Source organism: Bradyrhizobium manausense (genome assembly GCF_018130615.1).
Classification (GTDB): domain Bacteria; phylum Pseudomonadota; class Alphaproteobacteria; order Rhizobiales; family Xanthobacteraceae; genus Bradyrhizobium; species Bradyrhizobium manausense_A.
Window position 1 is genome coordinate 1 of record NZ_JAFCKB010000006.1, and the last position, 57,671, is coordinate 57,671.

A 57,671-nucleotide genomic window follows, 5' to 3' on the forward strand; every position below is an offset into this window, starting at 1 on the left:
CCGACGTTGAAGTTCCATTCGACACCTCCGGGCTCTACGAACCTACTACAGGTGTCCACTCATTCGGAGGAGGTTCAGTGGAAACATCCTTCGTCGGGAGTAATCCGGAGCTACAAATCAACCCGGCTTGCTTCTATCGCCTGCACGCGCTCGGTTTCCACAATAAGAGCTGCCCCTTGGCCAAGCTCGATGCGCGGGAAAAAGCGGTGTGGGAAATGCCCTGTGAGCCCCCGAGACGAGCAGCGTACTTTGGGCTGCCGTCTTCGCGAAACTCAACCCGCGTGCGGTCATCGCGCGCTCTCGGAGCATCCGATTGAACGGTACGATCGTAACTGAGAATACTCCAATAGGGGTACCTCGACTGGCCGTTCTGCTGCTGTCTCCCGGTGAGATCGGAGCGGCTCGATCAAGTTTTAAACGTCGGCCATGCACGAGGATGCGGCGCATCTCGCGTATAGGTCACACCACAGACTACTGACAGCGTTGGAGAAACGCCAGCAAAGGGCGTTTGAGGCAAATTGGGGCGCAATTGGGCGTCCAACTTTTCGGCACAATAACCCCTTGGTTCCGCCCAATCGAGCTGAGATTCCTGCCCCAAACGTAAAGATACGTTCACCCGCAATGAGGGCCGGTCGCGCTCAGACTTACAGGTGCTGGGGGTATCATCACATAGGGGAATCATTTGACAACGCTACACTACACCGCAGGTAACAACTTCACCGCGCAGGGAGCCTACGCTCCGGCCACAGCGGGCTTCAACCTGGCCGATGTCTCGTCCGTCGACGAGCTCAACTCATTGCCGGCAGGCGTGAAGGGCATGGTCTACCTGGATCAGGGCGACGGTGTTACGCAGAGCTTCATCGATGCGCTGAAGCCCTATATCGGAAATCCGAACGTGTACGGCTTCTACCTCAAGGATGAGCCGGATCCCACGGGCCAGTACAATACGCTGGTGACGGCGGCCAATCTCAAGGCCGAGTCCGATTACATCCACGCCAATTTTCCCGGCGCGAAGACCTTCATCACCATGATGAACATGGGGTCATCGGAAAATCCGACCTACGCCAACACCTACAACCCGACGAACACCCACATCGATCTGTTCGGCATCGATCCGTATCCGGTCCGCACGGACATGAGCACGGTCGATTACAACATGATCGACAAGGCGGTGGCTGCGGCCGAATCCGCGGGGATTTCGGCAGATCACATCGTCCCGGTGTTCCAGACGTTCGGTGGCGGCAACTGGGTCGATGACAGCGGAGGCTCCTACGTGATGCCGACGGCCGCGCAGGAGCAGACGATGCTCGCTCATTGGGCGGCGCTCATTCCGAATCCGGCCTTCGATTACGCCTATGCGTGGGGTTCGCAGAATGGCGATACGGCACTGGAAAGCTCGTCGGCGTTGCAGAGCGTGTTTTTGCAGCACAATACCGCCGCGGGCACGACCGGAGGCACGACGACCGTGACGGGGTCGACCGGCGGCACGACGACCACGACAAGTGGCGACGGAACGACCACGGCCGGTGGCACGACGACGGGCACTGGCACGACCACCGGCACAACCACTGGCACCACCACCGGCACTGGCACGACCACCGGCTCGACCAGCGGTTCGACATCGACGACGACCGATGGTGGTCACCATCATCACCATCAAACGCTCGATTTCTCGCAGCTTGCGACCGGCACAACGGCGTCGTCGACGACCGTTACGGCGTCCACAGCGTCGACCCTGCCCACAAGTGGAAGCAGCACGACCGACGCGACCACGACGGCGTCGACGGATATCGGGACTCACTCGACCGATTGGATCGGTCACCACACCGACCATCACGCTTGGCACTTCTGAGTTTGAAGGACGTCTTCATCAACAGAGACATACGCGGGGCACGTCCCCGCGTATGAGAATTTCCTAGGGGATCACTCGCGGCCGCCGTGGCCCGGGTCGGGGTGCCATTCTGCGCATTGCGGAATGTTGGAATGCGAGCGCTCGCGCTCGATCACATGCAATTTCAACCGCTTGCCGCTGCCCTGCCCAGGGGCCGCCCGGATATGCACATGTACACAACGGCAAAGGTCTCCGCGCTCGCGGACGGATTTCGTCAGATACGTCCCGGCCTGCTTGCGGCCGGCGGATTATCGATCTTCATAAACCTGCTGGTGTTCGTCTCGCCGCTCTACACTATGCAAATCTACGATCGTGTGCTGACCAGCCGGAACGGGATGACCCTCCTGCTGCTCTCGCTGATCGCGCTTGCACTGTTCGTCAGCTACGCAGCACTCGAGCATTTTCGTAGCCGGGTCCTTGTCCAAATCGGAATCCGGTTCGACCAGCTCCTCTCGGGAGAAGTCTTCGAGACCGCACTGGGGCAAGCCCTCAGCACGAGCAGCTCACATCATGTCCAATTGCTGCGTGACGTGGACACTCTGCGCGAGGTCTTGTCGGGTGGCGTGATCACCGCACTCATGGACGTGCCGTGGACACCGATATTTCTCGCAATTTGCTTCCTGCTCCATCCCTTGATTGGCTTGGTTGCCCTGATCGGTGCGCTTGTCATCCTCTTGCTGGCCTTCCTCAACGAGCGCGCCACCAAGGCACCGCTGATTGCGGCCGCATCGAAGAACCTTGATGCCCTCGACCGGTTGACATCCTCGCTGCGCAACGCCGAGGCGATCCGTGCACTCGGAATGGGACCTGCAGTGCGAACCGCCTGGAGCTCGACCCACGGCAAGGCACTCGTCGACAGTGCCCTTGCGGGTGAGCGTGGCGGCACGCTCCTTGCGATCTCAAAATTTCTGCGGATGGCGCTTCAGGTGTCGATCATGGGCGTGGGAGCCTACCTCGCGATCCAGCAGGAGATCTCGGGAGGAGTTCTGTTCGCTGCCTCGCTCATTATGGGGCGGGCACTCGCGCCGGTGGAAGCAGCCGTGTCGCAGTGGAAGGCCCTCGTTGTCGCGCGTACATCGTATGCACGGCTTGAAGCCGCACTTTGGACCCGGGCCGCAGAGCGCCCGCCGACCAGACTGCCGGCGTTGGCTGGCGAGGTCTCGGTGGAAGCGGTGACGGTCCTCGTACCCGGATCGCAATTGCCGGCAATTGCAGATGTGTCTTTCGGGCTTGCTCCTGGCGAGATCGTCGCGGTGGTCGGGCAGTCCGGATCTGGGAAATCGTCGCTGGCACGGGCGCTTGTGGGCGCCTGGCCCGCCGTTCGCGGCTGCGTGCGCATCGATGGAAACGATACGAGGCATTTCGATTCCAACTTCCTTGGGCAACGCCTCGGATATCTGCCGCAGGACGTGGAACTGTTCGCCGGCACGGTGCGCGACAATATCGCTCGCTTTCGCGATGACGCGACCGACGAGGCTGTTGTCGAGGCCGCACAACTGGCGTCGGCGCACGCCATGATACAGCGGCTTCCGAAGGGTTACGACACCGTGATCGGAGATAACGGCGCGGGACTTTCAGGCGGTCAGCGGCAGCGTATCGGGTTGGCGCGCGCGCTGTTCGGCCGGCCGGTGCTGATCGTGCTCGATGAGCCTAACGCCAATCTCGATGGCGACGGCGACCGCGCGCTGGCCGATGCGATCCAGATGCTGCGGAAGCAGCGCGTGACGGTCGTGATCATCAACCACCGTCCTAATCTGCTTGCCCTGGTCGATAAGATCGTCTTCATGCACGAAGGGCGCTTGGGGCGGGTCGGGACACGCGACGAGCTTCTTCCCGTGCTGCTGGGGCAAGCCGTCACGCCGATGCACCGTGATGGCCGAGTGCCAGCCGAGCGCCGCCACCCGGCCGAAGCTCATCATCGCGCCGATGGCGCTCCCCGCAACGTGCACCTTTCGAATCCACCGCGTCCCGCTCACGCGACGAGGCAATGATGGGCAATATGATGTCGGTTGAAGAGAGGGCTCTTCCAAGTGAATTCGCCGAGCTCCTGCGACGCTTGAGCGACAATGGCAAGCCTCCGCAGCGCCACGCCCTGTCAAGCGGCACTGTCAGCATTCCGTCGCTGGCAAGACGCCTCATTCGTCGAGCGAAGGCGATGCGATCGATTCTTTCGAAACGCAACGCGGGACAAGACCACGACGGTCCTTCCGGCAATTGGCACAGCCCGGCGAGACGCGGCTTTGCGATTGTGTTCTTCACATTCGTCGTGTGTGGAGGGTGGGCCGCCATGGCGTCGATCGATGGCGCAGTGGTGGCCACCGGCTCGGTTGTTGTCGAGAGCGACAGGAAAGCCGTGCAGCACCTCGAGGGCGGAATCGTCCAGAGCCTGATGGTGACTGGAGACGCCCACGTCGTAGAAGGGCAAGTCCTGCTACGGCTCGAGTCAACCCAGGAACGGGCAAAAGAGGAGATCGCGCGCTCGACCGTCTATTCGGCCGTCGCCGAGGAGGCGCGGCTGCAGGCCGAAGCCGAGGGACGCGACGACGTCGTGTTTCCTGCCGAACTCGTCCAGAAGACCTCGGATCCATCGGCACAACGCGCAATAGGAGACCAGAAGAGGCGTTTCGACGAGCGCCGCGCTGCGCGAAAGATCGAGATATCGATCCTTGATGAGCGCATTGCGCAGGCGCAGCGCCAGATCCAGGCAAGCGATGCGCAGAGCAGGGCCTCGCGCGCGCAATACGACAGCGTAAGCGCGGAATACGCCAAGCTCAAGCCGCTCGCCGATCAGGGAATCGTGGCGTTCGCACGCGTCGCCACTCTGGAACGCAGCAAGGCCGAGCTCGATGGAAAGGTCGGCGCTTACGAGGCCGACATGGCCCGCTATGGGCGCGTCATCGACGAGTCGCGACTGCAGATCAACCAGGTCGGACAGAAGGTCCTGGAGGAAGCGACTGCCAAGCTCGCTGAGACAAGGGCGCAACTTGCCGATGCGCGCGAGAAGCTGCGAGTCGCCTCCGACGTTCTCGCCCGCATGGAGCTGCATGCGCCGCGCTCTGGACGTATCGTGAATTTGAAGGTCCATACGGTCGGTGCCGTGATCAAGCCGGGCGAAGTGCTGATGGAGGTCGTGCCCGACAACGATGTGCTCGTGGTTGCGGCGAAGGTGTCGTCTCTCGACATTAATCATGTCCAGGTTGGTTTGCCCACCGAGATCCGGCTTCCCTCATTCAAGGCGCGTTCGACCCCGATTGCCGTCGGCGAAGTTCTTTCAATCGCAGCCGACGCCGTTCGGGACGAAGCGACGCATCAGCCTTATTATGAGGTCAAGGTCTCGGTTCAGGTGGCGCAATTCCCGGAGAAGCTGCGTGAGAAGCTCAAGCCCGGGATGTTAGCCGACGTTCTGATTGCTACCGGCGAACGCACTGTGCTGGCGTATCTGACGCAGCCGATGACGGATGCGATACGACGCGGTATGCGGGAGAACTAGTTTTCCCCAAGGAAGGAGTGGAGCAAGCGGGCCGCCTCTGCGGTCAGATGGGGCGATGCTCAGGAGCCGGGCCAGCCGCAGGCTGTCGCGAGCTTGCCGCGAACGAAATCGAGGCCGGTCAATTGAAACGTGCTTTCGTATGGCGGCGCCTTTCCTGCGTAGACCCTGATCATGAGCCGGCCGTCCTGCGGCATTGACCGCAACAGGCGAACGACGTCGCCCTGAAAGGCAAGTCCTCGGCCTCCATCCGCGGCGCGCCAGCGCTGCTCGACGGATGGCTCGCCGTCGACCTGGTACGCGACCTTCGCGTCGCCCTCTACAGGTGGGGTCCAGGACGGCGAGGCGGCTATCATCAAATCGGTACGACCGGCGCGACAACGGATGGTGATCGAGGTGGGAGCATCCTTTGTCGTAGGGTGTCCCATAACCTGCGCCGTGATCTGCGGCTTGTAGTCCACGGGCGATGTCGTCTCGCTGATGATCCAGTTCTGCGCTCGAGGTGACGGCGGGGTGGTTGGTCCCGCCGCCTCGCCGAGCGACTCATCGACACATTTCAGGCGTTCCATTCCTTCCAGCCGAGCACATTTCTTCAACCGGTCCGTGGCATCACCCGCTCGTGCGCAAGTCGGCGCGCCCATGATTGCCAATACGATCAAAGCCAGGGCGGCCACGCTGTTCATCGTGACAGCCCGACCGTCGCGCCCGGCGCGCGATCGAGCCATTCCTGCGCGGGGCCGAACCGGGCGAGGCCGGGTACGTTGGCGCGGAGGCTCACGTCCTTCCATTTCGAATCGAATCCGGGCGACTGCAACCGGTCGAGCCGGCTGAACAAGTGATCCACAAAGCGGGCCATGCGCGCGTAGCGGTCGGACTGTTTCGGCCAATTATAGCCCGCCAGGATAGTGGGGACCGCGATGGTCGAGATGCGCGTTCCTTTCGGGACGAGGCTCGGATAGTCCGTCGAGTCGATCGCGGAGGGAAGATAATAGTCCTCGAAACGCGAATCGTACTCCACGGGCAGGAACTTGAATCCGGGCTCCCAACGTCCCTTCAGGAAAGCGTCGATCGGCTTCGATGTGATGAATACGACGGCTGCGATCTCCCCGCTCTTCATCTGCTGCAATGCGACCTGATGAGGGATGAACATCTTGTCGACATTCAACCCCAGTCGGCTGAAGATCAGAGGACCGGAGTATGCGGCTGCCGTGCCCTGCGTGTTGAAATTCACCTTCTTTCCCTTGAGGTCTTCGAGCGAGTTGATCTCGGGGCGCACAAAGACATGCAGTTCGGCCGGAAATAGATTGAGAATGTAGACGATGCGCCGATCAATCGACGGGACCTGAACTTTGTATTCGTCGAGGGCGTCCGTGTTGATGATTGCCGCATCGACGCCCCGCAGATAGAGCAGCGAATTGACGTTCTCCGTCGCGCCCGTCGTCACGATTGGGATGATGTGGAGCTTGTCGTCCTCGTTGGCGACGCGGGCAATCTCTGCTGCAAGTCGCAGTGGAGCTCCCTCGATGAGACCGCCTGCGAGCCCCACGGTCCAGGCATTGATGCGCTCTTTTGCGATCATGTCGGCGTTCTTCGCCGGCGCTGCGGCTTGCGTCGCGGGTGTCCGGACGGACTGGGCGTTCGCCGCCATTTGCAGTCCGAGCAGCGCCGATGCAATTGCGAGTGCCAACCTGATCATGGACATGGATCGTTCTCCGTCGTCTGGCTGCTTGGAGAGCCGGTGCGGCTCTATTTCAGCGTCTTGATGCGCTCCTCTGCATCGTCAATGCCGCCTGCCTTTGCTCTTTGATACAAATCGCGCGCCTTGTCCCGATCGCCCGCGACCCCGCGCGCGTGCCAAGATTCCAGCACGGGCGGATCGTAAGTCTCCGCAAGCATGAAAGCGGCCTGCGCGCTGCCATGTGCGAGAGCTAGCTCGAGCAACTGGCGGGCGCTGCTGATGTCGACCTGCCGCAGCAATGCATTCGCCCGAGCAAGCAGCCTCTGCTCGTCTCCGAGCGCGAGGGGCGTCGCGCTCGCCGAGGCGGAGCGCTCCGGTGCCGGAGCGTCCTTCGTACCGGGATCCGCGGACGGGACGGGAGTCGTTGGTTGTGCCTGCAATATCGATGAGCCAGATTGCGAGCGAGGTTGTGAGTTGGGAGTGACCGTCCGGGCGGTGTCTTGCTCGCGCGAGCGAGGCCCGCCCTTACCATCGGAAGGGCGCTCACGCTGCTGGGAGGTCTGTTCCGGCGACCTTGTCGCGGGCGAATCTATTGCCGCGGGTTTTCTGTTCGCTTGTTCGATCCGAGCCCTTGTCAGCGCAAGCTCCCGTGCGAGGCCGTCGGCGCGCTGGCGCTCACTGGCGAGTTCATCGCTCTGTTTGGCAGCCGTCGCGTTGAGTTCCGTGACCCTCAGGATCTCGGCATAGGCGGCGGCGAGGCCCGCGGACCGCTCTTCGACCTCCTTCCGCGCCGAGGCCAGTTCGCGAAGCAGAGCTTCGCCCCTGTTCCTCTCTCTGACCAATTCCTCCTTGTTCCTTGCCTCGGCCGCATCGACGGCCCGCGTGGCCTGCTCGGCGGTGGAACGCGCGTCATCACGTTGCTTCGCCAGCGATGTTGTTTCGCCTGCGAGCGCATTGGCTCTGTCTCGTTGTACGCCAAGGTCGCGTTCCAGCGTCTGTCTCTGCTCGGCCTCGGCGCTGCTGGCTTTCAGATGCGCGCGTCGTGCGGCGTCAAATTCCGCTTGGACCGAGGCGAGTCGATTCACGGCGGAATCTGCCCGGTCGCGTTGCTGCGCCAGTGCGTTCTCCAGGGCGAGCTTCGCCTCGGAGCTTGCTTTCGCCGCATCTGGTGCCTCGGTTCGTGTTGTGTTAGCCGCCGTCCGCAGGGCATCCAGTTCAACGGACGCTGCGTCGGCCTTGTCGCGTTGCAGCTTCAATTCCTGCTTCAGCGCTTCGTTTCGCGTGGCTTCGGCAGCGGCTGCCTTCGAGGCGTCGGCGGCCGCCGTCCGTGCGGTTTCTAGCTCAGCCTTACGGGACGTCTGTTCAGTCACGAGCGCCGCGAATTTGTCGCGTTGCTGCTTCAGCTCAGACTTAAGCTCTTCTTTCTGCGCGGCCTCGGCGCCAAGAGCGTTTGTAGCTTCCGTCGTGGCGCTACGCGCGATATCGAGGTCCGATCGCAGCGCCGCGACCTCTGCCGCGGCACGCTCTGCGTCGCTTCCAGGTGCAGCGGTCGGCTCTTGTTTGGGTTCTGCGGGGAAGACCTGCATCGCCTTTGAAGCTGCGATCCGGGTTGCGTCGAGCTCCGCCCTGAGGAACGAGAGGTCCCGCGTCAGATTGTTCACCTTGTCGCGTTCCAGCTCGAGCGCGTGGGTCTGCCTGATCCCCAGCTCGATGGCGCCGATCGCGTGCTCGCGCTCGAGCTTGACGGCATTGAGCTCTGCCCGGACATTTGCGAGCTCGCGCGCGAGCCTCTCTGCTCGGTCGCGCTCCTGTTCAATCGCCTGGCTCTGTCCGATCCGTTCGGCTTCAACTGCCGTAAAGCCGAGTTCGATATCGTCACGTGAGCCTCCATGCGCAAATCCTACAAGGAGTGTCAGGATGAAGGTCGTCGCAACGGCGGTCCGCGCGACATCTCCGCCAAGTGATCCGCCCTGTCGGACAGGACGTGGGACGCCGCTTGGCGAGACTATCGTCTTGTGCGCAATTGCCTGCAACCTCATCGTGACGGCTCAGATTGGCTAGGCTCCGTATCGTCGGCGTCATCAATGACACCGCTTTGGTTGGCGCTCTGTCGATGTGGCAATGTAGGTAGCCACTAAGAAGTAACGGCGCCTCGCTCGGGGAATAAAGTAGATTGTCCGCACTGCTGCTGAGGGTTTCTTGACCAGCGCAGCCGCGCGCAACAGATTGAGGCGGGTCAACGAGACCCTCCGTGTTCCGCACATTCAGGGGAAGACAGCATGAACAGAACAGTCATCGTTTTCGCCAGTGTGGCCTTTACAGGCGCGTTTCTGGTAAACGCCATCCAGACAAGCCACGCTTCTCAGGCCGGCAGCGCCAAGCTCAACGCCAATGCCAAGATGGTGGTCAGTCCCAAGCGGGTGCAGTCGCACAGACTCGTCGTCCAGGTCGACGTCAATGATCCGGCGATTATGAACCTTGCACTGAATAACGTCAGCAACACTGTTCAACACTATTCGGAAATTGGACAGAAGGTTGAAGTCGAGCTGGTGGCGTTCGGACCGGGGCTGCACATGCTACGAGACGATACCTCGCCGGTGAAGGCACGCATCAAGTCCATGAGCGAGACCATGCCCGAAGTCGCGTTCTCCGCATGCGGAAATACCAAGGAGAATATGGCAAGGGTCGAGGCAAAGGAGATTCCTCTCATCTCGCAGGCGAAGGTCACCAAATCCGGCGTGGTCCGGCTGATGGAGCTACAGGAGCAGGGCTGGAGTTACCTGCGCCCCTAAAGCGGTGCCCGCTGGCGCGTCGATGTGTTGTGTTTGCGAGGTGTGAAATCCAGAACGGAGGACGCATCGACATGGACATCCGGCCGTGCCGCAATGTTCTTCTTGCGGCTCGGCACCAATAGCCCAAAGACCCCGGGCAGCAGTCGCAGATGGCGTGAGATGAAGACGGCCATGGCGATGTGCCAGACGATCAAGGCGGCCGAGCTGGCGATCGCAGCGCCGGTCAATCCAAGCCAGTAGATGAATGCGACGCTGGCCAGGATGTTGCCCGCCGCGCTCATGACCAGCAGAACGGCCGCCGCCCGCTCATGCTCGGTCATCGTCATAATGAGCAGCAGGGAACCGAACGCGGCTGCGACCACCTGCCCCAGGAGGAGGATGTGCAGGGCAGGGACGCCTGTCACGAAATCCGCGCCGAACCAGGAGAGAAGCGGCTCGGCCATGATGGCCAATCCGAGCGCAATGGCCAACGCGGCAAAGAGGGTCCATAAAGCGGCCCTGGTCACGAGTGCCTGCAGGGTCGTTCGATCGTTCCCCGTGAAGAGGCTTGAGATCGTCGGGGCGAACAGTGTGTTGATCGCTGTGCGGGGCAATGCCACCAGGAACGCAATGTTGAAGACGAGGCTGTATATTCCGGCCTCCCTGGTTTCTCCGAACCAGCCGAGCAGCACCACGCCGGCGCGGTTGAGGAGCGCTTCTGCCCCCGCGATGATCATGAACGGCACGGCGGTCTGGCGCCAGCTTGCGGGTTCATATTGAGCGTCAGCAGTCCTGATTGAGTCCGGACACAATCGACGAACAGCTTGGCTTGCGAGCACTAGTCCGAAGACGGCGCCGGCAACGGACGCCAACATGATTCCCCGCGCATCGACCTGCGATCCGAGCAAAGGACCGGCCACGACGACAATAATCACAAGCAGCCCGTCCCGCACCACGCGGTCGGGTATCAGTGCCGGCACAACCCCGCCGAAAGCCCGGACGACCGAGCAGCGTATCCATAACAGCGCCAGTATGGGGATCAGAAGGAAGCCAACCAGAAAGGTTCTTTTCAGTTCCGTCGGGAACGGGCTGGGCCAGATGTCGATGATGGCCGCTCCGACGAATGCAACCAGAAGGCTTACCGCAAGTGAACGTCGTTCGGCGTATTGGATAACACCCCGTGCAAGGCTGCTCGCTGCCAAGGTCTGATACACGGACACGAAGCGCAGCAATGCGATGTCGAAGCCGAGCGCGCAGAAATAGGCGAGAATGGTTATCCAGGCGATGACATAGGCGTAGACGCCGTAAGTGTGAGCGCCGACAATTCTGGCTAGCAAGAGCTGCGAGCACGCGGTTACGCCAGCGCTGGCGACATAGATCGAAAATGCCGCAGCTCCCCCGACGACCACTCGCCTGATCCGTGCGCTGCCGGCGCCTCGCTCATGCATGTTCATTTTCTTGTCCTTGCAGTGCCAGTTCTATCGAGTGCTCCGAGATCCGGGTCGAAAATAGTTGAGATTAACGAGGAGTGGCCTGAGATATCCGCTCCAACATGTGCCGGCTTGGTCGCGGCGCGCTTGCGTTGCTCGACCATGCTAACGATCTGTCGTTCCATCTGCTCGACGGCCGCGGCAAGAGACGGTTGGTTGACCGAGGAGATGCTCACGACATTTCGGCCTTTCCTGCACAGCAAGTCGTGCAGGAGATCGACGACGTTGCGTGAACTGAGGCTGGTTTCCAGGTCCAGCTCAAGCAGTCTTTCGACCTTGCTCCCGAGATCATGTCGGTCGCGGAGCCGCTCTTCGAGCAGTTTGGCCGGAGCGTCGAGACGTATCAGCAGGTCCGGTTCGGGGACGAGATCCAGCGCATACGAGATCAATGCCTCGTCTGCGATGCCGCAAAGGAGTGTCAGGGAGCAAATGGCCTGGACGAACGCTTGATCGAACAAGACGATGCGCGCAATCGCGGATTTGCGATACCATGCGTGCGACAGCCTGGACATGTATTGCAGCAGTCTGAGCGAGGAGAGCGCGTTGGAGGGCGGAAGAACCTTGATCAGATTCAACGCTGTTCTGAGATCGCGGGACAGCCCTCGCGGCCGAACCAACATGGATGCCAGCTCCGTGGGCGGACGCGTCAAGCGCCGTACCGCGAACGCTATCTTACGAAGGGCCGTCGACGGTTTGGGGCTCTCGCTCGGCGAACGCTCCGCCGGTCGGTGACTCAGTACGAGGTCCACGGTGTAATTGTGTTCACGCAGACGCGCTGCAAGAGTACGTGCAAGAGTGGTCTTGCCGGCGCCTGGAGGGCCGAAAAACTCGATGATCATATTCGAATCCGGACAATTGCTTTGTTTTATCGCTCTCACTAAAGCAGTCGCCACACCTCCTTCTTCACCGCGCGAATGACGTCGGGCAGGGGCTGTTGGGCATCGATGGAAACGACGCGCGCGCCGGAAAATGCCAGTCGCGGGATCGCCGCGATACGCTGCTTGATCACGGACGGATCCATGTCGGGTTCGCGTCGAGCGCAAACCTCGGGCGGAACGACCAGCTTGATCACAATGTCCGGTGGAAGGCGCTGGGCAAGCGAATAGGAGTTGGCCTCAAATCGACGCAGCCATTGCGGGATGCCGATAAGGCGCGGCATCAGCGGACCTTCATTGAAACCGGCGATCTCGTTCTGCGGGTATCGATCTGTGACCACGACAAGGCCACGACGGGCTCCGCGATGCGCTGTCGACAGCTTGATCCGCTTTTCGATGGCCGTCGCCGTCGCCCAGATCGTCATGAGCGCACTGTACAATCGGCCCGGGGGACGATCTGATATCTTGCCATGCGATGAGCCTTTGGGCTTGGTCTTGAACAGGGGCGTGATCAGCGGCACCATCAATTTGAGGGGCCATAATATGAGGGAAGGGCGTCCTGCCCCGGTCCCGAAGTAGATCGGAATGACGTCCATCTCCTCGCCGAGCCACTGCCGAATGGTCGCGACGATGGTTGATTTCCCGCTGCCGTCGACGCCGATGACGGCCACAACGTGCCCGCCGCCGGGGGCCCGGCGGCTCCACGGCCGGGGGATGCAGAGAAGACGCTTGTTCAGGTGGCCAGCGAGGAGCTGCGCGACGCGTATCATCGTCCGCAGTCCGGCCTCGAGATCGTTGTAGATTCGATGCGGCGCGAAGTGTCGTCGGAGTAGCCGGCGCAAATGTCGCTGATGCTCCAGCTCGGGTTGGCAATAGAGAGCATCGGCGACCACGTCAGCCAACTCGCCGCCCAGCAGTTCGGCGGCTCGTCTTCTGAGTGCCGTGCGAGGAATTCGGTCGGCGAGTTCCGCGCGATCACGCGCAAATTTGTGCGTCATTGCCTGCCAGTTGCGGAGCACGACCGGATCCGATCGCCTCAGCTCTAAGCACCCACGTACAATCAGCAGCAATGCCTCGTCCACGGGCTCCAACATGCGGATCAGCAGCCCCGGATGAACAATCGCTCGCCTCGCCAGGGCCTCTTCCCACGGCAGATGGTAGTTTTTGAGCAAGCTGGTGCCCGCGACCAGTCGGATGTGCAGATGAAGATGCACGATCCGGCCACTTGGTTCGTCGTATCCGAGATAGCTCGAGAGAGCCGGATGGTCGCGACAGGCGACGGCGGGAAAGAGCTTGAGGCCGCGCTCGAGCAGGATCGCCTGGGCGCGGTGCTGATCCCGTTGTGCGACAAGCAGATCGACGTCTCCCTCGCCGGTCAGAGCGCGGTGGAGTCGATTGCTACTCTTCCAGTAGAAGTAGGTGATGTTGTACCGATCAAACTCACTCAGGACCATGAGCACCAGCGGCAAAATCGTGTTCTCGGCAGCTTGACCAGCCGTCGGGTCGGTCCTGTGCAGGGCATCCTGTCTCATCCTTAGTGCCCTTTCCGCCCGAATGATCTTGCAATGTCCAGCGCTTGAAATCCGATCTCCTGCATCCAATGATGCAAGCTGGAAATGGGCGCGAGACATCTTGCAACAAGGCCGGCGCGGGGCGCGCCCCGGGAGCCGGCGACGAATTCGCTGGTGTCTCCATAGCGGTATTGCGCATGTCTCTTGAGATCGACCTGAGTGACGATCGCCGCCGCAAAATCAGCGCGCTCGTTCTCGAGGCGCCCACCGTTGCGAAGCAGTTCTAGGGCGTTCTGAGCGAACTCCCGCCTCGTGCTCCCCCATTTGACGACGAAGAGAAGATTGTCGGCGATCGACGGGAGTAATCGCGCCTCGACGGTTGCGAAGACAGGCGGACCATCGATGATGATGCCATCGTAACGTTCGCGTAGTTGGCGAATGAGGTCGCCCAACTGTTCAACGGTAGTCATGGGGTCGAGCCGGTGGCAGGGTATTCTGACGTAGTCGAAGCCGGCATGCGGAATGTGCCTGATCGAGTCCGCCAGCGACCGGGTTTGCAGACCGACAATTCGTCGCTCGCCGGCGTTGTCGAATTCTGCCGCTTGCTTGCCTTTGTGATGGTCGATTGCGATCAGGAGCGCACGTCGCCCGAGGAGGCCGACATAAGCCGCGAGGCCTCGAGCGAGCGTAGTTTTCCCCTCGCGGGCAATGCTGGAACTGATCAAGACCACTTTCGTGTGACCTGGCTCACCCAGCCGCAACGCCGCAACTGCGGACCGCAGTCCTTCCGCGTACGGGGAAAATGGTTCCGTTCGAAGGTAATTGACGGAGTGGTTCAGTTGCTTTGGCGGTATTCGGGGGACTAGGCCGATACAGGCAAGTTCGAACGCCTCGGTGACTTCCTTCTCGCTGCGCAGCCCGCTGTCGAGGCGCTCCAGGATGAGAGCTACGAAGCCTCCGCAAATCAAGGAGACGATCAAGGCGGGGAGCATGAACAGGATCGGATTCGGCGAGCTCGGCCGAGACGGCGGAGACGCTAGCGAGAGAATGCTTACATCCGGATTGACGAGTTCTTCCTGTTCGCGGATCTCCTTCTGTCGCTGAAGAAGACTTGCGTAGAGTTGCGCGCTGGCGGCGGTCCGGCGCTCGAGCTCACGTGGATCGAGGTCGGCTTCCTGCTCCTCGGTTGCGGCGCTGCGGCTCGCATCGGAGCGCCGCTGAATTGCCTTATGCAGTGCTGCGCTGGTCCGCTCGATATCGCCCTTGACCGTCGCAATACGTTGCTCCAGACGAGCTAGTTCGCCGGTAGTGTAGGCTCGTTGCTGCTCGGCATTGCTCTGGACGTAGAGTTCGACGATCCGATTGACGATGTCGGCAGCCCGCTCGGGAGTCGTCCACTGGAAGGTTACGTTGATGATGCGCGAGCGGCGTTCCTGAAGGACTTGCAGGCGGCGCTGAAGATCGTCGAATTTCAGGCCAGCGCCGGCTCGCTTGTGATGGAGGAGCGGTCCAATCCAGACGCCCAGCCGGCGCTCGAGTTCCTTCAGGCCCAGCGACCCGGGCTCGTTCGTCTGGGGTTCAGCCGGAGCCGGAGTGACGGCCGGATCCGCTTCGGGGTCGGGTGTCAGTCCGCGAAAGCGTGGATCGTTCCGAAAGCTGTCGAGAACGTGTCGCAAGTGATACGGAGAGGTCAGCATTGTGACCTGAGTATCCACGGCCTGCTGGAGCGCTTCGGGGCTGAGGGACGCCGGGCCTTGAACCTGAACGAGCTGTGCAGTTGCGGTATATTTGGGCGCAATCAGTAGCCCGGTGACGCCCGCCAGGATTGTTCCCACGCCCGCGACCGTCAGAATGAGCCTGCTTCTGCGACGCAGGATTCCAATGACCTGCCGGAACCCTACTTCGGGAGAGATCTTCGGCCGGTCTTCTTGCCGCTGGTCCTCGAACTGGGGTCCCAATGGTATACGGTCGGCGATAAGGCCGGCTTTATCCATCAACTGCATCGGTACCTCCATTCCAGCGTCATACGCGTAGTCGGATTGAGCCCGGGCCCTGTCTTCTCGCGCCATGTTCGAAGCCGAGCCGCGGGCGCGAAAAGAGGGGGCTGGCCCTGCGAGCATGGCCGCGTAGCCCTTTGCCTGCCGGGGACGATTGTCGCTGGCCGGTCGCGATCGGCTCCGCGACCAGGCAGATGGCGATCACAAACCAGAAGATCGGATGCCGAAGCAGGAAGGTCGCGATCGCGTAAATGCAGAGACCGCACAGCAGGGCCGGCAGCCCCGCTTGACCGCTTCGGTACGCGGACCAGAAAGCCGATGCCACGAGCCCGACGAAGCTCAAGACGAGAAGAAGCCCGCCCTGGGTAAAGAGATCGAGCATCGTATTGTGCGCCTCGAAGTTCGGCACAAAGGAGGGCTTGGGGTGTTCGACAAACTCGGGATGCGCCATGTTCATCTGTCGCGAAGCGACGATCGACTGCGGAATTTCGAGATGCGGACCAGGGCCCAGGCCCAACGACCCCGACTCGAGCCCTCGCCGGATCGCCTGTTCCCAAAGCTCAAATCGCAGTTCGGTCTTCTCCCGGGTTTGCTCCGGGTTTTCACGTGCCATCGACTTGGCCAGGTCTCTGGCTTCGACTGCGATCGAATAGGCCAGTGGCGCGATCGAAATCACGATCAAGGGCAAAGCCAGCGCGATCAGCCAGGCGAATGACGAGCGGAAGCTGGTCTGCATCCGCGAGAACAGCCATGTGCGGCATTTGAATGCCACAAAGATCGGTCCGGCAAGCACAAGAATGAGCGTGAACGAGTCGCTACCTGTGAGCCGACCGGCGTAGGTAGGGATGATGGCGCAGGCAAGCGCGCCGATCCTGGCGCCAGTCGTAGTGACCGTTTCCGCAAGATGAAGCGACAGAAATCCAAGCACCATGCAGAGCACTGCGAGTTGGTGCGGATTCGACGACCATCCCCGGAATTGGTCCCACCACAACGGATCGACCGATGGGAGATCGTAGAATCCCCAGGCGTCGGCCAGCTGTGCGGCGATCACGGGACTGCCCAATCCGCAGAGAAGCCAGGTGATCCGACGTAGCCGCGCTCCGGGATCAGACCCGACCAAGCTCAGGCAGCTGACGGCAGCCAGCAGAGGATAAGCCATGACGTCATGCAGGAACCACTCGGGATCATGCTCGTCGCCGATCATCTTTGCAGTCAGTGTTCCGAGGCTTTGTGCGAGCACAAACAGCGACCAGAACAGAAGCAGCCGCGACAGCGCCGGCGTCAGGTGAAAACGGAGGAGGGTTGCCTCGCGGCCGAGCACGAGGGTCACCCAGACGAAAAGACAAAGTTCGCCTGGTCCGACCGGCAAGCCCGCGAGCCGCAATTGGGAGGCGGGCGTCAGCAGCAGCCCAAATGCGAACAAAAGGTCCAGGATCATCGACGTGCCTCGCGCCCCGTCGATCGATTCCGCAACCGGCGCTCGATCGACGAGCGCGGTCTTTGAGCGACGGTCGGAAACGTCGCGATGGTTCGCAGGAGTTCGGATCTCGCATCTGCAGCCCGGCGGCTCGCAGAGCGGCCGCCCGGCCGGAGTATTTCGCTGCTGCTTTGCTTTCGGGCGGCTTTCATCGGACGTCAATTCATTCGGTTCAGGGCGATCGGGTTGCGATTGCGGCGCAGGAACGCTGCCTGCAATTCCGGCGAGCCGGCGAGGGTCCAGTCTCCATTCTGCGGTCCCCAGCTGTAGGCAAAGTCAAAAACGGGCGCTGGGATGAGCGCGTCCCAGCGGGCCAATATCTGCTGCATCTGATTTGCGGTCGGCAGCACGTATCGGCCACCGCCGTCATTGATCCAGCGGCCGCCGCCAAAAGTCTGATACACAGGGATCATCTTGTCGCGTGGCACTCCCTCGGCCTCGGCCGCGGCGACATAGCGATCGATCTGGTGGTAGTCGCAGCCGTTCAGTTCCGTCCGGCAGGGGTAGGGGTCGATGCCATATAGATCGACGTGCGAGCTGGCCGGGTTGTAGGTGTCCTTGAACGACGGCGCGCGTGACGACGTCATCGTCATGAGCAGGATGAAGGTTTTTGCGCCGGGCACATTGGCATGGATCCAGTCCGATTCCGCCTTCAGGTTGTCGGCCGTGCAAAGCGGAAAGTGCTGTCCGGTTGGATCCGGATCGTCCATCAAATAGAAACCGAACAGTTTCGCGTGACCGATGAACGGACGTACCGACTCTACGAATTTGGCATCCGCGCCCTTGCATTGACCGACCCAGACCAGGCCTCTGACGCCGTCAGGCAGAGAGTCCATCTGCGCCAGGCTGCTGACGTCCGCCAGATTGAAACCGGCGACACCGGGAAGATAGTTGCCGGCCGAGTCGAAATTTCCGTTGGAGGCGAAATGCAGCGTGGTCGTGGCCTCAGCGCGCGTGGGAGTATCGAACACCAGGCCTTGCAGGAGCAACGCACTGGCCGCCAACAGTGCCGCCGCCGCGAGCCAAATAGCAGCGCGAGAACGACTCCCTAGAGGACGCATGTATCCTCCTTGGTTGCCGCTGCGCGCCCTCGGTCGGCGAACCGAGCAGGGAGCGCGCGATCAATTAACTGCCTGTAGAGAGCGGCATGCTGGTCGACAACGGTCGCGAGCGAGAATTCCCTCCTGACATACTCGGCGGCGCGACCGGCCATGACCAGGCCCTTCTCGCGATTGGCGAGCAAGTGAAGAATCTTTGCGGCCAGCACGGGCGGCGCTCCCGGGGGCACCAGCAAGCCATTCCATCCATCGCGGATCACTTCGGCGCATCCCGGCATGGTCGTGGTCACCGTCGGCACACCGGCGAGTGCGGCCTCGAGGAGAACCCGCGGTACGCCTTCACGGTACTCAGTCGGAAACGCGAATACATTCGCGGGCCTGAACAGGGCTGGAATGTCTGATCTCGGCCCGATTGCCTTCACGTAGGGCGCATGCTGGTCGATCTCGGCTTGCGTGATGGCGAGAGGACCTTCGGAGTCGCGCGGTCCGACAAGCAGGAAGCGTACATTCGGGCGCACCGCATGCACGCGGGCAGCCGCCTCGAGCAGGGCCGGAATGCCCTTCTGTCTGGTCATCCGCGTCACGGTGATCACGACTTCGGCGTCGCCTAGCCCAAGCTCGTTGCGAAGCTGTGCTGGTGATGGTCCCGAATTCAGCGCCCGGTCGAAGCCCTCGACGTCGACGCCGGCTCCTCGGATCAGAACGGGCATCTTTCCGGCCATGCCGTGACGCTCGAAGAACGCGCGGTCGTCACCGATCTCGAAGACGGTAGCGGCGGCGGTGCGGGCCGCGAGCTTGTGGAGTGCGCGATAGACCGGACGCAGCGATAAGGCGAGGGGAGAGCGAGACGAATAGAGAAACGCACGTCCGTTAATTGTACGAATGGCCAGCACGCCAGGGGCGCTTCGCGCAGCCAAAGGCAGGAATATCGAGGGTTTGGTATCGAAGCTTTGCGCGAGATCCGGCTGCTCTTCGATCAAGATCTTCGCAAGGCGTTTGATGGCCGCCAAATCGGCCCGCGGATTTACGAACCGGTTGAACTGGAACTTCCGATAACGGATGCCTGCTCTTACAAATGGAGCCGGGTCGCCGCTGGCGACGGCCGTTATGCGGAAGCCGCGGTCGCGCAGCGCACACATCGCCGGAAGGCGAAGATGATGATCTTCGCCTCCGATATAGAGCAGATGGGGCTCCAGCGGACCGCGTTGGTCCTCCGGCGTTTCGCTTCCATCGTCCAAGAAGCGTGAGACGTATCTGCGATCGCCGTCCAGCCCTGGTTTCAACATTCGCAAAACTCCCGCATTCGATATCGCCCCACGTCTTTGCAAATGTCGACAGCCCGTCGGCCAAGACAGGATCATCCGTTGGATCGCAGCTCACTTGAACGATGTGGCGCTCGTCGATTGATCGGAAACCGCAAACCGGTATCCGTTCAAAAAGTGCCAACACGCTAAAGAAGGCGCGAATTTCACCATGCAACCGAGAGAGTTGTCTGCAAATCCACTATTATCACGGCGAGTTCGCGATCGTATCTGAATAAAGGGGTAACTACACGATCGCTCGCGCAATCGGCGACGGTCCGGATCGATGCTGAGCGAGGATCATCGCGCGCGGGAATGTGTTGGTTGTGCGGCGCGTGGCGAGGGCGGTTTGATAAGGCGATATTCCATCGGTCCTTGGCTGGCAGATGGGATGCATGATGCAGCTCCTGCGCTTCCACTACCCCTTTTGGATTAACTCTATGGCTTCGATCTAGCGGCGGGCGATCTTCCACCCCGTTCCGCCGCGTGCGAGCCTGTCGGGGACGCCACCTCGGTGTGGGCTGCCGAGCTTCGGAGCTACCTATTCGGAAGTAGTGAAATTGCACGTGTACTGCGTTTTTGCTGCGCGGGTATCTCGTAAGCAGGGTTAGAGTTACGGCCTCAGCGCACGTGTTGGCTTGAAAGCGAAGTCGCCTTCTTCTGTTGGTCGCAGGCTCGATCAAAGGCCGCCTCCCGTGCGTCAGCAGTGAGTGTTCTCCTTGACGTTTGTCGCGTGAGATATTGGCGGACCACATGCGGGATATCCGAGAAATCGCATCGCCAGAACAATCGGGGTGCTTCGCGCTCGTGTTGCTGCTCAGATTGCACGGCATTGCAGCCGAAGAGGAGCAACTCCGGCATCGTGTAGGCACCCGTCAGATCGGGGTGACGGAGATGGTGCGATGCGCGAAAGCCTTCGGCCTCAAGGCGCGAACGATCAGAACCGGTTGGGCTCGTCTTGGGCGCATACCCTTGCCGGGGATCGCCGTGCTCAATCAAGGCGGCTTCCTCCTGGTTGGCAAGGCGGACGGGGACGAGGTCCTGGTTCAGTGTCCCTCGGAGCCCCGTCCGCGCAAACTCAGTCGTGCCGAATTCGAGACGCTTTGGGACGGTCGCGTGGTCTTGATGGCGCGTAGGGCGTCCCTTTCCGATCTGTCTCGCCGATTTGATGTCACTTGGTTTCTTGGTGCCATCCGGAAATATCGCCACCTGCTCGGAGAGGTGCTGCTCGCCTCCTTCTTCCTGCAGGTATTCGCCCTCGTTAGTCCGCTGTTCTTTCAGGTAGTCATCGACAAGGTGCTCGTCCATCGCGGAATTAGCACGCTCGAGGTGTTGGTGATCGGACTGGCTGTGATCGCAGTTTTCGAAGCCATTCTGGGTGGATTACGAACTTATCTTTTTTCTCATACGACAAACCGGATCGACGTCGAGCTCGGCGCGCGGCTCTACCGCCATCTCGCGTCGTTGCCGCTGATGTATTTCCAGACGCGTCGCGTGGGCGACTCGGTCGCCCGCGTTCAGGAGCTGGAGAACATCCGGAGCTTTCTGACGAGCTCGGCGCTGACCTTCATCATCGATTTCATGTTCACCGTGGTGTTCATCGCGGTGATGTTCGTATACTCGCCGATGCTCACGCTGATCGTTCTGGGAGCGTTTCCGTTCTACGTCGGCATTTCGATCGTTGCGACACCGCTATTCCGCCAACGGCTGGATGAAAAGTTCCGGCGCGGCGCTGAAAATCAGGCCTTCCTGGTCGAGAGCATAACCGGCGTACAAACGCTGAAGGCCCTGGCCGTTGAGCCGCAAATGAACAGGCGCTGGGAGGAGCAGCTTGCCGCCTATGTTTCCGCAAGCTTTCGCGTCGTGAGCCTTGGAAACATAGCAAGTCAGGCGGTGCAATTGGTGAGCCATCTGGTCATGGTTGCAATCCTGTTCTTCGGCGCGAAGCTGGTGATCGAAGGTCACTTGACCGTTGGCGAACTGGTGGCCTTCAATATGCTGGCAAATCGCGTCAACATGCCGGTCTTGCGTATCGCCCAAATCTGGCAGGACTTCCATCAGGTCCGCCTGTCGATCGAGCGATTGGGGGATATTCTCAATACTCGGCCGGAGCCGGCTATCGGCTTGGGCAGGGCCATCCTTCCGGCGATTCGAGGCGCCGTGACATTCGACCATGTCGGATTTCGATATCGCCTTGATGGTCCGGAAACGCTGCACGACATCAGCTTCCACGTTTCGGCCGGCGAGGTCGTTGGCATCGTGGGACCATCGGGCTCGGGCAAGAGTACCCTGACCAAACTCATCGAGCGGCTGTACGTACCGGAAACCGGCCGGGTTCTCATCGATGGCGTCGACCTGGCCATGACAGATGCCGCCTGGTTGCGACGTCAGGTGGGAGTCGTCCTGCAGGAGGACGTGCTTTTCAATCGAACCGTGGCCGAGAACATTGCGCTTGCAGATCCCGCCATGCCGATGCAACGCATCATTGATGCGGCAACGCTTGCCGGCGCACACGAGTTCATACTCGAGCTTTCCGAAGGCTACGATACCATCGTGGGAGAACGCGGCTGCAGCCTTTCCGGCGGCCAACGGCAGCGCATCGCGATTGCGCGGGCGCTGGTCAATGATCCTCGCATCTTGATTTTCGATGAGGCGACCAGCGCGCTCGATTATGAGAGCGAACGCATCATTCAGGACAACATGAAGCACATTTGTGAGAGGCGCACCGTCTTTATCATTGCCCACCGGCTTTCTACGGTGCGTCGAGCAGATCGGATCATCACCATCGAGCGCGGGCGGATCGTCGAGGACGGTACCCACGATGAGTTGATCCGCTCGAACGGGCGCTACGCGAACTTGCATTTGCTGCAGGCAGGGATCAATGACCATCGCTAGACGCATCGTTCAGTTCCCAAATCGGTCCCGGCGCGAGGAGGAGACCGCCTTTCTCCCGGCTGCGCTGGAGGTGCTCGAGAGGCCGCCGTCGCCGATCGGCCGCGCCACCGGCATGATCATCATCTTGCTGTTTTGCGCCGCCTTGGCCTGGGCCTCGCTCTCCAAGGTGGATGTTGTCGCGACCGCATCGGGCAAGGTCGTGGTGAATGGCCGGACCAAAGTCATCCAGCCCGCGGAAACAGGGGTGGTGCGTGCGATCCGCGTCAGGGACGGCACGATGGTCAAGGCGGGTGACGTGCTGATCGAACTGGATCCCACAATCACGGCCGCTGAACTCGATCACGTGAAGAGCGACCTGCTTGCCGCCCAGCTTGACACCGCCAGGTTGCGCGCGGCGCTGGTGCCCGGCGATCCCATTGCCGAGTTCGTTCCTCCAGCAGGAGCCAGCGGTCAGATGGTTGACCTGCAGCGCCAGTTCTTGGCCAGCCAGATGGCGGAGCAAGCGACGAAGCTGTCGGAGCTCGACAGACAGTTGGCACAGAAGAAAGCGGAGAGCGAAACAATCGCGGCGACGATATCGAAACTCGATGCAACGATCCCCCTTCTCGAGGAGCGCGTGAACGTTCGCAAATATCTCTACGACAAAGCGATCGGGTCCAAGATCATCTATCTTACCGAAGCTCAGGAATTGGTTGGCCAGCAGCATGACGTTCTGGTCCAGCAGAGCCGGCTCCACGAAGCCGAGGCCGCGACGGCGAGTCTGGCGCAGGCCAGATCCAAAGCGGAAGCGGAGTTTCGGCGTGCGCTCTATGATGATCTGTCCAAGGCCGAACAGCGGGCCGCCGGTCTCGCTCAGGATTTGATCAAGGCGGAGCAACGGGCGAGACTGCAAATCCTCACCGCGCCGGTCGACGGGGTGGTGCAGCAGCTCGCGGTACACACGATCGGTGGGGTGGTCACGCCGGCGCAAACATTGGCGGCCGTCGTTTCGTTGAACCCGGACTTCGAGGTCGAGGCTCTTGTGTCGAACCGTGATATTGGCTTTGTCGTTCCGGGACAATCCGTCGCAATCAAGATTGATACGTTCAATTTTACGCGCTATGGCCTGCTGAACGGTCGGGTGCTCAGCATCTCGCGGGATGCGATCATACGTGATCGGCGTGAGGACGGTGCGAGGGATCAGGCCGGCGGAACGGAGATTGCGTCCAGCGAGCCGAAAGGGCAGGAGTTGAACTATGCGGCTCGCGTCAGCCTCGACCGTACCTCGATGGAGGTCGAGGGCCGGACCGTTCAGCTCTCGCCCGGAATGGCGGTGACCGTCGAGATCAGGACGGGGTCGCGGCGAATCATCAGCTATCTGCTCTCGCCGTTGATGCGCTACAATCAGGAAGTATTGCGGGAGAGATAGCGGCGAGGCCGCTTTGAGGATGGAAGAGCGAGCTTGCTGGGTCTCGAGCGAGACCCGACGATGGAGGGCCGCGTCGCGACGATCGTCATTCGGATGCGTCTCGCGGCAGCAAACCAGGGTCGGAAAAAGGGGGCTACGGTAGGAGGGCAATACGTCCCAACAGGGAGACGAGCTCCACCTGGCGTCGCGTCTGCGTCTTGACGAACAGCGAGGCGAGATGGGAGCGGATCGTCGTCCGGCTCAGGCGCTGGGAGCGGGCAATATCGAGCAAATTGCCGCCACGTGCCAATTCAATAGCGACATGAATCTCCGCGGCCGTGAGGCCGAACAAGCGCTGCAGCGTTCGGGGTGACGGCTCCGGACGTGCATCGAGGTCGAGCAGGACGATCGCACAGGTGTCGTCCGACCAGACACTGGTCGTCTGATTGACAAGACTTGCTATGCCTTCGCGGTAGGACGTTGCCAGCCACGCTATCGAACCCGTGGGAATTTCGACGCCCGCGCGTTTTACGATCTGCCTGACGGCGCCAGAGAGCGAGTTCGCAACGACGGCGGATCCACAGAAGCGCTCCAGGATGGCGCGGCCCGCCGGGCTGAGCTCGACCACATGGCCATGCTTGAGCAAGACATGCGCGCAGCCGAAACGACCGAGCGCCGCATGCAACTCATCGCGCAGGTCGAACCGATGGTCGTCATCGGGGATCGGGGGAGCCCGGTTTGAAATGTTGAAAATGGATTCCCTGGACTGGTAATGCGATGCAACCGAGCTGCTCTGGGTTAAGTTCAGCATGCGACGCGCCCCCTTCAATCTCCTGGCTCATTCAAATGAACGACATCGGATCTCCATTCTCCAATTGGCTGGCGCGTTGTAAACGTTGAATAGGGGTTAGGCGATCAACTTGGGAGTACTCCAGCCGGCGTTCGCGCGCAGGCAGAGAAGGTTGACGCGGGGTAGCCGGACGCTCTGTGAGACGGGGCGATGAGTTCGAGCCGGTGGTCTCAGGAGCCGCCGTGGGGCCGCAGCGCGATTTCGATGACGTCGCCCGGTTCGAGGTCGTAATCCTCGGATACGACGATCTTCTCCCAGCTCTGGCCGGACTTTCGCACGAGGGTGACCTGGGGCTTGAGGTCACCTGTTCCCGCCGGCACCGCCGCGCTTCCGTTGACAGGCTGCAACTTCTGCCCCACCGATTTCATTCTGATACGAAGGTCGGCAATATGAACGTTGGAGTCTTTCAGCTCGCGAAGCAGCGCGATCGTGCGCTGGCTTGCGGCGCGATCGATCTGCCGGGCCGAGTCCTCGCGCTGCCGTTGAAGACGCATGAGCTCGACCGTGGTTTGCAGGCGCCGGGTCGAAGAAAGCAGAAGGGCACGCCGGCTTTCGGTGACGCGGGGGCTCGGCAGCGAGCCCGAACCGAACAGCTTCACGACGCGATCGAGCTCTTCCTCATCCGCCTGGACACCCTTTTCTTCGCCTTCCTGCTGCTTGCTGAGCGCCGCGAACTGTGCGTCCGCTTGCTTCACGGCGTCTTCCAGGAATGTGCGCTCCTTGCGATAGTCGCGTTGCGCGGTCTTCAACGACTCTGCTTCAGCCTGCACGATCGGGGCTATTGCAGAGGCCGGCAAAGAAATGTCCCGGGGCGGGGTCTGATCGAATATCTCCTTGTCTGCCAGCTCAGCGTCGACGCGAAGGATATGGAAGTACTCCTTCACGTATTCCGTGGATAATGATTGATAGTCGCGCAGAAGATCCGCCGGGTCGCTGGTGCCGGGCTGGTTGCGGGAGCGCAGCAGGCTGTAACCGCCGGAAACCGCGACAGCCTGGCGTACGGTCATAGAGGACCTGTACGTCAACTGCCCGGGCGTCAGAACATCCCCGGTAACGTAGATGGGGCGGTACTCAACCACGCTTGCGATCACGTCTCCAGGCACGACGACGATTGCCTGCTCGCGCCCGTCCGGCAGCCGTTGCCGCAATATCTTCGACTGCAGAAGCGTTTCCATCCGGCTCTGCAACTCGGCCGTGGTGAGGCCCGCGACCTCGACCGTGCCGATTCCGGGAAGCGCGATCGTGCCGTCGATCTGGATTTGAGCCCGGTGACGTTGCTCCGTCGCGCCTCCAATCGATACCTCGACGGTATCTCCCGCCGCCAGGCGATACTGTGCCGCGAAGCACGAGCTGCCGGCGAGCAGAACTATTGCGGTCAAGCCGGCAATCGTGATGTGGCTGAACGTTCGAACGCGCCTGCTGCCGTTCATGGCAATCTCCCTGTGCAATTCAAGCACGCGCGACACGATGCTGCTCATTCCGGAACACGCGCCGGAATGTCCGGACGGTCGAGCGGCGTCGTCATGCCATAAAATCCGTCTGCTGCCGGATTTGATTGGTAGAAAGGCGACCCCGCCACCAATTGACGGTTCGCTGCAGTCCCTCGCGCAAAGTGACCTTTGGTGTCCAGCCGGTTACCCGTACGAACCGGGTGGAGTCGGCCAGGAGTGCGCGCACTTCCGAGTTTGTCGGCCGCAGACGCTTTTCGTCCCGCAGGATCGGCTTGTGACTGGATGTCAGATCGAGAATGTTCTCAATCAGATCGCCGATTGTGATGGCGCGCTGACTGCCGGCGTTATAGGCATGGCCATATTCGAGGTCGTCCACGAGCCCGGCCGCCATGAATGCGGCGGCGGTATCCGCGACGAATGTCAGATCGCGCACGGTGGTCGTGTCGCCGACCATGATTGCATCGCATTCCGGATCGAGCGCCTGCCGGATGATCGTGCCGATGATGGCGCGTTCGCTCTGCCGAGGTCCGTACGTATTGAACGGCCTGAGGATGACGACGGGAACGCCGAACGAACGCGCGAAGGCCTCCGCCATCATGTCCGCGCCGATCTTGGAGGCCGAGTAGGGCGACTGCCCCTGCAGCGGGTGAGACTCGTCGATCGGCATCTTGATCGCCGTACCATAGACCTCGCTCGTCGAGGTCACGACGACCCGTTCAACACCGTGTTGCCGTACCGCCTCGAGGACGTTCAATGTGCCGATCACGTTGGTCTCGACATAGGATTGCGCCGCCAGATAGGAATAGGGAATGGAGATCAGCGCTGCGAGATGAAAGACGTAGTGATGGCCCTGAACCAGTCGGCCGACGAAGGCCGCGTCGCGAATGTCGCCGCGCACGAGATTGAGCTTCTGACGGGTCGAATGGGGAAGATCGTCGAGCCAGCCATGGCTGTCAAAAGAGTTGTATTGCGCAAGTGCAGTTACGTGAGCTCCTGCCGAAACGAGCTGTTCCGTCAGATGCGATCCGATGAACCCGTCGGCTCCTGTCACAAGAATTTTTGTTCCAAGATAGGTCATCAGCGTCCCTTTCTGTCTCTCATCTTGACCGATGCTTCCGTGTCAGGGCGGCCCAGCATTCCAGTGCGATGACTTGCCCAGCGCGGGCTATCCAGCCGAGATCCGATACGAGAGTCCGGTGTGGGAAATAGGCAAGGTCGATCTTCGCTTTCGCCGGAAACAGGACTTTCCGATAGTACTCGGGGGCGGGCACGTCCGCGGGGTAAGCGCTGCTTTCGTGCCTGAACAGGACCTGGCACGGCCCAAACACGCCTGGTTTGTAGTCGAGCAGTCGTTCGAAGCCTCCGCGAAAGCAATCGGAAAAGCTAAGAGACTCGGGGCGGGGCCCCACGAGCGACATATCGCCCCGCAAGACGTTCCAGAGCTGCGGCAGCTCGTCCAGCTTGGTCGCAGCCAGGATACGTCCAACGGCTGTCATACGTTCATCTTCCTGCAGCGTCAGGGGAGAGCCGTCGCTGCCGCAGCTCGGCCTGAATTTGCGAAACTTGTACATGCGAAACGGTTCGCCGCCTTGCCCCAGGCGGAGCTGCGAGAACAGAAGTGGCCGGCCGCTCTCGAGCCAGATGATGAACGCGACAACCACGAATACGGGTGAAAGCGATGCAATCGCGGCGCCGGCACAGAGAACGTCCATGGCACGCCGCGCGCTGAGACGTGCGGAACGAGATTGCGCAGCCCACCCGCTTTGCGTCTCGGGCAGGGTCATGCGACGGCCCCCACCGGATATTGGGGTGCGAGCGCAGTTGTCAGTGCAATCACGACTCTCTCGACGTCCGACGTCCCCATACGCGGGTGCAGAGGCAGTGTCAGCTCGCGGCGAGCAAAATCCTCCGTGCGCGGGAGGGTCATCTCCGGATAGAGATCCCTGTAGAATGTCAGGCGATGGACGGGCGGATAGTGAACCGTGGTCTGAATGCCGTGCTTTCGCAGGCGATCGATGACGCGCTGGCGGCTGGTCGCCGGCGGCAGCACGACCGGCATCACGTGGTGGGTCGAGGGCCAGGGAGCTTCAAACGGGATCATCACGGAAGGGCAATGTTCCGCCATGAGCTCACGGTAAGTGGCTGACAATCGCCGTCTGATCTCATTCCATTCCGGCAGCTTCTTGAGCTGTACGAGGCCGAGCGCAGCCCGTAGCTCGTCCATTCGATAGTTGAACCCGAGAATCGTCACGTCGTAGTCAGGACGGCGGCTGGACAGGCGTTGCCGGGTACCGCTGGTCATCCCGTGAGCGCGGGCCTGCCGGATCGTCTCGCGCAAGGTGCGGCTGCGCGCAATGATCGCGCCCCCTTCGGCGGTGGTCATGTTCTTGTTTCCATAGAAGCTGAAGGCGGCCGCCTCGCCATAGCTGCCGACCTCGGGCAGTCCGGGCGCATGAGCGGCGTCCTCGATCAAGAGCAGTCCCTTCCGGCGCGCAAAGGATTGCCAGGCATCGCGATGCGCGAGGTAGCCGGCAAAATGAACGAGGATGATGGCCTTGGTCCTCGAGGTGCACTTGGCTTCCGCCTCGTCCAGCGACATCAACGGAACCTCTGCAGAACCGATATCGACGAAGACCGGCTTGGCGCCGACATAGAGAACGCTGTTGGCCGTGGCGACGAAGGTCAGCGAGGGAACGATGACTTCGTCGCCGGGGCCGATGCCGAGGGCGTGCAGGATGAGGTGGAGGGCCGCCGTGCAGGAGCCGACGGCGACCGCATCCTCGGCCTCGTGCAGGCGGGCGAACGCCTGCTCGAAGTCGCGAACGCGATCTCCCATCGTCACCCAGCCACTGTCGATGACCGCGGCGAGAGCGAGCTTCTCGTCTTCGCCCAGGACCGGCTCTGATACCAATAGCATGTGTTCATCTCCAATCAGGGCGCAAACTCGCGCCGCGAGCACGACGTTTGCGATCATTGCGGATGAGAGAGTGCCTCAGGCGGCGGCGAAACTTGCGAGTGCCGGCGATTGCTCATCCCATGCGACGTCCTGGGCTTTCAGGAAGTCCTCGACACGTCCGATGTCGAGCCAGAGGCCGCTGTGCTTGAAGACGTTGACCGGAGCATTGTCGTTCAGCATCTGGAACATCAGATCGTCGAACCCAAAGGGGACGCCGGAGGGGATTCGTTCGACGATGGAGGGATCCATGCAGTAAATCCCCATGCTGACGAGGTGCGTGAGCTCGGGCTTTTCACGGAAGTCGCTGACGCGTCCATCCACCTCGTCGATCACGCCGAAGTCCATCTTGGTCGGACGAATTGACGTTGCGATCGTGAGCGGCGAATTGCTGCGCCGATGACAGCTCACGAACTGATTGAGGTTCAGATCCGTCAGAACGTCGCCGTTGAGAACGAGAAATGGTTCGTCGAGGTGGTCGCGCAGCAGCGACAGGGGGCCAATCGTTCCGAGCGGCTCCATTTCCTGCGTGTAGTTGATGTGCATATTCCACTGATTGCCATCCCCGCAGACACTGCGAATGAGATGGCCAAGATATCCGGTCGTGACGTAGACCTCCCTGATCCCGTTCCGCCTGAGCCACTTGAGAACAAGCTCGAGAACAGGCCGCGCGCCGATCGGCATGAGTGGTTTCGGCAAAATCGAGGTGTGGGGACGTAAGCGTGTTCCTTTGCCGCCGCATTGAATAACCGCCTTCATCAAACCCTCCATATTGCTAGAGTCCGCAGTCCTTCAACTATGTGCTTTTCGCCTGCATAAGTCCGATCTCAGTGTGCTGATCGGGCGGGCGTAGAAAGAACGTAAGCGCAATCGAGCAGACGCGTCTTCGTGCATTCGCATGAGACAATGTGGGTATGCGGACATACTCCAGCGGGCAGATGCGATCGTGATCGTCCGACGAATGCCGAGCGCAGCAGTACGAGTGCGGAGACGAGTGCAGCGGATTAATGCTACTTGGCGTGTTCAACGCGGGAAAATCAAAGCACGATCAGTGCGCTGCGGAGAGACCAGGACGATCGAGATCCGCACGGAGAAACGCCACAGCAGCGTGGCTGCTGTGGCGTTTCATGAGCTGCTCGGCCGTCGCGGTACTTGGGATTAGCCCTTTTTCGCTTGTCGAAGACGCGGCTAGCGATGAAGCGCTAGACGCGGCCAGCGTCCGTTAATAGAGCTTGGTGACGCCGGGACCTTGATTGGCATGAGTCCGGCGATCGAGATGCAAGGCGCCGAGACCCGTGGCTTGGGGGATGATGGAAGGCAGCGCGTGTCCGTTTGCGGAGTGAACCAGCGATCCGTTGTTCATGCCCCAGATCGCGGCCTGCGTCCGGTTCTGGACCCGGATCTTCCGCAGAATCGCCTTGACGTGAACTTTCACGGTTGCCTCTGCGATGTCGATCTTTCGGGCGATGGACTTGTTGGAATTGCCTTCGATCAAGCAAGACAGGATCGCCTTCTCGCGTGGAGAAAGATGCGGCGCAGCCGGCTCCTCCGCGGCGAGCCCGATGTCATGTCCAGCCTGCTCCACTGATGCGGCTTCGCGCTCAAAAATGCCGTCGAGTGCGAACGACAGAAATGCCGGAGGAAAGACAGCTTCACCCATCGTCACGAGTTCGACGGATTTGATGAAGGCATCGCAGGAATTGACGTTCACGAAATAGCCGCTCGCACCAGCCCGATATGCCGACACGAGTTCATCCGGACAATAATGGTCCGAGACAACTGCGATCCGGGCATCAGGATAGTGATTTCTGACGAAACAGATCTGGTCCAATGCGACATCAAAGCCATCGCCATTGTGTAGGACGAGAAACAGGAGTTGATGCGCCTGGAGTTCGTTTGGCAATTCATCGACGCTCGAAGCAGAGAGCGCGATCCGAAAATGTGCCGCATGCAGGATCTTTGAAATTCCCTCCCTGATCAAAATGTTTTTTCCAATAAGAACGGTTTCGCAAAGCTGACGCCTCGACATTCTACCCTCCAGCGACGAACGCAACGACACGACTGGAACTAAATGATGAAGATCAATAGTGATCTGGGCGGATTACGTCTGCCTGCGTGGTATCAGGTCATACCTTTCGTATTAATCCGGCCGTGTGCTTCCGGCCAATATCTGGCAGTTTCCGCCCATTAATTTTTTTGCTACAGTTTTATGACGTTAAATCCGAGATTCCGATTTTGGTATATATCGTTCGTTGTAAGTGCGGCTGGGGAATCCGGTCTGATAGGTAAAAGGATGACGGCTCCCAGCCAATCGTTGCGGGAGAATCGCGTCCCGGGAGCTTGAGATGGTCTACCCCCGGTATCTTGCGGGGTGAGGCCGCCCGGGCACGGACCATGGCCTGTGGTAACATGTCGCCTGCGGTTTTCACGTTATGCGAGTAATCTGGGTGAGTTTACAGGTTCATTGATTTGATTGCGGCGTAGGCCGACATTTTTGCAGCGCGCCAATGTGCGTCGGCGGCGGAGGGAAACAAGCCGGATTTGCGGACGTTAACATTGGGGCGGCTGGCCGAGGAGCCTCATGAATTGCATAAAAATAGTAATAGCTGATCGGCATCCAGTGGTCTTGAAAGGTCTGAGCAGCGTGCTCGGCGTTGAAGACGATTTCGAAATTGTTGCATCTTGCAACGACGCCGTGAGCTGCGCGCAAGCGATCGAGACCCATGCGCCGGATATCGCGATTCTCGGTTCATTGATGCCTGGGGAGCTGATCGCGCTGAGTCCCTCCATCCTCAATCCAGCCGGTCGCTCGATCCGTTTGGTGTTCTTCATCTCTTCGGAAAGCTACGATGCCGTCCCACTGGACGCGATCGATGGCTGCAGCGTGGTCTTGAAGGAAACCTCGCCGGAAGCGTTGGTGCGGTCTTTACGGCAGGTGGCGAACGGCGAACGGATCTTGCCGCAGCCTTCCGTCGAACCGGTCACGATGGCTGGTCCTGAGATCAATACGGACAGTGTACTGGCTGTGCTGACGGATCGGGAGCGTCAGATCATGCGGCTGGTCGCGGAAGGACTATCGAACAAGCAGATCGGACGCCGCTTGAACATTGCCGACACCACAATCAAGGTCCATCTTCACCACATCTTCCAGAAGCTCGAGATCAGCAATCGGACAGAGCTTGCGGCCTTGGCCATTTCGCAGAATGATCGGGGCCCTGCGGTCAAGTCGATGGAATCTGAATGAACGGCGAGTGACGAGAGCGAATTCCGTCCTGCGACCCTGCGCGCCAGCGCTGGGCCTGCCGATCCCAACTGACGTCCGAGCGAGAATATCCCCACATTGACGAGGTCTTTGAACCTCGACATGCGCTTGGCGCAGCCTATTGGGTGACCGAAAAATGAAGGACGAACAGCGGCAGACTGCTCAGTTCTGGGCTGTCGCTCACCTCGATCCGCCACGACGAGTAGTCCTGAAATGGCCCAACGACGTCGCTTCGGAGGATCTCGTGGCTCAACTCTATAGCCGCTGTCCGTGCGGCGTCGATGTCGGGAAGATTCACCCCGAGGTCGTCGGGCACTGAACCGCCGTCGTGGACGTGGAAAAAATATCGAGGCATTGGTGCTTCCGGAAAACGGTTATCCCCGGGACGAAACCAAGCGCACCTCGCGGCAGCGTCCCAGAGTGGACCTACGACGACTTGGCATTCGAGGTCCATGATCATTGTTGGGTACCTCAACGTCGAACCGGTTTCTCATGGTTGACATGGACTATCGCGTCCTGCGGTCTAGAATCACGATGCGCCGCAAGTGCCGCCCACTTCGGCGTGTTCGGCGGCCCCGGCTTCTCCTGCGAATAGGCCCCCCGCCGGGGCCGCGATCTCTTCGCGTCGACGTTATGGCGACAGCTGGTTCACCCGCACGCGTTCGGAGTACCCCGCGTTTGTCGCCGTCATTCTCCCTATTCGATCACGCCAATCCTAGGTTGATCGGCAATGATGGATCATTGCGAGCGTGCTTCGGTGATTGTCGGCGAGGCGAGAGACCTGACAGATGTGCGGAATTATCGGCATTCTGGGACAAACTGCGGTATCGGGCCGATTGATCGATGCGCTTAGGCGCCTCGAATATCGGGGGTACGACTCGACGGGGGTGGCGACCCTTGATGACGGTCATCTCGAGCGTCGGCGAGCCGAAGGTAAGCTCAAGAACCTGGAGGTGAGGCTGCGTGCCGAGCCGCTGGGCGGGGACGCCGGGATCGGTCACACGCGCTGGGCTACACATGGCAAGCCGACGGAGTACAACGCGCATCCGCACGCGACCGAGCGCGTTGCGGTTGTCCATAACGGCATCATCGAGAACTTTCGGAAGCTGCGCCAGGCGCTTGAAGCGAGGGGGGCGAGGTTCGCGAGCGACACGGACAGCGAAGTCGTCGTGCATCTCGTTCATTCCTATCTGCTGATGGGCTATTCGCCTCAGGAAGCCGTCAAGGCGTCATTGCCCCAGTTGCGCGGCGCCTTCGCGCTGGTGTTTCTTTTTAAGGGATATCGCGATCTTCTGATCGGCGCGCGTAGGGGTTCGCCGCTGGCGGTGGGCTATGGCGCCGGCGAGAACTATCTCGGCTCCGATGCGATTGCGCTCGCTCCCTTTGCCCAAGGCATCAGCTACCTGGAAGACGGCGACTGGGTGGTGCTGTCACGCGAGAAAGGAGTGATCCGGGACGCGAACGATGCGGTCGTTACGCGCGAGGTGATCGAAGCGGGTGGGGCGTCGTTCGTCGCCGACAAGGCAAACTATCGCCATTTCATGGCCAAGGAGATTTGGGAGCAGCCGGACGTCGTAGGCCGCACACTCGCCCATTATGTGAATATGAGAGCCGAGCGGGTGGCGCTGCCGATCAAGCCGCCGTTCGATTTCCGCGACGTCAGGCGTGTTACAATCACGGCCTGCGGCACCGCGAGCTATGCCGGGGCGATCGCAAAGTATTGGTTCGAACGGCTGGCACATGTCCCCGTGGATGTCGATATCGCCTCCGAATTCCGCTATCGCGAAACGCCGCTCGGCAAGGGCGACCTTGCGGTCTTCGTCTCGCAATCCGGCGAAACCGCCGACACGCTGGCTGCACTTCGCTACGCCAGGGAGAGCGGCGCCCATACGATCTCTGTCGTGAATGTGCCGACATCCACCATTGCGCGCGAGAGCGAAACGGTGCTGCCGACCCTGGCCGGCCCCGAGATCGGCGTTGCCTCGACCAAGGCCTTCACCTGTCAGCTGATGGCGCTCGCCGCCTTCGCGGTTGCTGCCGGAACCGCGCATGGCGAGATCTCCGCGAGTGAGGAGAGGCGGCTTGTGAGGGGGCTGATCGAAGTGCCGCGTTTGATGGCTGCAGCTCTTGCCAGCGAGCCACAGATCGAGAGGCTGGCTCGCTATGTCGCAAAGGCGCGTGACGTGCTTTATCTGGGGCGCGGCACCAGCTATCCGCTTGCGTTGGAAGGCGCGCTGAAGCTGAAGGAAATCTCCTATATCCATGCCGAGGGCTATGCCGCGGGCGAACTCAAACACGGCCCCATCGCCCTGATCGATGAGGACATGCCCGTCGTGGTTATTGCGCCATTCGACGGTGTGTTTGAGAAGACCGTGTCGAACATGCAAGAGGTCTTGGCGCGCGGCGGCAAGATCATTCTGATCACGGATTCCAAAGGTGCGGCGGAAGCAGCTGTCGAGTCCGTAGCCACGATATCGCTGCCTGACATGGCGCCGACCTTCGCGCCGATGGTCTACGCCGTTCCGATCCAGTTGCTCGCGTATCATACGGCCGTGATCATGGGCACCGATGTCGATCAACCGCGGAATCTCGCCAAGTCGGTGACGGTCGAATAGGCGTGATCCATTCGGTGCAGCGAATTTGGCGGGGGGCGGATACGCCGCTCCCGTGAGGGAGTACCCCTTCTGGGACGGCAGAATGGTCTGTCGTGGTGCTTCAAATTCCTGGCCGCATGTCGTGCAATACCAAGGGGACCGCAGGCGAATGTTACCGCCGGCGGCTGACAGGAGCATTGATGTTCGGGTCCGCGTGAGCGGTGCCGGAGATAATGTTGGATTTCAGAGCTCGGGTGAATGCGGCGGGCTTCAGTGAATCTTGGTGCGGCGTTGCCGAGGTTTCTCCGGCAACGAGATTGATGAAGTTCAGATTCGGCCAGAGGGAGCATTACCGTGAGCTATTCCTCGAGCATCCAAACGCTGTTCTCCGGGCCATCCACCACCAGCACGTCTCCCCCGTACAACGGTCTCGCCATTGGGCCGAACTATGTCGTGATGGTCGAGGGGTCGAGGATCGAATGGACGGACCTGACCGGCGGATCCCCAACGCTCCAGTCTGTCTATAGCTTCTTCTCGCCGTTATCGCCCACCGGCGGCCTCTATGATCCGCGTGTCATATACGACAGCGTCAATCAGCGCTTTGTCGCGATTATGCAGTACCTAGCGCCGGGCGGGACCGCGACCAGCATCGATATTGCGGTCTCCAAGGATGCCAATCCCAACGACGGCTGGACCTTCTCGCAGCTCAATACAACCGTCACACTCGGCGGCCAGACAACCGGCTCCGATCGGCCGATGCTGGCGGTCGATGGTTCGAACGTCTACATCAGCGCGCCACAGTACAATCTCAGTGCGTCCGGTTATGCCGGTACGGAAAATTGGATCATCGGCGATACAGCCGGCGCTGGCGGCGGCATCTATGGCGGCGGCACGTTGAGCTTGACCACGAGCGAGGTCATGTCGTCGAGCCAGGGCATCTTCGCCGTCGCATCCGGCAGCAACGGCAAGACTTACTATGCCAGCGATTTCTCCAGCGGAGGTCAGATCGTCGTTGCCTTGCAGACCTACGACAAGGCCACGAATACGTTCAGCACCACCAGCACGGTCAATCTCGGCAATATCGACCAGGGTGGCGCCTACACCGCCCAGCAGTTGGGGACGAGCCTTCTGCTCGACGGCGGCGATAAGCGGATTGCCAGCATGGTCTATGCCAACGGCTTCCTCTACGCCGTGGCCGAGATGAAGCCGAGCGGATCCAGCGTGCCTCTGGTCCATTGGTTCAAGATCGACGTCAGCAATCCCAATGCTCCTTCCCTCGTGGCGCAAGGCGACATCTCCGGCGCCGCAATCGGCACCAGTGTCGCGACGTTCAATCCTTCGATCGCGGTGGACGCAGCGGGCGATATCATCATCAATTTTACCGCCAGTGGACCGAACATGTACCCGGCGGACTACTACGTCTTCCAGGGGGGCGGCGACCCCACGGGTTCGTTCAGTGCGCCCGTCCTGTATCAGGCGAGCACCAGTTTCTTCAACTCGGGCGACGGATCCAGCGTGCAGCGCTGGGGCCTCAATTCATCGGCGACGGTCGACCCGAATAATCCGAACTCGTTCTGGATCTCGAACGAATATGTCGCCAACGGCTGGTGGCAGACGTCGGTCGCCCGCATCGCCATCCAGGGTTCAGCCGCAATCCCACCGACGGTTTCTTCGATCGTGACATCGGGCTCCGGCATCACCAGCGGGGCCGGCGATCTCAATGCCGGCAAGGCGGTCACACTGACGGTCAACTTCAGTGCAGCCGTGACGGTCAACACCAGCGGCGGAACGCCGACGATCACCCTCAACGACGGCGGCACGGCGACCTACACCGGCGGTTCGGGGAGCACCGCGCTCACCTTCAGCTACACGGTTGCGGCGGGGCAGACGACTGCCGATCTCGCCATCTCATCGTTCAACCCCAACGGCGCGACCATCGTCGATGGCAGCGGCACTGCCGCCAACCTCGCGGGGGCCGCCAATTACAATCCGGCCGGTATCCTGCAGATCGACACCACGGCGCCGACGATTGCCTCGATCGTGGCTTCCGGCACCGGCATCACCAACGGCACCGGCAGCGTGAGCACCGGGCAGGCCGTCACCTTGACCGTCAATCTCAGCGAGGCGGTGACGGTCAGTACCAGCGGCGGCACGCCGACGCTCACGCTCAACGATGGCGGTACGGCGAGCTACACCGGCGGCTCGGGCGGCACCGCGCTCACCTTCAGCTACACGGTTGCGGCGGGGCAGACGACTGCCGATCTCGCCATCTCGGCCATCAACCTCAACGGTGCAACCATCAACGACGGAGCCGGCAACGCCGCGAACTTGTCGGGCGCCACCAACTACAATCCCGCGGGCACCCTTCAGGTCAACTCGAGCACCGCCACCAAACCCAGCCACATCGTCGTCCTTTCCCTGGAAAACGAGAACTACTCCGACATCGTAGGTAGTTCCCAGGCGCCTTACCTGAACTCGCTGATCGCCCAGGGGATGTTGCTCACCAACTATAACGGTGTGACCCATCCGAGCCAGCCCAACTACATTGCCCTGTTTTCCGGCTCGACTCAGGGCATTACCAACAACGGCACGTTTCCACAGATTCCGGCCAGCGTACCGACGTTGGCAAGCACGCTCGCCGCCAGCGGTTACACCTTCGGCGGTTACGCCGAAACCACGGCCGATCCCGAACGCCAGCCTTGGATCCACTTCGCCAATTCGGTCAACACCGCTCACGATTTCAGCACTTTTCCTCAGACCGCGGCCGGCTTCGCCAACCTTCCGACGGTCTCCTATGTTTCGCCCAACGACGCCGACAACATGACGCCGACCAGCGACAACGGCGGCGGGATTCCGGCGGGCGATGCCTGGGTCCAGGCCAATCTCTCTGCCTACGCGGCCTGGGCGCAGGCCAACAATTCGGTGCTGATCGTCACTTTCGACGAAAACAACACTAATCCAGCGGTGACCTATCCCAATCACGTTGCGGCAATTGTCGTCGGCGCGGGTGTCCCGGCCGGAGCCGTCAACGATTCACCGGCGGATCCCTATTCCCTGCTTGCCACGATCGAAAGCCTTTACGGCGCTACAGCGATCGGCGCCAGCGCCGGCGTACCGGCGCTCGATTTCTATTCGGCGACGCCGGCGAGGGCGTCAACCTCGGTCACTCGGTCATTTTCCGGATTGTCCGACCCGACCAACAATCCGCCCCAAAATGCGTTGGCGGTAGGACCGAATTACATTTTCACCGCGGAGACCACTCACTACGCGATAACCGACCTGAGCGGCAATCCAATCGTATCCAACGGGTCACTGTATAGCCTGTTCGCGCCGCTTGGCGGCACGCTTGACAACGCTCTCCTCGACGCGCGCGCCGCCTATGACAGTACGACCGGCCGCTACGTGGTCACCGTGGATAATTTTCAACCCGGAGGCGGGAATTTCGGCACCAATATCGATATCGCCGTGTCGGTGGATAGCAATCCGAGTCACGGCTGGTACCTGGCTTCGATCGACACGTCCAACGGCAACACGACCCAGTCGGACATGCCCTATCTGTCGGTCAGCAACGGCAAAATCTACATCTCCGCGCCCGAATTCTTGGACGCGGGAGGCGGCTACAGCAACGGCGAATTCGTCGTCAACGAAAGCAGCGTCATCGCTGCTGGAAACCACGCGATCACGCCTGACGCCAGCACTATCGTGCCTGGGACCGCCAGTATCATGCGCAACGTCGCCGGCGACAACGGGGTGACCTACTATTTGAGCGCCCGTTCGACCGCGAGGGAAACTGCGCTCGCATATCAAACCTACGATCCGACGAATGGCTTCAGCGGGACCCAAACGATCTTCCTCGGCGACGCAGATGTGGGAGGGGGCGGAAGCAATTTCACCGTCGCGCAGTTGGGCACGACCAAGAAGCTCGACATTAACGACGGGCGCATCCAAAGCCTTGCTTACACTTCCTCCGGAGGACACAACTATGTCTACGGCGTGAGCGAAGTCATGCCGAGCGCAGGGGCGCCCGCACAAATCGAGTGGTTCAAGCTCGACGTCACCGATCCCGCGAATCCGCAATATGTCATCGGGAACGTCATTTCCGGCGCGTTCCTCGGCACGGGTGTCGCCGTGTTCAACCCTTCAATCGCGGTCGACAACAACGGTGACGTGCTCATCAATTTCTCGGCCTCAGGGCCGAACATGTATCCTGCCGACTATTACATGGTGCTCGGCGCCGGGACTTCCGCCTTCAGCGCGCCGACGCTCTACAAGGCGAGCACCACGTATCTCGATTCCGGAAGCCTGAACGACCAGCGTTGGGGGACCTATTCGACGGCAATCGCCGATCCGAACAACCCAAACGGGTTCTGGATATCGAACGAATACGTGGCCAACGGCTGGTGGCAGACGGTGGTCGCTCAGATCGCCGTCCAGGGTTCCGCGGCAACGGCACCGACGGTTTCTTCGATCGTGACATCGGGTAGCGGCATCACCAGCGGCGCCGGCGATCTCAATGCCGGAAAGGTGGTCACGCTGACGGTGAACTTCAGTTCGGCCGTGACGGTCAACACCAGCGGCGGCACGCCGTCGCTCACCCTCAATGATGGCGGCACAGCGAGCTACACCGGCGGTTCGGGCGGTACTGCGCTCACCTTCAGCTACACGGTAGGGGCGGGGCAGAACACTGCTGATCTCATCATCTCGGCGTTCAACCTCAACGGCGCGATCATCGCCGGTGGCGGCGGCATTTCTGCCGACCTGACGGGTGCGACCAATTCCAATCCGGCGGGCATCCTGCAGATCGACACCACGGCGCCGACAATCGCCTCGATCGTCCCGACCGGGACCGGCATCACCAACGGCACCGGCAATGTGAGCACCGGCCAGGTCGTCACCTTGACCGTCAATCTCAGTGAGGCGGTGACGGTCAACACCAGCGGCGGCACGCCGACGCTCACCCTCAATGATGGCGGTACGGCGACCTATGCCGGCGGCACCGGCAGCTCCGCGCTCACCTTCAGCTACACGGTGGCGGCAGGCCAGACCACGTCCGATCTTGCCATCTCGGCGCTCAACCTCAACGGCGCTGTGATCAACGACGGCGGCGGCAACGCCGCCAACCTCTCAGGCGCAACCAACTACAATCCCGCCGGCACCCTGCAGGTCAACCCGACGGCGGCGACGGTCGCCTCGATCGCGGCCTCGGGCACCGGCATCACCGCTGGTGCCGGCGATCTCAACGCCGGCAAGGTGGTCACGCTGACCGTGACCTTCAGTACGGCCGTGACGGTCAACACCAGCGGCGGCGCGCCGTCGCTCGCGCTCAATGATGGCGGCACGGCAAGCTACACCGGCGGTTCGGGGAGCACGGCGCTCACCTTCAGCTACACGGTCGTGGCAGGGCAGAACACCGCAGATCTCATCATCTCGGCGTTCAACCTCAACGGCGCGACCATCACCGGCGGCAACGGCCTTGCGGCCGACCTGACGGGTGCGACCAATTCCAATCCGGCGGGCATCCTGCAGATCGACACCACGGCGCCGACAATCGCCTCGATCGTCCCGACCGGGACCGGCATCACCAACGGCACCGGCAATGTGAGCACCGGCCAGGTCGTCACCTTGACCGTCAATCTCAGTGAGGCGGTGACTGTCAATACCATCGGCGGCACGCCGACGCTCACCCTCAATGATGGCGGTACGGCGACCTATGCCGGCGGCACCGGCAGTTCCGCGCTCACCTTCAGCTACACGGTCGCGGCGGGCCAGACCACGTCCGATCTGGCCATCTCGGCCCTCAACCTCAACGGCGCGGTAATCAACGACGGCGCCGGCAACGCCGCCAACCTCTCAGGCGCCACCAACTACAATCCCGCCGGCGTCCTCCAAGTCAACCCGACGGCGACGACGGTTGCGTCGATCGCCAGTTCCGGAACCGGGATCACCAACGGCGTCGGCAATCTCAATGCCGGCAAGGTGGTCACGCTGACCGTCAACTTCAGCGCCGCCGTAACGGTCAACACCAGCGGCGGCACGCCGTCGCTTGCGCTCAATGATGGCGGCACGGCGAGCTACACCGGCGGTTCGGGGAGCGCCGCTCTCACCTTCAGTTATACGGTCGCCGCAGGCCAGAACACCGCCGATCTCATCATCTCGGCGTTCAATCTCAACGGCGCGACCATCACCGGTAGCAACGGCATTGCTGCCAATCTGACGGGTGCGACCAACTACAATCCCGCCGGCACCCTGCAGATCGACACCGCGGCGCCGACGATTGCCTCGATCGTTGCGACCGGCACCGGCATCACCAGCGGTAGCGGCAATCTCAATGCCGGCAAGGTCGTCACGCTGACGGTCAATTTCAGCGAGGCGGTGACTGTCAACACCACCGGCGGCACGCCGACGCTGATCCTCAATGATGGCGGCACGGCGAGCTACGTCAGCGGCTCGGGCGGCACAGCACTCACCTTCAGCTACACGGTGGCGGCAGGCCAGAACACCGCCGATCTCATCGTCTCGTCGCTCGCCCTCAACGGCGCGACCATTGCCGACGGCGCCGGCAACGCCGCCACTCTGTCAGGCGCCACCAACGCCAATCCGTCCGGCACGCTCAAGATCGATACGACGGCGCCGACGATCGCCTCGATCGTCGCCACCGGGACCGGCATCACCAGCGGCACCGGCAACGTGAATACCGGCGGGGTCGTCACCTTGACCGTCAATCTGAGCGAGGCCGTGACGGTCAACACCGCCGGCGGCACGCCGACGCTCGCCCTCAACGATGGGGGCTCGGCGAGCTACATCAGCGGCTCCGGCACCACAGCGCTCACCTTCAGCTACACGGTGGCGGCGGGCCAGACCACGGCCGATCTGACTATCTCGTCGCTCAACCTCAACGGCGCGATCGTCAACGATGGCGCCGGCAACGCCGCCAATCTGGCGAGCGCCACCAACTACAATCCCGCCGGCATCCTGCAGATCAACAGGCCGCCCGCGACGATTGCCTCGATCGCGACCTCCGGCACTGGTATCACCAACGGCGCCGGCGATCTCAATGCAGGCAAGGCGGTCACTCTGACGGTCAACTTCAGTGCAGCCGTGACGGTCAATACCGCGGGAGGCACCCCGAGGCTCACCCTCAACGATGGCGGCACGGCGAGCTACACCGGCGGCTCGGGCAGCACAGCGCTCACCTTCAGCTACACGGTGGCGGCAGGCCAGAACACCGCCGATCTCATCGTCTCGTCGCTCGCCCTCAACGGCGCGACCATCATCGACGGCAACGGCAACGCCGCCAACCTGGCGGGCGCTACCAACTCCAACCCGGCCGGAATTCTGCAGATCGACACGACGGTGCCGACAATCGCCTCGATCGTCGCGACCGGCACCGGCATCACCAACGGCAGCGGCAGTGTGACCACTGGCCAGGTCGTCACCTTGACCGTCAATCTCAGCGAAGCCGTGACCGTCAATACCACCGGCGGCACGCCGACGCTCGCGCTCAACGACGGCGGCACGGCGAGCTACATCAGCGGTTCGGGCAGCACCGCGCTCACCTTCCGCTACACGGTGGCAGCAGGCCAGACGACGTCCGATCTGGCCATCTCGTCGCTCAACCTCAACGGCGCCATCGTCAGTGATGGAGCCGGCAATGCGGCCAACCTGGCCGGTGCGGCCAACTACAATCCCGCCGGCACCCTGCAGGTCAATCCGACCACGACCAACACCGGCGTACCCAGCTACAGCCACATCGTCGTCGTCGTCGAGGAAAACCACAACTATGACGAGATCGCCGGCAGCAGCCAGGCACCTTACATCAACAGCCTCATGGCCGGCGGCGCATCGCTGACCAACATGACGGCGGAGGCTCATCCAAGCCAACCGAACTATTTTGTCATGTATGCCGGCTCGACGTTCGGCACCACCGATGACAACTCCTACAGTCTTCCCGATCCGACGCTGTACACGGTGCTGAAAGGCGCGGGTTATTCGTTCACGGGCTATGTGGACGAGGGCGGGATTGGCAGTGACTTCAATCATGACCCCTGGGTTTCATTCCCGGAGGGGCGCACGGTTCAAACGGACTTCACCAGCTTCCCATCGCTTTTTGCCAATGGCAATTATTCGAGCCTGCCGACCGTCTCGTTCGTCATTCCCAGCGTCAGTAACGACATGCACAACGGGACGATCGCGCAAGGCGATACATGGCTTCAGCAAAACCTGAGCGCCTATGCTCAGTGGGCGGTCAACAACAATTCGCTGCTGATCGTGACCTGGGACGAAAATGACGATTCGAGCTCCGAGGTTAATTCCAACAAGGTTCCTACTCTCCTGTATGGCGCCAATGTGGTGTCCGGAAATTACAGCACCGCCTACAATCACTACAATCTTCTGAGCACGATCACTGCTTCGTTGGGCCTGACCGCGCCCAACAACGCCGCGACAGCGGCTCCCATTCAAGTGTTTGGGACGCCCGCCGGGGCGGCCGCGCTGACGACGGTGGACCAGGACGCGGTGCCCGAGAGTCCGGCATTGGCCATCAGCAGCAGTTCGCTGACGGTGCAGGCCGGAGGATCCGTGCCGCTGGGCATCACCGCGACGCCCGTCGACTCCGACGATCAACTGTCGCTGAGCATCAGCGGCTTGCCAAGTTATGAGTCGATCACGGCTCCGGCCGGAAACGCCGTCACGAGCGCCCTTCAATCCGATGGAACCTACACTTGGACCATTGCTGAGGGCACCTCCGCGATAGGCCAACCGCTCACCGGGCTGACGCTGTCGTCGAGCTATACGGGCACCGACCACCCGGTCGCAACGTTCACGGTGACGGCGAGCAACACGACCCCAGGCGAAGCCGCGACATCGGCGCCACAGACCATGACAATGACCGATCCGCCGGCGCCTTCGCCGCTTGGCCCAAGCGTCGGTTCGAGCACGGACCCGGGGCATATCGACCATCTTGCAGCACTGATGGATCAATTTGCAGCAGCCGGCTTCCAGGGAGTCGGCTTTGGCCCACTCCATTCGACTCCTTATCCAACAATTGGAGCAATTGGTGAGACTTCGGCCTTCCTGGCTGCTTCTCATCTTCACACAGGATGAGCCGCGGCTCAGCGCTCGAACGTTCGCTTTGATCTGGATCAAGCCTCAGAAGCGGGCCGCACGCCTAGCTAGCGGGTAGCATGCCGGCCGTCGAGCAGGAGGCAACAAGGCTTGAAAACGCTTCGCCAGCTTCTGTCCGCGGACGACATTGTCCAGCTCTTGATTCGAATTGGATTGCTGGGACTGTTGATCTTCTGGACGTTCCTCCTCATTCGTCCGTTCGTGCCGATCCTGACTTGGAGCGCGGTGTTGGCGGTGGCGTTTCGTCCGGTCTTTGCGTGGCTCACCGAACGGCTCGGCGACCGCCCCTATGTCGCCTCGGCCGTTCTCACCGTCGTCACGCTGGGCGTCGTCATCGGTCCTGCCGCGTGGCTCGGTCTGAGCGCGGTTGAGGGCCTCAAAGATATTGCCGGCCAGATCGGCAGCGGAGATCTCGTGCTCCAGGCGGCGCCGGAGCAGATCAGGAATTGGCCGTTGATCGGCCCGCAGCTCTACGATTTATGGAATCAAGCCTATACCAACATTCGCGCGGTGTTGCGTGATGTGCTGCCGTATCTGAAGCCGATCGCCGGGATGATGCTGTCGTTCGCCGGTGATACCGGTGTTGGAATGCTCCAGTTCCTGCTGTCGGTGCTCGTCGCCGGATTCCTGCATCCATACGGGGCACAGCTTGTCGCCGCGCTCCGCGCGTTTCTGACGCGCATCGTGCCGGACCAGAGCGAGCACTTCCTGGAACTGGCGGGAGCGACCATCCGCGCAGTCTCGCAGGGCGTCATCGGCGTCGCGATCATACAGGCGCTACTCGCGGGGATCGGCTTCAAGCTTGCCGCTATCTCGAGCGCGGGGCTGCTCGCCGTCATCGTGCTGTTGCTGTCGATCGTCCAGATCGGTGCGGCCATCGTCCTTCTTCCGGTGGTGATCTGGATCTGGATGGACAAGGACGTGACCACCGCCTTGCTGCTGACGGCTTATCTCGTCGTCGTTGGGCTGCTCGACAACGTTCTGAAGCCGCTGGTCATGGGGCGGGGGCTGGGCACGCCCACCCTGGTCATTCTGGTTGGCGTGATCGGTGGAACGCTCGCGCATGGAATCATCGGCCTCTTCATCGGTCCGATCATCCTTTCGGTCGCCTGGGAGCTTGCGGCGGCGTGGGTCCGTATTGATCGCGTTGCACCGGTGCCGCCTGACGAGGTCTGGGTTGCCGAGGCAAAAACCACCGTGATCCACCATTGACCGCCAGCCGAACGGGGTGGAACGGATGATGCTCCAGTTTCTCGTCGCCATGCTGGTGAGCCTGGTCAGTATCGGGCTGCACGCGCTGATGACCGTCGTCGCCATCGACATTGCCCGCCGCGCGGGTCTGCGTCATCCGGCGCGGCCGAGATCGCATTTGATGGGCGTGATGATGGCAACCGCCGTGGTGCTCATGATCGCGCACATGCTCGAAGTGTTCGTGTGGGCCGCGACTTACGCCATCATCGGCGTGGCCGCCGCCGAGCAGGGACTGCTCTATTTTGCTTTCGTCAATTATACGACTCTGGGTTACGGCGATATCACGCCTGTGCGCGAATGGCGGCTCATTGGTCCCCTGACGGCCATGAACGGGGTGCTGCTGTTTGGATGGTCGGCGGCCGTGCTGTTCGAGGTTCTCCGCAAGACGCTCGACCATTTCGAAGCCGCCAAGGCACCGGGATTTACGCGGCCTTGAGCCGATGAACGGGAGCAAAATGCATGGTATGACAGTATCGGAGCCTCTTGCGGACGGCTCGAGCTGCAGTTCACGGCTGTAGATCCAGCCCGGCGAGCTGCTGCCGGTCGAGCAGCACGATCTGGCGCTGGGTGTTGCCCACGAAGCCGAGAACGCCGAGTTCATGCAGGCGTGACAGAGCGCGCGAGACGGTTTCCAGTGTCAGGCCGAGGTAGTCGGCGATATCGCGTCGCGACATCGGCAGCGCCATGACGCCCGCCGCCGTCAGCCGCTTGTCCATTTCGAGCAGGAAGGCCGCGACCCGCTCGAGCGAGGTCTTGCGTCCGAGCAACAGCATGTGATCTTCGGCATGCTGGAGATTGTTCGTGGTCATGCTCAGGAGATTTTGGGCCACCATGGCATCGCTCTGGGCCACCGTTTCAAGACTTTGCCGCCTCACGAGGCGTACGGTCGTGTCGACGATCGCTTCAGTCGTGAACCGGTGCTCGCCGCCATTTTCGAGCCCGAAGATGTCGCCGACGAGGTGGAATGCGCCGATCTGCCGCCGGCCGTCCGATAGCAGCTTGTAACTCCGCACCGCGCCGGACTTGACCTGGTAGACATAGTCGGCCGGCTCTTTCTCGCCGTAGATCTCGGTTCCCTTCCGGTAGGAAAATTCGCTTAAACTGACCATCGCATTTGATTCACTTCTCATGCCGAGGTCGCGAAGGGAATTGGGGCGTGGGATGGAATCCGTGGTGATGCGAACAAACATAGGCCAACTCCTCAGCTCACCGCCGAATTGGTCCGTCAGACGAAATTATTCTTTAGTCGGAAATGCGCCGCGCTATCCCACTCCGGCCGAAGTTGATTTACGACTCCGGCAGTGGTTCAATCCATTGTCCCAAGGTTCATTGTACCAAGGGACAGCGCAGGCGGCTCGTGCGCAGGATGAGAAAGCGCTGAGGCTGCGGGAATTTGGCTCATTGCGAAGCAGATATTTCGATCAGCAAACTGTTGAGGATGAATTTTCGGGCTGGGAGGACCTCGACGGTCCTCATTGGAATTGCGCTAGAGGTGGAAGGTGCCGGGCCTCGTTCACATAGTCGATGACGACGAGTCCTTTCGTACGGCGATCGAACGCCGGCTGAAGCTTGCGGGCTACGACGTCGCCACTTATGCGTCGTCACAAGCGTTGCTGGAGTCCGCGCCGAATGACGAGCAGGCGGGATGCATCCTGCTCGACGTGCGGATACCCGGACTGAGCGGTCCGGATTTGCAGGCGCGATTGATCGAGTCCGGCTCGACTTTGCCGATCATCTTCCTGACCGGGCATGCAGATACGCCGACCACCGTGCGGGCGATCAAGGCGGGTGCGGAAGACTTCCTGACCAAACCGATCTCCTCCGAGCAACTGATCGAGGCAATCGAGCGCGCATTGGCCAGTCAGCGGGCGTCACGCGTCCAGCGCAGCAGGCTCGATGCGTTTCGCGGTCATCTGGCCACGCTGACGCAGCGCGAGCGACAGGTGTTCGATCTCATCGTGCGTGGCCGGATCAACAAGCAGATCGCGTATGAGCTCGGAACCACCGAGCGCACCGTGAAGGCGCATCGCCATCAGGTGATGGAGAAGATGCAGGTTCATTCGCTTGCGGAACTCGTTTCGATCGCGGAGCGGCTTGGGATGCTCGATACGAACGGCTACTAGCTGATCTGTTGCCAAATCGCACGGTTCCACCGGCGTGCCTTCCCGAAGGGACAATAGGAAATCCGCTCTCGCAGTGCTGCCGTGCAGGGGTGGCGGATCATTTTGCCCGATTCGGCCCAGGAGATCGCCGCTGTGCCGATACCCCGTTCCGTTTTCATCGTCGATGATGATCCATCCATCCGGATGAGCATGTTCAGGGTGCTGCGCGAGCATGGCTTTGTCGCGACGCTGTTTGAGTCCGCGAGCGCCTTGCTGGATCACGGCGGATTCGAAAAGGCGATCTGCATCGTCCTCGACATCAATATCGGCCGAAAGTCGGGCATCGATCTGCGCCAAAGGCTGTCGGAGAAGGGCGTCACTGCGCCCGTGATCTACATCACCGGCAACGACAGCGCCGCAAGCCGCGCTGCGGCAACCGCATCGGGCTGCGTTGCTTATCTGACCAAGCCGTTTTCCGCAGACGCCCTGATCGAGTCGGTGACGCGCGCCGCGGCCGCTTAGGGTAGCGCAAGCACGTCACTCCTCGACATATTGCTCCAGCGTCTTCGCCGGCGCGCCCTTGTGGGCGGCGGCGAACTGCGTCAGTGGAATCGCAGTCGTCACGGCAAGGAGGTTCGCGTCGACGAGTTCGAGCGTCAGCGCCTTGCCGGCCTCCATTTCCTTGACGACCTGCGGCGGCGCTACGTTGGCTGCGATGCATAGATTCGACAGGCACCAGGTGTAGGGCACGCGGATCGGGGGCCTTCCGTCGATGCTCAGCTTGGGCGGCTGTTGCAGGTACATGCCGGCAGGAACGAACAGCTGCAGCCGGGCGGTGGGTGCGTCCTCGCGCTCGATCAGATCGACGCGCACGGCCGTCTGTCCGGTCGGGAACTTACCTGTGACGGAGGTCCGGCACAGCGTTGGCGCACCGCCGGCTTTGAAGCAGAGTTTTTGCCAGTCGCCATAGGTGATGTCCTTGGCTTCGCGCTGACCGCGCGTTGCGACCTCCGCGGCCGTCGCGGCTTGCGCCGCTTTCGGCGCGGCCGTGGCCGGGCTCGTCGCGGTCGCTATCGTCGCGACGGTCAGGAGACCGGGGAGAGAATGAAGAGGGCGAGACATGATCGCATCTCCGAGAGTCGAGCTCACTTCTGCGCATCGAGGAACTTGGCAACCAGCGGCGACCAGAGCGGAACCGCGTCCGGCGAACCGAGGAAGAAATGCCCCTCATTGCCGAACGGCGGCATCAGATGATATTCGGCCCGGCCGCCGCCGGCGGCGAAGGCGGCGTGCATGCGCTTCGACAGTTCGGGACCGAAAAACGTGTCGTTCCCGATGTAGATCCACAGCATCGGCACGCGCGATGTACGGCCGAAATCCGCGGTGGCCTCGACCAGCTTGTCGGGTGCGCAATTGTTGTTCGGCTTGCCGTCGACCCGCCCGCCGCGGCCTCCGGCGAAGACAATGATGGCCTTCACCTGGGGCGGGTTCACGCTCGACAAGGCGATCGAGGCCCAGCCGCCGGCAGACTGCCCGACCACGACCACGTCCTTGGGGATGATCCGCTTCTCGGCCGATAAATAGTCGATGATCCAGAGGTCGACCTGCGCGATCGCAAGGCCCGCATCATGGAAGTTGGGATTAGTGCATTTGCCGACCTTGGAGAAGAACGGGCCAAACAAGGCACGCTCGGGAATGTCGATGGCGGCTGCGCCATAACCGCTGCCGACCGGCGCCACCACGAGATAGCCCCGCTTGGCGAACCATTTGGCGGCGTCGCGGAATTCGACCAGCGGAAACAAGCTGCGGTCGGTCGGTTTGAGCGAAACGCCGTGGTTCATGATCACCAGCGGGAAGGGGCCGTCGCCGGCCGGGCGCGCCAGATAGGCGAACATCGGCAGCGGCAGGGGGAGGGTCCAGACTTCTTCCTGGATGCGAACGTCATCCTCGGCGCGGGCGGGCGCCGCAATCATCACGGTCAGCAGCACGATTGCTGCGAGGTGTCGGAGGATTGCCGTCACGGGCGCGAACATCGTAGGTCCTCAGCCGGTATAGGTGAGAGCGACGATGATCGGCCCGAGCACGGTGAGGATGACATTGCCGACTGCATAGGGAACGGCGACGCCGAGCACCGGCGTCTGGCTTTCGGCGACATCGCACGCACCTGTGACCGCGGCATCGACCGTCATGGCGCCGGCCAGCGCGCCGCAGGTCACCACCGGATTCATGTGGAGCACATAACGCGCAAACAGCGTCGCGACGACGAGCGGCACGATCGTGATGACGAGCCCCATGCCGACCAGCAACAGCCCGTGAGCCTGGATCGCCGCCCAGGCCGCCGCACCATTGCCGAGCCCGATCGCGGCGATGAAGCCGCCAAGCCCGAGATCGCTCAGGGTTTGTTGCGCCTGGGGCGGCAATGCGCCCACGGTCGGGCGCCGCGCGCGCAGCCAGCCGCAGACGAGCCCGGCGATCAGCGCGCCGCCGCCTCCGCCGAGCGTCAATGCGATCCCCCCGACCTTGAAGCTGACGAGACCTGCAAGCAGGCCGGCCGCAATGCCGGCGGTGAGGAACGCAATATCGGTGCGGTCGCCGGAACGCAGGATCTGGCCGACGTTCTTGGCGGCCCGCTCGATGTTGCGGGTGCTGCCCACCAAGGTCATGACATCCCCGACATAGACCCGCGTCTCGGTGCTCAGCGGGACCTCGCGGCCGGTACGCATCAAGCTGCGCAAGAATACACCGCGCGCATCGTCTCCCACCCGTGCGGCGACTTCCGCGATCGATCGACCGTGAAGATGGCGGTTGTCGACCAGCACCTCGACCACATTGCCTGGCACAGCCTTCAGGATCTCGTCGGCATCGATCTCGGTGCCGATGATGGGCCTCGCAGCGACGATGACCGCGGTGCGGCCGGCAATGACGATATCGTCGCCCGCTTCCAGCACGGCGTCCTGACGCGGTTCGATGTCCGCGCCCCCGCGGACGATACGTTCGACGACTGTGCGGCTTCCGATCTCCTCTTCGATGGACTTGACGGTGCGGCCGGCGCCTGCGGTCACCCGGTAGGCGCGGGCCTGGAATTTGCGATAGGAGAGGTTTTCGCTTCTGGGCGGATCGCCGCCGGCGAGTTCAGCCTCGAGCTTCTTCGCCTCGGCCTTCAGGTCGATTCGCATCAGCCTTGGCGCGATGAAGGGGACGTAAAGCAGGGTGAGGATGTAACCGAGCACGTAGGTCACGGCATATCCGGCCGCGATATTGGCCTCTTGCTGTTTCAGCAAGTCGCCGGGCAATCCGAGCTGGGCCAGCGCACCGGACGCTGTGCCGATTATCGAGGATTGCGTCAGCGCGCCTGCAGCAATGCCGGAAGCCGTGCCGGGATCGAGTGTGAAGATGCGGGCGAACATCAGAACAATGATGAGGCCGGTGCCACCAAGCACGAGCGCCATGGCAACCTGCGCCAGCGTGCGGATGCTGAGCGAGGCAAAAAATTCAGGCCCCGAGCGGTAGCCGATCGTAAACACGAACAGGCTGAAAAGGACGACCCGCAATAGCGCCGGAAACGCGAAGCTGCCGAGTTGCCCGATCAGGACGGCGACGATCAGGATGCAGGCGGTGGTGCCGATCGAGAAGCCGCGTATTTTGATCCGGCCCAAAATGGTGCCGATCGCAATGGCGAGCAGCAGGAAAATTTCCGGTGCGGCGGTGATGATCCACCTGACGGTGTCCATGGTCGCAAATCTCCCGGCGTTTTCCGGCGATTTGATTGGCGGTGCGGGGACATTGCTTGATCCAGATCAAGCCTCGGCGGGGGCAACACGACGTCAATTCGCGCGATGATGAGTTTGCGACAGCCGGCCCCGCCGATATGAGCACCATGGACGTCGCTGCCGGTGCGATCCGCCGTGACGAAACGGTCGAGATCGTCCTGTTGCTGGCGTTCGCCGGCGGCTTCGTCGACGCCTATACCTGGATCATTCACGGCGTGATGGCGAATGCCCAGACCGCCAACTTGATCCTGCTCTGGGTCTATGCGACGGCCGGAAACTGGGCGAAGGCACTACATTTCGTGCCGCCGATCCTGGCCTTCGCGGTCGGCATCGTGATTGCGGGCTGGCTGCGCCGCGCGGTGGGCGGCCGGGCTGGCGCGATCAGCACCTTGATCGAGATTCTGCTCTTGATCGTGATCGCGATCCTTCATAACCGGCTGCCGGATCTGGCCGGAACACTCGGCATTTCTCTGATCGCGGCGATGCAAGCCGCCATCTTCGTCAAGGTCGAGGGTACCGTTTGCAGTACGGTGATGATTACCGGCAACATGCGACAGGCCATCGAGAACATTTTTGCGGTCGTGCATGGCGGTGCGCCGCTCGGGACGCTGCGCAAATCCGGTATCTTCTTCGCGTTGTGTGCGGTGTTCGGCTTCGGTGCGGCTGCTGGTGCGTACGCCACCAAGTCAATTCCCGACCTTGCACTCGGTCTCCCCGTGATTGCGCTGCTGATCGTACTGTTGCGCTGTGAAACGATGCCACGTGAGATGGTCGAATGAATTCGCCTTCCGATCCTGGCCGGACTCGATTCTTCCCACCGGCTGAGTGGCTCGCCACCTATCGACGCGAATGGCTGTCCTCCGACGCGATCGCCGGCATCACGCTTGCCGCTTACGCCATCCCGGTCTCGCTCGCCTATGCTGCGCTGGCAGGTTTGCCGCCGCAGATCGGCGTCTATGGTTACATGCTCGGCGGTATCGGCTACGCCTTGCTGGGGTCATCGCGCCAGCTCGCGATCGGGCCGACCTCGGCAATCTCCCTGATGATTGCAGGCACGGTCGGCGCGCTGGCCGGAGGAGACGCGGTGCGCTACGCACAGATCGCGAGCCTCACAGCCTTTGCCGTGGCAGTCCTGTGCTTCTTGGCCTGGCTCTTCAAGCTCAGCGTCCTTGTCCGGCTCGTCAGCGACAGCATCCTGGTCGGCTTCAAGGCCGGGGCAGGGCTCACCATCATCATGAGCCAATTGCCGAGCCTGTTTGGCGTTGCCGGTGGCGGCCACAACTTCTTCGATCGAGCGATCAAGCTGGCCGGGCAGCTTGGCGCCACCGATCCGCTCGTGCTCGCCATCGGCGCAGTCGCACTCTTGTTGCTCCTGCTCGGCGAGCGGCTTTTGCCAGGCAAACCCGTCGGCATCACCGTCGTTGCGCTCGCGATCATTTTGGCAACATTGCTGGGCTTCTCGGCCCTCGGTGTGCCCGTCACCGGGCAGATACCGCAAGGGCTGCCGGCGCTAGCCGTCCCCACCTTCGGCCTGCTCGAATTCGACGATCTCTTTCCGCTCACGGCAGGCTGCGTCCTCCTGGCCTATATCGAGGGCGTATCGGCGGCCCGCAGCTTTGCTGCCAAGCACGGCTATCCGCTCGATGTTCGCCAAGAGTTCCTCGGATTGGGCGCGGCGAACCTCGCCGCGGCCTTTGGCCACGGTTATCCCGTCGCCGGTGGTCTGTCGCAATCGGCGGTCAACGACAGCGCCGGGGCGCGGACACCGCTGGCGCTGGTGATCTGCTCGGTGACGCTCGGGCTGTGCCTTCTGTTCTTCACGGGGCTGCTCACCAACCTGCCCAAGGCAGTGCTCGCGGCCATCGTCTTTGCCGCCGTCTACAAGCTGGTGGATGTCCGCGCGTTGGTACGGATGTGGCGGGTCAGCCGGATCGATTTCTACGCGGCGGCAATTGCGCTTGTCGCCGTGCTGCTGCTCGGCATCCTCCAGGGCGTGCTGTTGGCCTCGATCGCATCGATCTTCCTGCTGTTGGCGCGGGCATCGCGGCCAAACGTCGCGTTTCTCGGCCGTCTGCCCGGCAGCGGCCGCTATTCCGACAGCGCAAGGCATGAAGGCGTCGAGCCTCTGGTCGGGATCATCGCCTTCCGCCCGGAAGCCTCGCTGCTCTACATCAATGCCGAGACGATCCTGGAGACGGTTCTGGTCGCGCTCCGCAGTTCGCCGGGCATCCATCTGGTGGCCTGCGACCTCTCGGCTTCGCCCTATATCGATCTGGCAGGCGCGCGCATGCTGCACGATCTCCATGACGAACTTGCGTCACGTAAGGTGACCTTCTGCATCGTCGGGGCGCATGCACAGCTTCGCGACGTCTTGCGTGCCGAAGGGCTGGCGGACAAGACCGACAGTGGTCAGTGGCTGCGCTCGCTCGACGGCCTGCTTGGTGATGATCAGGCGAGCGCCGGGCAGCGAACGGCCTGACGCTCGGTATTGCATTGCGAACGACATGCCGTCGCCCATCAGAATGGACGCGACCGTTGACTTGGATCAATGGAGCGACCGGTGCCGCACTCACGATCCCGCATCACCTTCGCTCCAGTGGATCGGGAGAGACACATGTCCAAAGAGCCCAAGGCCGCGCAAAGGCGCATCGACCAGTTCTTTTCCGGTCCCGGTGCCCGGGCGGACGACTGGCGCGATCTGGTGGAAGCTGCAAAGGCGTGGGCGCGCGCGGGCAATCGCGCGGTCTATGATGCGGCGCTGGCCGATCTTTCGATCACCGAGGAATTTCACGGTTACCCCGGTCCGCAATTGATGGGAGCGCTTCGGGAAGCGGCAGCCGCCGGAGACGGGGCGACCTCATTCGCGCTCGCGACAAGGATTGCCCAAGCTTTGGCCACGCGATCCTTCCGCCAGCATGCTGGCGATTGGGGCGCGAAAGACGATGGCAACGGCGATGCACCTGAACTGGTATCGCCCACCTTCGGCGGGCATAAGGCACGCCGGCCCTATTTCGAAACCCTGATTGTGACCGGCGTGTCGTCAAACCAGTGGCCCGCGCTCGCGGCCGAATGGCGCAAGCTGCGCCGTCCGGAAGATGCCTTCATCTATGAGCCCGTCATCGTCGGCAATCTGGAGGACGCGTTCTGCGCGACGATGCTCAATCCGAACCTCGGAGCAGTGATCATCAACGAGGGCTTTGGCCTGCGTTCGCGCCACAATGCGCCGGTGCTCCGCTCGATCATGGGGTCGGCCGGTCTCAACGACGAAACCGACGCGTCCGCGCTCCGGCTTGCCCAGATCATCAAGCGCGTCAGGCCCGAACTCGATCTCTACATGATCTCGAACCGCGACGTCGAGGAATTGGCCGGCAATCCCGAAGCCAACGTCGTCCGCCGCATCTTCTATTCCGTTGAAGAGCTCCTGGAACTGCACCTGTCGATCCTCGAAGGCATCCAGGATCGCTACGACACGCCGTTCTTCGACAATCTCAAGAAATATGCGCAGCGGCCGATCGGAACGTTCCACGCGCTGCCGATCGCCCGCGGCAAGTCGATCTTCAAGTCGGATTGGATCCGCGACATGGGCGAGTTCTACGGCCCGAACCTGTTTTTGGCCGAGAGCAGCGCCACCACCGGCGGCCTCGACAGCATGCTCGAGCCGACCGGCAACATCAAGAAGGCGCAGGAGAAGGCGGCCCGTGCGCTCGGCGCCGATCGGGTCTTCTTCGTCACCAATGGTACCTCGACCTCCAACAAGATGGCGGTGCAGGCGCTGCTCGCGCCCGGCGATATCGCGATCGTCGATCGCAACTGCCACAAGTCGCACCATTACGGCATGGTGCTGGCCGGCGCCCAGCCGCTTTACGTCGAAGCGTTCCCGATGACGGAATATTCGATGTATGGCGCGGTACCGCTCAAGACGATCAAGCAGGCATTGCTCGGCGCCAAGGCCGATGGCCGGCTCGACCGTGTCAAATTGATCGACCTGACCAACTGCACCTTCGATGGCCACATCTACAACACCCGCCGGGTGATGGAGGAATGCCTCGCCATCAAGCCCGACCTGATCTTCCTGTGGGACGAAGCCTGGTTCGGCTTCGCACGCTTCTCGCCGTTCCTGCGCCGTCGCACAGGTCTTGGCGCTGCCAATGAGATCGAGGCGTGGATGCAGGATCCAAAGTCGGTGGCTGCCTATGAGAAGCAGCAGGCCGAGCTCGGCAAGACCCCGTCAGACGAGGTTCTGCTCAGGACCCGCCTTATTCCAGACCCGAGGCAGATCCGCCTGCGCGTCTATCAGACCAACTCGACGCACAAATCGATGTCGGCGATCCGTCAGGGTTCAATGCTCTCGGTCAAGGACGTCGAATTCCACACGGTCGAGCAGCAGTTCAAGGAAGCTGTGTTTACCCACGCCTCGACCAGTCCGAACCAGCAGCTCATCGCCAGCCTCGATATCTCACGGCGGCAAATGGAGCTGGAAGGCTATGGTCTTGTCGCCAATGCGATCGAGATCGCGTTTGCGATCCGCCAGGCGGTCAACAACAATCCGCTGATCTCGAAATATTTTCGCATCCTCGGCGCCGACGCCATGGTGCCGGCACAATTCCGGCAAAGCGGCTTCACCGACTTTCTCGCTCCCGGCATGAACTGGGCGAATGCGCTCAAGAGCCTGGACGAGGACGAGTTCTGCCTCGACCCGACCCGCATGACGCTGGTGTGTGGCATGGCCGGCTATGACGGCACCCAGTTCAAGGGCATTCTGGCCAACGAGTACAACATCCAAGTCAACAAGACCTCGCGCAACTCGGTGCTGGTCCAGTCCAACATCAACAACACCCGCAGCGACGTCGCGCATCTCATTCGCGTTCTTGCCGAGATCGCGGGCGAGGTCGATCGCGGACTGGCGCAAGGCGGCGAAAATGCGCGCAAGACCTTCGAGGCGCGCGTCAAGAGCCTGATGAAGGACGTGCCGGACCTGCCGAACTTTTCGCATTTCCATCCGAGCTTCCGTGGCGACGCCGGCGCCAAGACCAACGAAGGCGACATCCGGACCGGCTTTTACGCAGCCTATGACGTCGCGGGCTGCGAGCACATCCGCCTCAGCGATCCCGAGATCGACCGGCGGTTGAAGGCCGGTCCGGAGCTCGTCTCGGCCAACTTCGTGATCCCGTATCCGCCCGGCTTCCCGATCATGGTGCCGGGACAGGTCATCACTCAGGAGACCATCGATTTCATGCGCAAGCTCGATGTGAAGGAGATCCATGGCTACGACGCCAAGGAAGGCTTGAAGCTCGTGCGCACGGAAGCCTTGGCGAAGCTTGGCCGGCCGAAGCCTGGAGCGCAGCCGAAGCTCAAGGCCGCGTCATAAGTCCTGGAGGGGACGAACATGAAACCGTTTTTCGAGTTCTTGCAGCACTATCCGTATCTGCTGCTGTTCTTCGTCGTCGGTCTCGCCGTCTATATCGGGCGGGCCAGCATCAAGGGTTATGGCCTCGGCATGGTCGCCGGCGCCATCGTGGTCGGCGCGGGCCTGTCGGTATGGTCGTCGACCTACGGCGTGAAGCTCGAGCTGAATAACTTTGCAAAAAGCCTGTTCTACTATCTCTTCATGTACGGCGTCGGGCTTCGTGTCGGGCCTTCCTTCATCAACAGCCTGAAGGGGGACGGACTCAAGTTCTGCCTTCTGGCGGTGGTGTCGAGCATCATTGGCCTAGCTCTGGTGGTGATCGGCGCAAAGCTGTTCGATCTGCCGGTCGGCGCGGCGGGCGGCATGCTGGCGGGCTCGCAGACCATGTCGGCAGCGATCGGCTCGGCCGAACAGGCCGTCACATCAGGTGTCGTCAAATTGCCCGCGGGGATGAAGCCCGAAGAGGCCTCCGGCATGATCGCGCTGTCCTATGGTATCACCTACATTTGGGGCACCGTCGGCATCATCCTGATCTGCAAATATCTGCCGCGCTGGTGGGGCGTTGATGCCAGGGCCGCCGCGAAGCAGTATGAGCAGGAGTTTGGCGTCAAGGATCTCGAAGGCGGTGGTCTCACCGGCTTTCGTCAGTTCGGCCTGCGGGCCTACCGGTTGGAGAACCCCGCGCAGATCGGGGTGAGCATCGCCAAATTCCGCGCGATCAATCCGGAATACCGGATCGTCAATGTTGGGCGCAATGGCAAGCCGCAGGGTGCCGATCCCGATTTCGTGCTGCAAAAGGGAGATATCGTCGCCCTTGGCGGTTCGACCGAGCATCTTACCGAGAAGATGGGCTTGATTGGTCCGGAGGTCGCTGACGCCAAGACGCTCGGCATTCCCATGGACCAGGCGGACATCCTCGTCATCAACAAGGAGATGGTAGGGCGGACCTTCGAGTCCTTCCGCGATACCGCGATTGCCGGTCAGTTACAGGTCACCAAGGTCGAGCGCGGCGGTGTCCAGATTCCGGCAGGTCTCAAGACCAAGCTGGAGCGCATGGACATCGTCTCCGTGGTCGGGCTGAAATCCGCGG

39 protein-coding genes (1 of these 39 running past the window's edge) are annotated in these 57,671 nt (G+C 61.6%); 17 read left to right on the forward strand and 22 right to left on the reverse strand.

Annotation, left to right across the window (positions count from 1 at the left end):
* Positions 1–682 precede the first annotated feature (682 nt).
* From JQ587_RS13310 to JQ587_RS13320, 3 genes are all read left to right on the forward strand, one after another.
* A complete protein-coding gene (locus tag JQ587_RS13310; protein WP_212425576.1) occupies positions 683–1,852 on the forward strand; it encodes a calcium-binding protein in 1,170 nt (389 codons plus the stop codon).
* Positions 1,853–2,055: 203 nt separating this feature from the next.
* Positions 2,056–3,882 carry a type I secretion system permease/ATPase gene (locus JQ587_RS13315; RefSeq protein ID WP_212425791.1) on the forward strand — a complete coding sequence of 609 codons (1,827 nt, stop codon included), beginning with the start codon at positions 2,056–2,058 and terminating at the stop codon, positions 3,880–3,882.
* A 164-nt stretch (positions 3,883–4,046) separates the two neighbouring features.
* Complete coding sequence (locus JQ587_RS13320) at positions 4,047–5,381, forward strand: HlyD family type I secretion periplasmic adaptor subunit (RefSeq protein ID WP_212425577.1); 1,335 nt, start codon at positions 4,047–4,049, stop codon at positions 5,379–5,381.
* A gap of 59 nt (positions 5,382–5,440) precedes the next feature.
* Here JQ587_RS13320 and JQ587_RS13325 read toward each other — a convergent pair whose 3' ends face one another.
* Genes JQ587_RS13325 through JQ587_RS13335 form a run of 3 tightly spaced genes read right to left on the reverse strand, consistent with a single transcriptional unit; the run spans position 5,441 to position 9,095 of the window.
* Positions 5,441–6,061 carry a type VI secretion system-associated protein TagO gene (locus tag JQ587_RS13325; RefSeq protein ID WP_212425578.1) on the reverse strand — a complete coding sequence of 207 codons (621 nt, stop codon included), beginning with the start codon at positions 6,059–6,061 and terminating at the stop codon, positions 5,441–5,443.
* Positions 6,058–7,080 (reverse strand): TAXI family TRAP transporter solute-binding subunit, encoded by a 1,023-nt coding sequence (locus tag JQ587_RS13330; protein ID WP_212425579.1) that lies wholly within the window; start codon positions 7,078–7,080, stop codon positions 6,058–6,060. The genes JQ587_RS13325 and JQ587_RS13330 overlap by 4 nt, the downstream gene beginning before the upstream one ends.
* Positions 7,081–7,124: 44 nt before the next feature.
* The gene (locus tag JQ587_RS13335) at positions 7,125–9,095 is read right to left on the reverse strand and encodes a coiled-coil domain-containing protein (RefSeq protein ID WP_212425580.1); all 1,971 of its coding nucleotides are present in this window, start codon (positions 9,093–9,095) and stop codon (positions 7,125–7,127) included.
* Positions 9,096–9,335: 240 nt separating this feature from the next.
* Here JQ587_RS13335 and JQ587_RS13340 point away from each other — a divergent pair, with 240 nt between their 5' ends.
* Positions 9,336–9,848: a DsrE family protein gene (locus tag JQ587_RS13340; RefSeq protein WP_212300690.1), complete on the forward strand. Its 513-nt coding sequence runs from the start codon at positions 9,336–9,338 to the stop codon at positions 9,846–9,848.
* Here the strand turns inward: JQ587_RS13340 and JQ587_RS13345 are convergent.
* From JQ587_RS13345 to JQ587_RS13375, 7 genes are all read right to left on the reverse strand, one after another.
* The gene (locus JQ587_RS13345; protein WP_249154305.1) at positions 9,845–11,281 is read right to left on the reverse strand and encodes a lipopolysaccharide biosynthesis protein; all 1,437 of its coding nucleotides are present in this window, start codon (positions 11,279–11,281) and stop codon (positions 9,845–9,847) included. The genes JQ587_RS13340 and JQ587_RS13345 overlap by 4 nt on opposite strands.
* A complete protein-coding gene (locus JQ587_RS13350) occupies positions 11,278–12,156 on the reverse strand; it encodes a nucleoside/nucleotide kinase family protein (RefSeq protein WP_212425581.1) in 879 nt (292 codons plus the stop codon). The genes JQ587_RS13345 and JQ587_RS13350 overlap by 4 nt, the downstream gene beginning before the upstream one ends.
* A 38-nt stretch (positions 12,157–12,194) precedes the next feature.
* Complete coding sequence (locus tag JQ587_RS13355) at positions 12,195–13,724, reverse strand: hypothetical protein (RefSeq protein ID WP_212425582.1); 1,530 nt, start codon at positions 13,722–13,724, stop codon at positions 12,195–12,197.
* Positions 13,725–13,726: 2 nt separating this feature from the next.
* Entirely contained in the window at positions 13,727–15,706 is a 1,980-nt protein-coding gene (locus tag JQ587_RS13360) for a GumC family protein (RefSeq protein ID WP_212425583.1), read from the reverse strand.
* A gap of 19 nt (positions 15,707–15,725) precedes the next feature.
* Positions 15,726–17,138, reverse strand: a complete 1,413-nt coding sequence (locus JQ587_RS13365; RefSeq protein WP_212425584.1) for an O-antigen ligase family protein — start codon at positions 17,136–17,138, stop codon at positions 15,726–15,728.
* Positions 17,139–17,335: 197 nt separating this feature from the next.
* Positions 17,336–18,181 (reverse strand): hypothetical protein, encoded by an 846-nt coding sequence (locus tag JQ587_RS13370; RefSeq protein ID WP_249154306.1) that lies wholly within the window; start codon positions 18,179–18,181, stop codon positions 17,336–17,338.
* A gap of 44 nt (positions 18,182–18,225) precedes the next feature.
* Complete coding sequence (locus JQ587_RS13375) at positions 18,226–19,596, reverse strand: glycosyltransferase (RefSeq protein WP_249154307.1); 1,371 nt, start codon at positions 19,594–19,596, stop codon at positions 18,226–18,228.
* A 693-nt stretch (positions 19,597–20,289) separates the two neighbouring features.
* Here JQ587_RS13375 and JQ587_RS13380 point away from each other — a divergent pair.
* A complete protein-coding gene (locus JQ587_RS13380) occupies positions 20,290–22,431 on the forward strand; it encodes a type I secretion system permease/ATPase (protein WP_212425585.1) in 2,142 nt (713 codons plus the stop codon).
* Complete coding sequence (locus tag JQ587_RS13385) at positions 22,418–23,839, forward strand: HlyD family type I secretion periplasmic adaptor subunit (RefSeq protein ID WP_212425586.1); 1,422 nt, start codon at positions 22,418–22,420, stop codon at positions 23,837–23,839. Before JQ587_RS13380 ends, JQ587_RS13385 begins: the two co-directional genes overlap by 14 nt.
* A 133-nt stretch (positions 23,840–23,972) precedes the next feature.
* Here JQ587_RS13385 and JQ587_RS13390 read toward each other — a convergent pair whose 3' ends face one another.
* The 7 genes from JQ587_RS13390 to JQ587_RS13420 form a co-directional block, all read right to left on the reverse strand.
* Positions 23,973–24,629 (reverse strand): helix-turn-helix transcriptional regulator, encoded by a 657-nt coding sequence (locus JQ587_RS13390; RefSeq protein WP_212300697.1) that lies wholly within the window; start codon positions 24,627–24,629, stop codon positions 23,973–23,975.
* A 209-nt stretch (positions 24,630–24,838) separates the two neighbouring features.
* Positions 24,839–26,146 (reverse strand): polysaccharide biosynthesis/export family protein, encoded by a 1,308-nt coding sequence (locus JQ587_RS13395; RefSeq protein ID WP_212425587.1) that lies wholly within the window; start codon positions 26,144–26,146, stop codon positions 24,839–24,841.
* Between the two features lie 43 nt (positions 26,147–26,189).
* Positions 26,190–27,197, reverse strand: coding sequence for a GDP-mannose 4,6-dehydratase (locus tag JQ587_RS13400; protein ID WP_212425588.1), 1,008 nt, complete (start codon positions 27,195–27,197; stop codon positions 26,190–26,192).
* 19 nt (positions 27,198–27,216) lie between these two features.
* Positions 27,217–27,903: a sugar transferase gene (locus JQ587_RS13405; protein ID WP_212425589.1), complete on the reverse strand. Its 687-nt coding sequence runs from the start codon at positions 27,901–27,903 to the stop codon at positions 27,217–27,219.
* A complete protein-coding gene (locus JQ587_RS13410) occupies positions 27,900–29,036 on the reverse strand; it encodes a DegT/DnrJ/EryC1/StrS family aminotransferase (RefSeq protein WP_212300701.1) in 1,137 nt (378 codons plus the stop codon). The genes JQ587_RS13405 and JQ587_RS13410 overlap by 4 nt, the downstream gene beginning before the upstream one ends.
* Before the next feature lie 75 nt (positions 29,037–29,111).
* Positions 29,112–29,831, reverse strand: coding sequence for a nucleotidyltransferase family protein (locus tag JQ587_RS13415; RefSeq protein WP_212300740.1), 720 nt, complete (start codon positions 29,829–29,831; stop codon positions 29,112–29,114).
* 463 nt (positions 29,832–30,294) lie between these two features.
* Positions 30,295–31,131: a LuxR C-terminal-related transcriptional regulator gene (locus JQ587_RS13420; protein ID WP_349629500.1), complete on the reverse strand. Its 837-nt coding sequence runs from the start codon at positions 31,129–31,131 to the stop codon at positions 30,295–30,297.
* Positions 31,132–31,692: 561 nt separating this feature from the next.
* Here JQ587_RS13420 and JQ587_RS13425 point away from each other — a divergent pair.
* Entirely contained in the window at positions 31,693–32,316 is a 624-nt protein-coding gene (locus tag JQ587_RS13425; RefSeq protein ID WP_349629501.1) for a LuxR C-terminal-related transcriptional regulator, read from the forward strand.
* A 136-nt stretch (positions 32,317–32,452) separates the two neighbouring features.
* On the opposite strand, the gene JQ587_RS13430 is transcribed toward JQ587_RS13425, so the two are convergent.
* On the reverse strand, positions 32,453–32,689 hold the full coding sequence (locus tag JQ587_RS13430; protein ID WP_212300704.1) for a DUF6894 family protein: 237 nt from the start codon (positions 32,687–32,689) through the stop codon (positions 32,453–32,455).
* A 433-nt stretch (positions 32,690–33,122) separates the two neighbouring features.
* On the opposite strand from JQ587_RS13430, the gene glmS reads away from it, so the two are divergent.
* From glmS to JQ587_RS13450, 4 genes are all read left to right on the forward strand, one after another.
* Positions 33,123–34,949 carry a glutamine--fructose-6-phosphate transaminase (isomerizing) gene (gene glmS, locus JQ587_RS13435; protein ID WP_212425591.1) on the forward strand — a complete coding sequence of 609 codons (1,827 nt, stop codon included), beginning with the start codon at positions 33,123–33,125 and terminating at the stop codon, positions 34,947–34,949.
* A 333-nt stretch (positions 34,950–35,282) separates the two neighbouring features.
* On the forward strand, positions 35,283–44,030 hold the full coding sequence (locus tag JQ587_RS13440) for an alkaline phosphatase family protein (protein ID WP_212425592.1): 8,748 nt from the start codon (positions 35,283–35,285) through the stop codon (positions 44,028–44,030).
* Positions 44,031–44,141: 111 nt separating this feature from the next.
* Entirely contained in the window at positions 44,142–45,263 is a 1,122-nt protein-coding gene (locus JQ587_RS13445) for an AI-2E family transporter (protein ID WP_212302621.1), read from the forward strand.
* Positions 45,264–45,288: 25 nt separating this feature from the next.
* Positions 45,289–45,738, forward strand: a complete 450-nt coding sequence (locus tag JQ587_RS13450) for a potassium channel family protein (RefSeq protein ID WP_212425593.1) — start codon at positions 45,289–45,291, stop codon at positions 45,736–45,738.
* A gap of 70 nt (positions 45,739–45,808) precedes the next feature.
* On the opposite strand, the gene JQ587_RS13455 is transcribed toward JQ587_RS13450, so the two are convergent.
* Positions 45,809–46,492, reverse strand: a complete 684-nt coding sequence (locus JQ587_RS13455; protein ID WP_212302395.1) for a helix-turn-helix domain-containing protein — start codon at positions 46,490–46,492, stop codon at positions 45,809–45,811.
* Between the two features lie 309 nt (positions 46,493–46,801).
* On the opposite strand from JQ587_RS13455, the gene JQ587_RS13460 reads away from it, so the two are divergent.
* Together JQ587_RS13460 and JQ587_RS13465 are read left to right on the forward strand one after the other, a co-directional pair.
* Positions 46,802–47,425: a response regulator transcription factor gene (locus JQ587_RS13460; protein ID WP_212425594.1), complete on the forward strand. Its 624-nt coding sequence runs from the start codon at positions 46,802–46,804 to the stop codon at positions 47,423–47,425.
* A gap of 132 nt (positions 47,426–47,557) precedes the next feature.
* The gene (locus JQ587_RS13465; protein ID WP_212425595.1) at positions 47,558–47,926 is read left to right on the forward strand and encodes a response regulator transcription factor; all 369 of its coding nucleotides are present in this window, start codon (positions 47,558–47,560) and stop codon (positions 47,924–47,926) included.
* 15 nt (positions 47,927–47,941) lie between these two features.
* Here the strand turns inward: JQ587_RS13465 and JQ587_RS13470 are convergent, their stop codons facing one another.
* Genes JQ587_RS13470 through JQ587_RS13480 form a run of 3 tightly spaced genes read right to left on the reverse strand, consistent with a single transcriptional unit; the run spans position 47,942 to position 51,135 of the window.
* Entirely contained in the window at positions 47,942–48,526 is a 585-nt protein-coding gene (locus JQ587_RS13470) for an invasion associated locus B family protein (protein WP_212425596.1), read from the reverse strand.
* Between the two features lie 23 nt (positions 48,527–48,549).
* Positions 48,550–49,437 carry an alpha/beta hydrolase family protein gene (locus tag JQ587_RS13475; RefSeq protein ID WP_212302399.1) on the reverse strand — a complete coding sequence of 296 codons (888 nt, stop codon included), beginning with the start codon at positions 49,435–49,437 and terminating at the stop codon, positions 48,550–48,552.
* A 9-nt stretch (positions 49,438–49,446) separates the two neighbouring features.
* Complete coding sequence (locus JQ587_RS13480) at positions 49,447–51,135, reverse strand: aspartate:alanine exchanger family transporter (RefSeq protein WP_212425597.1); 1,689 nt, start codon at positions 51,133–51,135, stop codon at positions 49,447–49,449.
* Between the two features lie 137 nt (positions 51,136–51,272).
* Here JQ587_RS13480 and JQ587_RS13485 point away from each other — a divergent pair, with 137 nt between their 5' ends.
* From JQ587_RS13485 to JQ587_RS13500, 4 genes are all read left to right on the forward strand, one after another.
* Positions 51,273–51,953 carry a YoaK family protein gene (locus JQ587_RS13485; protein ID WP_212425796.1) on the forward strand — a complete coding sequence of 227 codons (681 nt, stop codon included), beginning with the start codon at positions 51,273–51,275 and terminating at the stop codon, positions 51,951–51,953.
* The gene (locus JQ587_RS13490; protein ID WP_212425598.1) at positions 51,950–53,653 is read left to right on the forward strand and encodes a SulP family inorganic anion transporter; all 1,704 of its coding nucleotides are present in this window, start codon (positions 51,950–51,952) and stop codon (positions 53,651–53,653) included. Before JQ587_RS13485 ends, JQ587_RS13490 begins: the two co-directional genes overlap by 4 nt.
* A gap of 135 nt (positions 53,654–53,788) precedes the next feature.
* Positions 53,789–56,542, forward strand: coding sequence for a decarboxylase (locus JQ587_RS13495; RefSeq protein ID WP_212425599.1), 2,754 nt, complete (start codon positions 53,789–53,791; stop codon positions 56,540–56,542).
* An 18-nt stretch (positions 56,543–56,560) separates the two neighbouring features.
* Positions 56,561–57,671, forward strand: the 5' portion of a protein-coding gene (locus JQ587_RS13500) for an aspartate:alanine exchanger family transporter (RefSeq protein ID WP_212425600.1). It continues 590 nt past the right edge of the window; only the first 1,111 of its 1,701 coding nucleotides appear in the window; the start codon lies at positions 56,561–56,563; the stop codon falls past the right edge of the window.

Coding starts and splice junctions, on each gene's coding strand:
- JQ587_RS13315 (WP_212425791.1), top strand. CDS start 2,056: ATGCACATGTACACAACGGCAAAGGTCTCCGCGCTCGCGGACGGATTT.
- JQ587_RS13320 (WP_212425577.1), top strand. CDS start 4,047: ATGCGATCGATTCTTTCGAAACGCAACGCGGGACAAGACCACGACGGT.
- JQ587_RS13325 (WP_212425578.1), bottom strand. CDS start 6,061: ATGAACAGCGTGGCCGCCCTGGCTTTGATCGTATTGGCAATCATGGGC.
- JQ587_RS13330 (WP_212425579.1), bottom strand. CDS start 7,080: ATGTCCATGATCAGGTTGGCACTCGCAATTGCATCGGCGCTGCTCGGA.
- JQ587_RS13335 (WP_212425580.1), bottom strand. CDS start 9,095: ATGAGGTTGCAGGCAATTGCGCACAAGACGATAGTCTCGCCAAGCGGC.
- JQ587_RS13340 (WP_212300690.1), top strand. CDS start 9,336: ATGAACAGAACAGTCATCGTTTTCGCCAGTGTGGCCTTTACAGGCGCG.
- JQ587_RS13345 (WP_249154305.1), bottom strand. CDS start 11,281: ATGAACATGCATGAGCGAGGCGCCGGCAGCGCACGGATCAGGCGAGTG.
- JQ587_RS13350 (WP_212425581.1), bottom strand. CDS start 12,156: ATGATCATCGAGTTTTTCGGCCCTCCAGGCGCCGGCAAGACCACTCTT.
- JQ587_RS13355 (WP_212425582.1), bottom strand. CDS start 13,724: ATGAGACAGGATGCCCTGCACAGGACCGACCCGACGGCTGGTCAAGCT.
- JQ587_RS13360 (WP_212425583.1), bottom strand. CDS start 15,706: ATGCAGTTGATGGATAAAGCCGGCCTTATCGCCGACCGTATACCATTG.
- JQ587_RS13365 (WP_212425584.1), bottom strand. CDS start 17,138: ATGATCCTGGACCTTTTGTTCGCATTTGGGCTGCTGCTGACGCCCGCC.
- JQ587_RS13375 (WP_249154307.1), bottom strand. CDS start 19,596: ATGATCCTGTCTTGGCCGACGGGCTGTCGACATTTGCAAAGACGTGGG.
- JQ587_RS13380 (WP_212425585.1), top strand. CDS start 20,290: ATGCGGGATATCCGAGAAATCGCATCGCCAGAACAATCGGGGTGCTTC.
- JQ587_RS13385 (WP_212425586.1), top strand. CDS start 22,418: ATGACCATCGCTAGACGCATCGTTCAGTTCCCAAATCGGTCCCGGCGC.
- JQ587_RS13390 (WP_212300697.1), bottom strand. CDS start 24,629: ATGCTGAACTTAACCCAGAGCAGCTCGGTTGCATCGCATTACCAGTCC.
- JQ587_RS13395 (WP_212425587.1), bottom strand. CDS start 26,146: ATGAGCAGCATCGTGTCGCGCGTGCTTGAATTGCACAGGGAGATTGCC.
- JQ587_RS13400 (WP_212425588.1), bottom strand. CDS start 27,197: ATGACCTATCTTGGAACAAAAATTCTTGTGACAGGAGCCGACGGGTTC.
- JQ587_RS13405 (WP_212425589.1), bottom strand. CDS start 27,903: ATGACCCTGCCCGAGACGCAAAGCGGGTGGGCTGCGCAATCTCGTTCC.
- JQ587_RS13410 (WP_212300701.1), bottom strand. CDS start 29,036: ATGCTATTGGTATCAGAGCCGGTCCTGGGCGAAGACGAGAAGCTCGCT.
- JQ587_RS13415 (WP_212300740.1), bottom strand. CDS start 29,831: ATGAAGGCGGTTATTCAATGCGGCGGCAAAGGAACACGCTTACGTCCC.
- JQ587_RS13430 (WP_212300704.1), bottom strand. CDS start 32,689: ATGCCTCGATATTTTTTCCACGTCCACGACGGCGGTTCAGTGCCCGAC.
- glmS (WP_212425591.1), top strand. CDS start 33,123: ATGTGCGGAATTATCGGCATTCTGGGACAAACTGCGGTATCGGGCCGA.
- JQ587_RS13450 (WP_212425593.1), top strand. CDS start 45,289: ATGATGCTCCAGTTTCTCGTCGCCATGCTGGTGAGCCTGGTCAGTATC.
- JQ587_RS13455 (WP_212302395.1), bottom strand. CDS start 46,492: ATGTTTGTTCGCATCACCACGGATTCCATCCCACGCCCCAATTCCCTT.
- JQ587_RS13470 (WP_212425596.1), bottom strand. CDS start 48,526: ATGTCTCGCCCTCTTCATTCTCTCCCCGGTCTCCTGACCGTCGCGACG.
- JQ587_RS13475 (WP_212302399.1), bottom strand. CDS start 49,437: ATGTTCGCGCCCGTGACGGCAATCCTCCGACACCTCGCAGCAATCGTG.
- JQ587_RS13480 (WP_212425597.1), bottom strand. CDS start 51,135: ATGGACACCGTCAGGTGGATCATCACCGCCGCACCGGAAATTTTCCTG.
- JQ587_RS13485 (WP_212425796.1), top strand. CDS start 51,273: ATGAGCACCATGGACGTCGCTGCCGGTGCGATCCGCCGTGACGAAACG.
- JQ587_RS13490 (WP_212425598.1), top strand. CDS start 51,950: ATGAATTCGCCTTCCGATCCTGGCCGGACTCGATTCTTCCCACCGGCT.
- JQ587_RS13495 (WP_212425599.1), top strand. CDS start 53,789: ATGTCCAAAGAGCCCAAGGCCGCGCAAAGGCGCATCGACCAGTTCTTT.